Raw genomic sequence first — 57,671 nt, forward strand, 5'->3', positions numbered from 1 at the left:
TTTTTTCTTCTTCCGCAGCCAGCTCAACCCGGGCGACATCCCCCAGCCGGATCAGATAACCGTCTTCCCCGACACCCACCACCAAACGGGAAAAATCATCCGGTGCCAGAAAACTACGCTGCGTGCGTATTGAAAATTGCCGGTTTTCCGATTCTATGGAACCCGCAGGCAACTCGACGTTGTCAGCCTGAAGCGCATGCTCCACATCGGTCACAGTCAGTTGACGTGAGGCCAGTTTCTGCCGGTCGATCCAAATCCGCATGGCGTATTCTTTTCCGCCCCCAATCCGGACAGCCGCCACACCGTCCAGCACCGAAAAGCGATCAACCAGATACCGATTGGCATAATCGGTCAGCTCAAGCGTGTCCATTCGGTCAGACACCAGATTGAGCCACATAATGACCTCTGAATTCCCTTCCGCTTTCTGCACTTCCGGCGGGTCCGCTTCATCGGGCAGGTTATTGAGGATCCCGGAAATCCGGTCGCGAACATCATTGGCCGCCGCATCGATGTCCCGCCCGATCCCAAATTCCAGGGTGACATCAGAACGCCCGTCACTGCTGGTGGAGCTGATATTTCGGATCCCTTCAATCCCAGACACCCGATCTTCCACAATCTGAGTGATCCGGCTTTCAACGATGGCCGCCGATGCGCCCCGGTAATTGGTCGAGATCGTCACAATGGGGGGATCGATATCCGGGTATTCACGCAAGGGCAGCCGGTCGTACGCAACCAGACCAAAAGTGATCAGCAGTAAACTGATCACGGAACCAAAAACAGGACGCCGAACAGCCAGATCAGTCAGAAACATCAGCCCACCCCCTGAAACGTAAAATGCTCAGTCTGCTGTGTGGTGACGGTTTGTCCCGGACGCACTTTATCCATCCCTCGCGTAATCACCTGCTCCCCTTCCTGCACGCCGCTGAGAATTTCTACTTCGCCCCGGCTGCGAAAGCCCAGCTCGACCAGCCGTTGCTCCACCACATTGTTGCCATTGACCACCATCACGAAGTGCTCGGTCTGACGCGGAATCACAGCCTCTTCCGGCACCACCAGCCCGGAGCGGGCTTCCAGTGTCAGTGCCAGTGTCATCAGCATGCCCGGGCGCAGCAGTAATTGTGGATTATCGACCCGTGCCCGTACTTCAACAGCCCGGGTTTGAGGGTCCACCCGGCTGTTAATACCGGTCACCTTGCCGGAAAAGATCTGATCCGGAAACGCAGCGACATGACCATCCACCAGTGCACCGGGCTGAATCTGCCCCAGAAAACGTTCCGGGATAGAAAAGTCGAGTTTCACCGTATCCAGCGCATCCAGTGTGGTGACCACCATACCGGGCGTGACCAGCGCACCCTGACTGATTTGCCGAAACCCCAGTATTCCGGCAAAAGGGGCCGCAATGGTACGGGCATCTAATTCAGCCTGATTCTGCGCCAGAATAGCCCGTGCCACTTCAATCCCGGTTCTGAGTTTATCCAGCTCTGACCGGGCCATTGTATTTTGCCGCACCAGCCCTTCAATCCGGCGATATTCACGTCGCTGCTCATTCAGGTTGGCTTGCGCGGCCCGGACTTTCGCCTGTTGCTCGCCGGAAGTCAGTGTCACCAGTAAAGCGCCCGCGTTCACTTGCTGCCCGTCTTCAAAGTGGATCTGTTCAACCTTTTCGGTCACTTTTGCCGTAATCTGGACCGACTCCCGGGATTTCACCGTCCCCAGCGCCTCCACCTGCCGGGCCACGTTTTGCCGGACAACCGGCTGAATCACGACATTCGGTGCTGGCCGCGATGGTCTAATCTGGGTCTGAGCATAACGCTGGTACTCGGTGTAACCGATACCCAGTACCAGCGCCATCAGTAGCAACGAGCCGACAATCAGGGTGACTTTCATCCTTGTGCTCCTGTACAAAGACAAAAAACAGAGCGACGTATCCCAAGCATCTTAAATCACTCGGATATCGATTTTTTGATTCAATTAAGTATAGCTAGCAGCGGTTTTTTGACGTGTTGTCACGGATAAGACGGGCAGGCCGAGGTCTCAGAACTGAACACCCGGTTTACAGTGTAAACCGGGTCAAATGAGAACTTACTTGACGAGGGTAATGTCGTTGATGGTATTGGCGATCACGCCAAAAACGGTGCGGATATTGCGTTCATTCGCAGCATAGTAGCCATCAGGGCCGGCACATTGACGGACAATCTGAGCATTGTTGCCATAGCCGATACTGAATACCTGAATACCTTGCTTTTTCATTTCCCGGCACAGCGCAACCTGCTTTTTATCACGGACAGCCGGATTCTCTTTATGCTCCCCATCAGAGAGCAGCACCATGACTTTAATCGTATTCGGGGCATCATAATCACGGGGCAGATCGGCCAGTTCATCCCGCCACAATCCCCGCCAGAGAGGCGAGAGTAAACGCCACGCCCAAAGTACCCCTTCCGCCGTATTGGTGTTCATCCCCGAATAAAGCTGCGCAATACCCTGCTGATATTCATGCTGCGTTCGGGCCATCGCCAGAATCGGGCTGACACCACAATCCGGGGAATCGAACAGGCCCAGCGATGCCAGTGCATCTTCCCGATACGCATTTTCCGGGTTATCTGACGGATAAACAGCTTTCAGGGGCGTGCCGTCAGCATAGTGCGACAGTGGCGGCCGCCGGGTGTCATATTGCAGCCAGATGGACTGCCCGCGTCCCGGGGCAGATTCCAGGGCGCGAATCCAGCGCGAAGACACCTGCGACGATTTGACGATGCCATCCAAATCTTCAGGTAATTGCGCGCAAAACGCCTGACGATTTCTGCCCGGCACCGACGGATGCAAAAAACTGCCCCAGTTTTTTTCTGCAAACAGGGTCTGCAAACTGAACGACGGCAACAGGCTGGCCGGTTCAAAAAACGTCGGGTGCGGGCCAAGATTCACATAACCACTGGCCGGCACCAGACTGATCACCCGGTTGTTATTGCGTCTTTCCTTGGCGTACAACACCTCAGCAAAGTCTTCCAGCCCTTGTTTCACCTGATTCAGCGGCTCGCCGCGCATAGATTCTGAAATATCAATCACCACGGCAATTTCGACTGAACTCTGCACCAGACGGGTCGATGCTTTCACCCCGATCGGAATGTCCTGACTCTGACTGGTGAGCCGTAAACTGGCACCATTTTCTCCGGCCTGAACATGCGCATCAGCCGTCATGCGGTTTGCCTTCAGCAATGCATCGACATCCCGCGACGGCTCGTCACTGTCTGAAGCAGACAGGAGTGCGATATCTGCAATCCCGCTGAGCCGGTCATGATCCTGATAGGCACGAATGATACTGCTGGTCGTGATCAAAAAAGTCACCGCCCCAATCAGCATCAAAACAAATCCGGGTGAAAACGCCCCCTGTTGACGGGTCCGAGTTGAACCCTGTAGACAAGTAAAAACAGCCTTCATTGAATTTCCTGTACATAGCCAGCACGCAGGGTTTTGCCGAGCACCCAATCATTCACCCAACTGCCGCTGCTGATTTCGCCCGGCGTCAGACACACTGACACCCGGACAAAAATACCGCGAGCCAGTGCCGGCCAGTCACTGGTCGGCTGGCAGTTCCCTGACTGAATTAAATCAAATGCCTCGTCGGTCGCCAGATTGCGCCATTGCATCGACATCCCATACTGGCTGTCCGGCATGTTGCCAGCCGTCATGGCTTTCAGCTGCTGCTGGGTATAGCGGCCATAGTAAGTAAAGGGATTGGCGGCATCTGAATTTGGCATAAAAGTCGTCATGGTCGCCATCTGAGTCAGGTTATAGGCCAGATTGTCAAGCCGCTGTTGCAGACGCAGCATGCTGAGCAAGTCAGAACAGGCCACAATCAAGAGCACCAGAAAACCAAAAATAAAGACAGCTTCTACACTGGCCGCACCACGCTGCTTCCCCGGCGTATATCGATGTGTTCTCATCCGTGTCTGTAAGCTCATTCCGGCATCCTGTCTGATAACATGATGAGCGTCGTCTGGTATTCCAGCTGACGCGCTTCGGCAAAAAACAGCGGATAGACCGTCATCGACGGTTTGAGCACGGCCGTCACCCTGAGCACAGGATCAGACGGTGCGAGTGGCACGGTGTCTCCCGGTTCCAGTCCGCCATCGGCTTCCAGCATTTCTGCCAGTGAGCCATAACGCGCCACCGACAGACGAAGCACGGGCGATCCCACCAGCTGTTTCGCAATATCCTGTTTCAGTTCAGCAGCACTGGGCAACAGCCCCTGAACGCTGCTGACCATGTGCTTCCGAAGCACCAGCCGCATCGCATGTTCCAGCGTGCTGTATTGCCAGTGCACCCGCACCACATCGACAAACAGCAAGATCAGCCCGATCAGTACCGGGAGCAGAAATGCCATTTCCAGACTGACCACCCCATCCTGTCTGCGGTGAAATGGCTGATTCATGATGACTGACCCGCCGTACGCTGGCGAATCTGTGCCAGCCGCTCAGCCAGCTGACGGATGTCGTGATCCACCTGAGTCGGAGACAGATAGCGTGACAGAATCAGTCGCGCCTGTTGCATCTGTCCTTCCGCCAGCAGCAGCAGGGCGTAATTCATCTCAACCCGGGGCGGTAAATGCTGATAATGCAGCAAGGGGGCAAACACCGTCCGGGCAGTCGCGACATGACCGTCCATCAGCCAGCCCAGCGCCAGATTCGCCCGGTAGGTTGCTTCATCCGGTGCCAGTGTCAGTGCCCGGGCAAACGCCTCCCGTCCCTGTGCATAGCTGTTCTGATTCAGCAAAGAGACGCCCAGTCCGTTCAGTAATCTCGCCTCATCCGGCCCGGTCAGTCCGTCCAGCGCCAGTCCTTGCCGGTAAGCGGCCTGCGCCTGTTCCGCCTTGCCGTCATCCAGACTGAACTTCCCCAGATAATAGGCCGCTTCCGGTGCTGTCGGGCCACGCCGCTCTAACAGTTGCTGCAATGTATTTCGGGCCGCCTGTTTTTTATCCTGCCGGAACTGGCTGCGAGCCAGCATCAGCATGGCTTGCTCGGGCAATGGCTGGTCCGTTGCAACCGCCTGCGCCAGCAACTGGTGAAATAAGGTCTCCGCTTTCGCGTACTGATGAGAATCAAAGGCGGTTTGAGCAACCACCATCGCATTGGTCTGAGTATTTGCCGCGACTTTATCGGCATGGCTGCTGCAGGCACTCAGGGCCAGGGCTGCCAGTGCAATCCAGAGGTATCGGCTGTTTCGGATCAGCAGCCGGGCTGATTGGGTTGTTGTCATGATTCAATTCCTTGGGTTAGCTCAGGCTGTCGATCAGCAGGTTCAGCGTCGGGGCAATAATGAGTGCCAGCAGCGGCAGCATAATGAAGGCCATCTGGATCAAGGTGATACGGCCCGGCAGTTTTCCGGCCTGTTCTTCCAGCGCCATTTTGCGCATCTGACGCGCTTCGTGACTGATGGTCCGCATGGTATCGGCCAGTGGCGAACCATAACGCTGGGCCATCGCCAGTGTTGATGCCAATCGCTCCAGCTCCGGCAACCCGGTTCGCCACGCCAGTTTTTTCATGCATTGCGCCGGATCGCCCATCACCTGAATTTCAGCATGGGTACGAAGGAACTGCTCCGCCAGCCGCGGCTCAGTGCTTCGCAGATAGCGTCCGACCCGCTCCAGCGCACGATCGAGTGATAACCCGGCTTCGACCGTGATCACCAGCATGTCGATGGCATCGGGAACCGCCCGGCGCTGTTGCGCTTTCACGCGGGAAGCGCGATTGCGAAGCCAGTATTCCGGCACATTGGAACCCAGCACATAAGCAAACAGCACGGCCATCAGCAGCATGGCCGTGAACTCCCCCTGCCAGCGCCAGAAAAAAGCAACAGCAACGGCAGTCAGACCGCCAAGCAATTTGGCTCCGCAGACGTTGGCCACACTGCCGTCCTGATCAATCCCGGCCTGCGCCAGCATTTTCAGCAGCCGCTGCTTTTCTGCGTCAGACACCGGATACCGGCGTCCGATCTGAGCCAGCCAGTGCGATTCACCCGCTTGCGGCTGGGAACCGGCTTGCGTCACTGAATCCGCTTGCTGCGCAGAGCCTGCATCCAGCGTGTAGCGTTCACACTGACTTTTCCAGCGGGCCTGCTCACGCTGCTGCAACCAGCACAGGCCACCCAATCCGGTGATCAGCCAGAGCGCCAGGAGTGACCACAGCACATTCAAAGAAGTCAAAGAAATGGACATCAATTTAAGCCTTGATTTGCGTCAGCCGACGAATGAGATACAAGCCGAACAACACACTGCCGACCACATAAGCCACCACCATTTGCCCCTGAGCCGTAGCCATCAGAAAGTCGAAATGTTCGCGCCCGGCACTGAACAGCACCAGCACAATCAAAACCGGCAACGCGGCCAGCACCTTGGCGGAACTTCTGGACTCTGAAGTGATACTGGCCACACTGGCCTGCAGTTCTTTGCGTCCGCGCAGGGTGTCACCGAGCTGGCCGAGTACCTCGGACAGGCGACCGCCGGTTTCCTGTTGCAGACTCAGCACAACGGTCAGAAACCGAAACTCGGCCACCGGCATCCGGGCCGCGGCTCTCGACAGGGTGTCCGTCAGTGGCTGTCCGACAGACAGCTCATCGTGCATCTGTCCGAACAGACGCGAGACCACAGCACGCTGATGATCGGCCTGCGCATATTGTTCAGCGATCACCGCAAAAGTGTCGGCCATCGGTGCACCGACCCGCACCGCACGGATCATGCCGTCGATCACTTCCGGCAACTGATCCCGGAACGCATCCAGTGCCTGCTGCTGTAACTGGTGATATACAAACCAGACGCCCAATACCGTCACCGTCAGCGATAAACTCAGGGCAACCACGCTGCTCATCCCGTTCACCACCAGCAACGCGGTCAGGCCAATCACAGCGGCAGGCACAGCACGCTGCCAGAACTGCATGCGTTTCGCGCCGAGAATCGTCGCCATCGTGAGATACCATTCAGGCATTCTGCGACCGGACGATTGCTCTGTGGTCAGGCGATAATGGCTGTAGCGCCGGGCCTGCTGCTGCCAGTATTTCCGCTGACGCTGTCCATGCCAGCCGTATCCGACCACCATCAGCCAGACCGAAATCACCAACAGGCTGATCAATACCGGGGGACTCACACGCCACCTCCGGATTCACCAACGGGGGGCTGACAGCACGCCAGCATCGCCTGTTCCAGTCCGGCCTGCGCGGCTTTGTCCAGCAAGGCTTCTGAAATACCACATGGCTCAAATTCCCCTTCAATCCCGGTGCGATCGACTTTCTGATAACGAAAGCGGAACACCGGCTTCATCAGGATTTTGCCCTGCTGCACATCAGCCACTTCACTGATCGCGGTGATCCGCCGTTTACCGTCCCGCATCCGCTCCAGCTGAACGACCAGATCCACCGCACTGACGATCTGCGTCTGAATCATGGATTCAGACAGCTTTTCCGCGCCCATCTGAAGCATGTTCGACAGACGGATCATCGCATCCTGCGGGTTATTCGCGTGCAGTGTACACAGGGAGCCGTCGTGGCCGGTGTTCATCGCCTGCAACATATCAAAGGCTTCAGAACCACGAACTTCCCCCAGAATGATCCGATCCGGCCGCATCCGCAGGGCGTTGCGCACCAGTTGCCGGATGGTGACTTCCCCCTTGCCTTCGGCACTCTCATTCCGGGTTTCCAGCGGCACCCAGTGCGGCTGATCCAGCGACAATTCCGCGGCATCTTCGATGGTCAGAATGCGCTCGTCTTCGCTGATATGCTGACTCAGCGCGTTCAGCAGGGTGGTTTTCCCCGAGCCGGTACCACCGGACACCAGCATGTTGAATCGCCCCTCGGCAGCCAGCGCCAGAAAGCGCGACATCTCCGGAGACAGGCTTTGGTTGTTCACCAGCGCATCCAGCGTCAGGCGACCGGCCGGAAATTTCCGGATAGAAATGGTGGTTCCATGCAAGGCCAGCGGCGGGGCGATCACATTCACCCGGCTGCCATCAGCCAGCCGGGCGTCCACCATCGGCGTGGATTCATCGACCCGGCGACCGACGGCATTCACAATCCGCTGCGCAACATTCAGCACGTGCTGTTTGTCATGGAAGCGGATTCGGGTTCGCTCCAGCTTCCCGTTGCGCTCGACATACACACTGTGCGGGCCGTTGACCAGAATGTCAGACACGCTCGGATCATCCAGCAACGGCTGGATTGGCCCCAGACCGATCATTTCGTCGACCATCTGCCGGGTCAGACGCGCCAGCTCAGTGCTGTTATACGGCAGCAGTTTTTGCGCCGCGATGGTCTGTAAGGCATCTCTGACCTGCTGAGTCAGTGCCTGTGGCGATAACTTGGCAGCAACAGACGGTTCCACCTGCTGGTAAAAAGCTTCCCTTGCCAGCTCAGACATCGCCAGCAGTTCCCCTGCCTGAGCTGGAACGGGCTGATTCTGCTTACCGAACATCATGCTGCACTCCGTTTCACCGGCACTGAAGCACTGCCGTGCATCACGGCCAGACTGAGTTTACGCAACTGACGAGCCAGCTTGCCGCCGGCCTGAGTCAGAACAATGCCCTGCTGCTCAGACTGAATCACCGCTGCTGCATCAAAGGGCAGCGTCATCAGCGTTTTCAGGCCAACGGCCTGTGCCATTTCAGCTTCCGGCACCCGGTTGGATTTACTGCGGCACTGATTGGCCACCAGCAATCGCCGTTGATGCGCACTCACATGCTGATGCTGCCACAGGTTCAGAACCCGCAAAGCGTTCAGGCTTTGATCATGCAGCATCAGACACACATCCGCTTCCGCCGCCAGCGTTCGGCAGGCCGGATCGCGCAAATCCGGAATATCCACAATCACGGTACTGTAATGACCGGCCACCATGGCAACACTGCGCACAACATCCTGTCCTTGAGTTGCTTCCGGATCGCCGCTCTGGGCGTAAAACAGATGCAAGCCTTCATCGAGCTGATGCGCTGCATGCTCCAGCAGGGTTTCATCCAGCCGCTCAGCATCCGTAAAAATGGAGTGCCGGGATGGCTCATAATCCGCCCCGAGTAAAATCGGATGCGCACTGTGAAAAGCATTCAGATCCAACAGCGCTACCTGCTGATGGTGTTCTGTAGCCAGCAGCCAGGCCAGGTTCGCGGCGATTGTACTGGTGCCAACACCACCGCCAGTCCCGACCACGGCAATCACCCGGCCACGACGCAAAGGTGCGACAGCCGGGCGTGCCAGTAACGCCAGCAGGCTCAGACGCAGAGCATCGGCATCCAGCGGCGTGGCGTGATAGTCGCTGACCCCAAGCTGGATCAGGCGACGGTACAGATTCAAATCCTGACGCTGCCCCAGTACCACCAGCTTCATGGTCGGCGGGCAGCACTGCGCCAGTTCAGACAGCGCCGTATCCAGATGACGGCAATTACCGGCATCTACCACCAGAATATCCGGCGCTCCATGTTTCAGGCAGTGTGCCCGCGCCGTTTGCAGATCGCCTTTGGTCACCGTCAGTGTCACATCCGGCAACTGGGTTCCGATCTGCGCCAGGGTATCTCTGGTCGCTTCATCCTGTGCAAAAACGACCAGTGTCTGTTGTTCACTCATGACTTATTCCCCCGTGGTGCTCTGGCTGCTGGCATGTTTAATCTTGTCGTCATACAGACGCTGCACGGCACCGATATCCAGTGCACTCGAAGTAACTTCATAGTCAGCCCCTTTATCCCAGTGCGCTGTGGTTGTCATGGCACGATACTGGTTACGCTTCAGCAGACAGGCATTCACCGAGACCGCAATCGGTCCCTGCTGGTAACGACAGGTATTCGGCATCAGCGCCACATTCAGATCGACCTGATAATCTGCCTGATTGTCAGGAATAAAATTCACCACCGTTGGGATCGCCAGCAATTCACTCAGTTGTGAGGACAGCGCCTGTGTATTCAGCGGCTGCGGATTCAGCGACTGAGCCGGGCCGGAAATACTCACTTTGAGCACGCCTTCCTCCAGCCGCTCCGCCAGCGGACGAACGACAGCCGTTAATGATGGCTGCACCTGTGCCGCAGCCACCCGGTACTGCGCCGACGCCTGATAGGTCGTGGTCATCTGATCACCGGCGTTCCAGTGATCCAGCCGATCAACACAGCCGGTCATCGTCATGACCCCTGCCACACACGGCAGGGCGAACAATCTTGCATTCCGTTTCATTATCTTTCCCGACATCAGTAGCTGTAGCCGTACTGGCCAAAAAGGGTGGTATTTTCAGCACCCGGCGCGTTCATGTCGCCGAAGTCACTGAAGAAAAGTCGTTCAAACCGGCTTGGCGGACGGAAATAGTCCAGCGGGGTTGCCAGTTCCAAAGGATTACTGGTCGGTTCGACCAGACGGGCTGTCGCAATAATCACCAGCTCACTTTCGCCTTCTTCAAAAGACGTGCTGCTGAAAAATGGCGCTAAAAATGGAATTTCCCCCAACAGCGGCAGCGCTTCGACATTCTGGTTGCGGTAGCTGCGCACCAGCCCGGCCAGGGCAAAACTCTGCCCGTCAGCCAGCTCGACTGTGGTGGTGGTCCGGCGGGTTTCAATCCCGGGCACAACCACGCCACCAATCGAGACGCTGTTTTCACGGCTGAGCGTCGAAACTTCCGGCGACACCGTCAGGCTGATGCGTTTGTTACTGAGCAGTGTCGGGGTCAGGCCCAGGGAAATCCCGAAGTTCTTAAACTCGATCTCTGGGCCATCGTCGCCATTGCCCACCGGGAACGGAAATTCACCACCGGACATAAAAGTGGCGGCTTCGCCGGATTTCGCCGTCAGATTCGGTTCCGCCAGCACAGTCACCAGATTGTTCTGAACCAGCGCATCAATGATGGCGTCAATCTGAACCGTATTTTTATCGAGAATATTATTGTCTGATGGCGTCGGATACAGGTTGCCCGGTGAAACGCCCAGTTGCAGATATTTGCCAATCGCACTCCAGCGCATCCCCAGCTGTTCGCTGGTGGAACGCTCCATCTCGATAATTCGCACGGAAATATTAATCTGATCCGATCCCGCCAGACGCAGCCGGTTCACCACGTGCGGATACTGGGCACCGCCCCCGCCGGGCACTGCATCTTCCGGGCGCTCATTGGTGGAGCGCTCCCGGTTCTGCTGAGTCTGCGACTCATCATCCGAGAACAGCCCTCTGGCAAAACCTGATGCCATCGACAGAATATCGTGGGCCTGCTGCGCGCTGGCGACATCACCCGAAACAATGATGGCTTTTGCAGCGTATTCAAAAGTCAGCGGGGTATCCGGAAATGCCCGTTTGGCCGACTGTTCCAGTTCGGACAGATCTGCCACGACCCGCACTTCATAGTGGCCGAGTGTCCGGCCCTGATGTCCGGTGATCACCAGATCGGTTTTGCCGACCGTCATGCCGTAAATCAGCAAATGCTGCTCAGACGGACTGTGCAGTTTGGCCACTTCACCATTGGCAATAAATACATCTTTCACCGGCTGCTCAAAGCGCAGCAGACGGGATTGATCCGGCTTGAGCACGATAGATTGCGCTGCCTGAACCTGAGCGGCCAGCACAGCAAAAAGAGTCAGAAAGAAAACACGCATGTGAGGAAAGCCTTAATTGGATGAGCCGGACGCTTTGTCCTGGTTTGCTTTGGCATCGTCCGCCGATTTGCCGTAGGCAATACGAACACCGTGGGTCGGAATTGCTTTCGGATTATGGTTCTGGGAGACCTGTTCCGCCCAGACCACCTTTTGTGCCGCTGATTCCTTGTGTGCCAGTGCCGGACGGCGTCCACGCAGAACCAGTGACAGATCCCCGAGCTTATTGGCCAGCAGCAGTTTTGCCGCTTCTTCTGGCAACAGTTCAAAGGTGACATTGACCAGATCAAAACTTTGCTGACCCTGTGCTGCCATACCGTGCTGACCGAGATCGATCAACTGAGCTTCAATCGCCAGCAGCTTGATGTCCGACAGCACCTGCTCAGCAGACAATCCGGAGACCGTTTCACCGCCCACCAGCTTGCCGGCATTCTGGTTTTGGCTGGTCAGAATGACATCCACCCGGTTGCCCGGACGCAGCAAGCCATGGCTGACCGCTTCCGGGGTCAGAGCCAGTGTCACGGCCCGGGTGCCCGGTGCCATCATGGCCGACAGATAATGGCTCTGCTCCGGACGAATCACATCTTCAGCCGACAGGATCTGGCCTGTCTGTACCGATCGGGTGATCAGGCTGCCGGACAGTTTCTCTGGCTGAATAAAGCCCTGGAGGAACAGACCCGGCAGATTACCTTCATCAGCCGCCGGTAAGTCTGCCCAGCGCAAATCTTCGGTACGCAGCAATGCTCCGGCCTGCAGCGGACGCGATGCCACCAGAATCCGGGCTCGGTTTAACGCCGGTTCAGGTGCAGTACCGGCCTTCTCTGACAAGGGATTAGCCTCATGCTGAACCACTTCAGCAGACCCGTTCCCCTGAAGCCAGACAAAAGCAAGGGCCGTCAACAGCGCACCCGTCGCGATGACAAATAACAGAAATTTTTTCATGGTTGGAACTCTCAGGGATTTATTCAGCCCATCATGGAAAGATGATCAAGGGAGTCGAGATCAAAGAAGTTGAGATCAACGGCATCGAGATCAACGGCGTCGCGCTCAATGCGCCCAGCGTGATCGCCACCCCGTAAGGCACGGTGCACGCAGCAGAATGCGCAGGCTGCCATGTCGGAAACCAGCGATTCCGCGCCAGATAAATCAGACTCAGTCCACCGCCAAAGACGGCGGTCATCAGCAGACAGGCCAGCCAGTGCTCCTGAGCGGCATAAAGGCAGACGGCCAGCAGCTTGCTGTCGCCTGCCCCCAGCCATCCTTTGGCAAATGCTGCCAGTCCGGCAAACAGGCAGGCCAGAGATATCAAGACCTGCATACCGCTGAACGGCACCAGCATGACCGCAATGATCAGCAAGACCACAATCGCCAGATTGGGGATCCGTCGCTCGGTGACATCCGTGACCACCAGCCAGGAAAACATCAGCGCAGCCAGCCCCTGAGCGACAGTGACGCCCGGATCAGCCATTTTCGCCGATATTCAGATCTTGAATGATCGCTTCAAACTTGGCTTTCAAAGCGGTCACAAAAACCCCGTCCGAACCAAAAATCGCCAGAATTCCCGCAGCCAGCCCCGCGGCGAGAATGCCGTATTCAATGGCGGTAGCGCCCGTTTCATCTTTCAGGTAACGCTGAATCATTTTGGCTGAGAACACACTCATCACTTACTCCATCAGTGGATAAAAAAACCGATGCGAATGATATTGATTATCAATACATGTTTCAATAGTATCTGCGCCAAACCGGCAAAAAATCGCTAAGTCAGCATCAATCAAAGACAAATTCCGAGTCAGTCATGACCCAACGGGCTGAAGTGACCCCATCAGATCATGGCTGTCTGGCGAAAAGCGACCAGAACAAGGAAAACCAGTGAAGTGAACATTTTTTCAAAAATTACGTGGCGGGGATGCATTGCCGCCGTGCTCCTGACCGGGCTCAGCGGCTGCAATGTTGAACCGGTTCGCGGCAGTGACGCGGCCAGTTCCGGCACATCATCAACCACAATTCCGGATTCAGGAAAACCGACGCCCCCGACAACAGGTCAAACGCCGGATCCTCGTCCTGATCCGGTCACCCCGCCTACACCGGATCCGGAACCAAACCCGATCACAGCCATCACCTTGTCAGGTGCCGTCCTCGGCGATCGGGGGCAGCAGTATCAGGTCCGGCTGAGTGACGGCAAGTCAGTGCTCGAAACCCGGACAACGGACAATGGCGCATATCAGTTCGAGATCACTCTCCGACAATGGCAGCGTCAGTCGGCGCTGAGCCTGACGGCGACCGACAAAGATGACCGTCAGATGGTGTTCCGTCAGTCGCTGCCCAGTCTCGACGAACTCTTACTGCGAGACGGTGACAACAATCAGCTGATTGACGATCAGGAACTGCTGGCGCTCGCCTTGTCTCCGGCCAGCATCGCGTTCGATGCGGTTGCACAGCATTTACTGAACAAAACCACGCTCAGTCAGGACGAACGAGTGACCGTCAAAAGACAAATGGCCGCCGATGCGACATTCAATCAGACACTGGTCCGCGATTTGTCACAACTGCTGGCCGAGACCCAAGCCAAACCCGCAGACAGTGAATCTGCGGCGTTGCCTTTACTGGGCCTGACACAGTCACAGCTTGCGGCACAGCTGATCAGGGACAAGTCAGCTTCCCCATCACGGACGCTGACGGAGCTTTACCTGAAACGGGCTGAAACCCTGGGTATCACGCTCAACGAACACACGGAAAACCAACTCAATACCGCGCTGGAAAACGGCAAAACGCTCCATACGCTGAGCGCGGAATACCGCTGGCAGGAATCTTTTTATCCTGAATACACCCTCACGCTGAGTGGCCAGTTTCCGGCAGCACTGCAGGATGCACGGATCAGTGTGCTGATCGGCGCCAAACCCAATGATGACACGCGGGGTGAGCACTACTACAAGCCTGCGCGGCCACACCGGGTGATCCCGCTGAGACTGTTGGATGACAGCGGCCGGCAGAGCAAGCGGCTGGATGCCCATGGTCAGCAAAGCTACAGAGCGACGCTGCAACTCAATGACACAGCGGGGGCAATCAGCCAGTGTGCACCGGGTCATACCGGTGAATCCTGGGAGGGACTGATTACAGATGACAACCTGCAGGATCTGCTGACCCTGCAGATCGTGGATCAGACGTCTCACGTAGAATTGCGCTCAGTACTCGGGCCATTGTGCGAACTGCTCGCGCTCGACAACAACCAAGACGGGACGCTGGACAGTACGGAGTACGCCCGGACGAACGTGGGATATATCTCGACGGCGCAGGAAGTGCTGCTGAAAAAAGTCACGCTGGCCAGTTATGGCTCGTTTATTGACTGGAAACCGCTGACCATTGCAGCCATCGACCAATTCCAGGCCGGATTTCCCCGCCAGCAGACCGAACTGCTGGCCGCTTTCGCTGCGATGCAGGCCAAGCAGTCGCTGTTTGGTCAACGGGTTGACCTGATTGAAAGCGCCGGTTTCTATCAGGATTTGCTGAAATTAGTGAATATCAATATGCAGGCCCAATATAGTATTGTGTCAAACAATCATCTGGTGCCAACCCTGAATATTCTGCAGTCACAGATGGGGGAAAACGCCGGCTTTGCTGACCTGCTGATTCAGTATCCAGATCGGAATGTCTCGCACATCATCAAAGAAGCGACCGGCCTGCTGGCTGATTCTGTCCCGGATGCTCCCTACTTCCACAATCAGCCGCCACCGGGCCGCTGGGTGCAGGTCTACCCAAACAGCCATCTGGCCCCGGTTTGTCAGTCCAGCGGCCAGATCAGCTACGATCAGGTCACCGGGATTGCCATCATCGGCCAGGGGATTGATCAGGCAACCGGGCATTTCTGGCTGACACTGGACTGGCCGGCACAGGATTATGTCAGTGAATATACCCTGGCATGGGACACCGGCAATTTCAGCACCGCTGAAGCCGCCGCCCACCGTCAGCAAACGACGCAGACCCGCATGACCATTCGCGGGCTGGAAAAATGGCAGCCGTACCAGCTCCGTATCGGGACGCCCAACGGCAGCCTGAGTGCCGCGATCCACTATACGCCGGGGAAAACCGTGCTCAATGACACCCGGATCACCAAGGGGGTTCTGGGGGATGACAGCACCCGTGGACGGGACACCCAGAATCAGTGCAATCCGGTGAGTGGTCTGGCCTATAACAGTAACCGGGATGGTGAACTGGGCGCGCGATATGTCAAGCTCGATGCTCAGGGAGAACGCCTGCCCCGTCAGGATCTGGCCTGGAAGCAGCTGAAATTCAGTTGTGTTGCCGATGCCAACACCGGTCTGATCTGGGAAACCAAGTCAGCAACGGATCTTGAAAACCCGACCCTTCATGATGACCGCTTCTACTTTGCTATGGACGCCACAGCGCATCCAGTACCCTTCAATGGCACCTGCTATAACCCGGATTCAGGCAAACTGGTCTCTGAACGTTCACAGTGCAATGCTGCCAGTCAGCTGGCCTGGGTCAATGCCAGCAAACTTTGCGGCTTGGATAACTGGCGACTGCCGACACAGGCAGAGCTGTATGGTCTGATGAATCTTCAGGGTGATCAGGCCATTGCGCTGGATACCAACTATTTCCCGAATCATGCCGGCCTGAAAACCACCTACTTTGACTGGAAAGATGATCAAGGGAAAACCCACTACGAACAGATTTACCGAAGCTTCTGGACGGCTGACCGACACCCGCTTGCAGAAAAAGCACTGACCCGAACGGTCAGAACACTCACACAGCGCAGTAATGGCATGACCCCAAATCAGGAACCCCATCTCATCATGCTGGTCAGTGACGGCTTCCAGACCCGAGAATCAAGGACAACACAATGAAAAAAGCAGCGATTTTGATCATTGGCCTGTCGGCCATGTACTCAGCACAGGCCAGTGACAACTTACAACGTATCTGTACGGCTGGATATCAGGATGACACCGAACGGTTTGAGGCCCAGACTCTCAGCACCAGCGCAGGAGATCTGAAAGTGATCAATGACCGGCAAACCGGGCTGCAGTGGCAGTTCTGCCCGCTGGGGCAACAACTCAGTGCCGATCAGATGTCCTGCACCGGCGATGCGACCATCGTACGCGACACCAGCAGCCAGATGGGAGCAATGGCCAGTCAGGCCGTGCTGATCGGAAATGAAAATAGTCGCTTGGGAACACAACAGCACGCCTGGCGGGCACCCAATGTGAATGAGTTGATGAGTCTTCTGAATCCGGCCTGTTCCCCTGCCCTCTTTGCTTCATTGGGTTATCCGAAAAAGACCCTCGCGGAACTGAAAGCACTCAAAGCCATTGCCGATGACTGGCACCATCAGCCGGATGAAATCAGAAATCAGGCGAATTCAGTCTTAGTCAATCACACTTCACTGTATTTCGTGAGTGACAGCTGGGGGGACGATGAACAATACGCCGTGATCAGTTTCAGTAACTACAACTTCAATCTGGTCGAAGAAATCTATCCCAATCACAACGGGCACGCGAACTATCAGGATCACAACATCTGGGGAGGATTCCTGCGGCTGGTTCGGGAAATCCCCTGACAACCACAGATGCCACACCGGACGTGGCATCAGAAAACAGGCAAAAAAAAAGCGAGCCGGGACGGGCTCGCAACAAACTCACATATTGCATTTTCGAGAGACTCACAAGATAACTGACCCGCCATCCATGCCAGGCGTTACCTTTCTCATCGAAAGGGACAAAGGTTATATCGGGGTTTATTTTGGCTTTTTTTCAGCGTCAATTGTCATCACAATGTCAAAACTCGTTGATTTGACATAAAAACTTCGACATTCCTGTCTATCTGCCGTTTGCAATATCGTCCAGTGCCGTCAGAACCTGTTCATTCATATGGCCTTCATGCACCAGCTTGCACACTTTACGACGAACAGCCAGCCCTGAAATCAGACGCTCAATCGACAGATGCCGCTCATCATGTTGTTTGTTAAACAGCTCAACTATCTTACTGAGGGTTTCGTAAGGCACGACCTCGCCCCCAACGCGCAACCAGTCCAGCTTATCCAGGTAGCCCTGGCACTCTTCGGTGATCACGCTGGCCGCATGACCGGACATTGCAGAAAGTGCCGTGATACTGCGTTGCAATGCCTCCTGAGAGGTATACTTTGACAGAACAATCGTCAGTTCATCGGCATTAATTTCTACCAGATGCTTCCTGAGCTTCACACGGCGGCCCAAACGACCCTTCGGACGCCCTTCCTTGCGCTGAATCGGTTCGAACTCACCATCAATGATGGAAGACAGCTGTTCCAGCTCCTGACGCGGCAGAATCTCATTCCGAAGCGGGTTTGGCATGGTTGGTGCCAGTGAACGCTTCCCTTCGTTGTGCATCTTCGCGCGGGAGAAGCGAATCACTTCCTCTGCATCACACTTGATTTCAATCTGGTAATCCTGATAGCGGGATGCTTTCCCCTCTGCCGGGCTGATAGTCAGATGGTAACCCCACAAGTTCACCGCAAATAACGACTCAGTGACCTTGCCTTCCGCCAGCTTTTTCAGTTCCCGGATCAGATCAGTCGAGAAACGACGCCATTCGATATTCCGGGCCAGTTTCTGATTCAGCTCACTGAGCAGCATGCTGTCATGGCCACGTCGGGTCATCCGGCTCCGGAAAAAGGTATACAACTGGAAGATCAGCGTATGCTGGCGCAGGATCTCCGGCGGGAACAGGAAGAAATAATCACGTGTAAGCAATTCTTCGAAGAAAGACGGCTCCCACACCAGAATATACAGGTTCGGCTTGATCCGGATTTCACCATCTTCCCCTTCCTGAGGTGCTTCTTCAGACGCCGTGATCGTCCGGGCCAGAAAACGGAAGCGATCACTCTTAAAGCCTTCCGGCATATTTTCACTCAGCCAGCGCCCCGTCAGCTCATGCAGCTGAAAATCTGTAAATTCGATGCGGTCGATACTTTCGCGGATCGAATCCCGGGCCGGTCCACTGTCTTTTTTTCCGCGTAGCGCAAGAATATCAGTGATATAGATGGGAGTTTTATTGCTCATGTGCCGGGATTGCAGCTCATACTCCGGCAAATGATGATCATGGTACTGCACCGTTAAGGTAAAGAGTGCAAACAGCGTCATCATGTCGTCAACCGTCATGATCGCCTTGGACGATCGTGTTTCAATGATCGCCCGAGTCCCGGAAATCGCAACCATGGACTTCTGATAGCTTTTCTTGGTCCGCGGTGGGGCCAGCGCCTGATCAATGATCCCGGCCCAACTGGTCGGAGAGACAACGATTTGATCTGCCTCATCAGGCATCATCGGGGGAGTCCCCAAACCATGTTCGTTCAGCAAACGCTTATTCACCACATTTTGCGCCAGGGCCTTAGAACGCTTCTGCTTTTCTTTTTCTTTACTTTGGTCAGACTGCAAACCTGCAGTGCCCAACTGAGAAATCAGCAGCGCTGGATTGATGAAATGGTGCAGCATCGTTTTACCAGCCAGCCCTTCCTCAAAGCGCACCGGCTGCTGGATGAAGAGTCCAATACTGACAGCAGCCCGGAGCCTTTGCTGTATCGCAGCACGTGTTAACTGACCTTCTGTCGCTTCAACTAATTCTGTTGTTGAAACCATACCGTCCTGACTTGATAAGCCACGCAGCGAAATCAGATTCAGCAGTTCAATGATGCTTTTTGTGACCCCTTTAAAATGCTGATATTGAGGCAGCCAATCAATTAAAGCAGGTGGGATCGAAAATAAATGCCCGTCTTTGTGGGATCGTGGGGCGGAGATCAGGATCTTTTCGTCGTATTTCTCATCACGCATCGCGGAGGACTTCATCTGCCAGGAGCCGTAAATTTGTCATCGTTCCGGAAAGAATAATAAAAAAAGACTAAAAATGAAAGCTTTTTTTACTGTTGCTTTTTAATCATGATCTTTTTGATTTAAATGATCTATTTGATGTACTGATCTTATGATCCGGGCGGGAATAACGGCCTAAGTGAATGATTTTATAAAGTAAAATTTATCAGTGCACTGGAAGTATGATCAATAGGAAGCCGGATCAGTGATCAACAGTTGTCAGCAAGCATGATCATACCGTCTCCGGAATCATGATCAACAAGGATTTGAAAGCATGATCATTAAGATAACAGAAACATGATCAATGTGTTTTTACAGGTTATCCACAGGTTTGTTCATCGCGTTTGCAGGATCCCTGCTCAGATGAAGTGAAAAGATCATCATCCGTGGCAGAGGGCTGTCTTTTTTACCTCAGAACGATGATCAAGTGAGTGCTGTTTTGACTGTAAACTGGGAATTTTCCTGAGGCCGTTAAGCAAGATGTTGCTTTTTTCATCATTTTCAAAATGACACTGACCGTAATTGCAGCGCGAATTTATATGTGTCCGGTAAAGGAAAAATGATCAAGACAGAAACAATGTCATTTCAACTGATATTGACTGAAGGAACCCGCGTGAAATTCAGCTTTTTCAGTCGCTTTTCTTGGTTTCGAATGCAGATACATCCAGCATTGGCCGTAATTTAGTGACCGTCAAGGATGCTTCCGGTGCGATCCGTTGTTTTCGGCATGAAAGGATCGCACCTTGATCATTGATCCGATCATCGATGTGTTTTTCTTGCTGCTATTTTGTTTAGGTCCTGAACAATTTTCACCTTGATCATCGTTGCGTCATTCTCGGATCTGCTCTGAAGCATGATCAAGGCGAAACTGGGATTTGTGCTGAATGTGGGTGTGTGGCGGTCTCTCGATATTCAAGAGAGCTGCCAGTCACTCAATTCATGGTGAATCTTGGGATGATTTCAAGTTGAAACGACAATGCTCGTACTTTAGCCGTGTTTTATCAGGCTTCCAGAGAGAAGCGTTCTTTAATGGCTTTACATTGTAAATTTGTGACACTGTGACATTTTAAATCTCAGGCTATTTCAGCCCAATGATTGGCGGATGGATTTGTCGAATTTGTATCGTTTTTGTTGAAAAATACGGCTTTTATCAAGTTTGACATAAATTTGACTTGAGGCGTTTGTCACAGTTATATGTTCAGCTTTTTGTTGTTTTTGTGTATTTATGTTGTACAATTTTGCTAAATACACTGTAGGGTGAAAGAACAGCATGAATCGGTTAGAAACCATTGAAAACTTGCTCAACATTGCTGAGCAGACCAAGCAGGTCCAGGCGGACCGAATTGAGATTGTGTTGGAAGAACGTCGGGATGACCATTTTCCATCGATGTCGAAAGCCCTGATGGAAACCCGTTCCGGTTTGACCCGTCGTAAATTGGATGAAGCGATTGCCCGGATGGAAGATGCCGGTCATCAGTTCACGAAAAATAATGCCAATCATTACTCGATCACCCTGAGTGAAGCACACATGCTGATGGATGCGGCGGAGCGTCCGGCTTTTCACGAGCGGCAAAATGGTCAACGTAAGCCTTGGGTTGTGAATGTGCAAAACCAGAAAGGTGGAACAGGTAAGTCGATGACTGCAGTTCATCTGGCTGCTTGTATGGCACTTGATCTGGATAAACGTTACCGTATCTGTCTGATTGACTTAGACCCGCAAGGTTCACTCCGTTTGTTCCTGAATCCACAAATCAGCATTGGTGATCAAGAGAACATTTACTCTGCGGTGGATGTGATGCTGGGGAATATCCCGGAAGAGCTGGCAACCGATAAAGCATTTTTGATGAATAACGTGGTGATGCCGACGCAATATCCGAACCTGAAAACAATTGCGGCTTTCCCTGAAGATGCCATGTTTAATGCCGACGCCTGGCAGGATCTGGCGGTTAATCAGAATCTGGATATTGTCCGTCTGCTGAAAGAACGTGTGATTGACCAGATTGAAGATGAATTCGACATCATCATGATTGATACCGGCCCACATATCGATCCACTGGTCTGGAATGCAATGTATGCATCCAACGCGTTGTTGATCCCTTGTGCTGCCAAACGTCTGGACTGGGCATCGACGGTGAATTTCTTCCAGCATCTTCCAACAGTGTATGAAATGTTCCCGGAAGACTGGCACGGACTGGAGTTTATTCGTCTGATCCCAACCATGTTTGAAGACGACAATAAAAAGCAGGTTTCTGTCCTGACTGAAATGAACTATCTGCTTCAGGAGCAGGTGATGATGGCGACCGTGCCTCGTAGCCGTGCTTTTGAGACTTGCGCGGATACTTACAGTACCGTCTTCGATCTGACCACGTCAGACTTTGAAGGGGGAAAGAAAACCTTATCAACTGCCCAGGATGCGGTTCAGCGGGTTGGTCTTGAGCTGGAGCGTGTTATGCATAGTCACTGGGCGAATTTGAACCAGGAGAAATAACAGGTGGCAATAAAAACAAATGATCTGAATGCCCGTCTGTTCGGAAAAGCCGATAAGCGGCGCGCGACGACCGTTGCCGAGGTACAGAGTGCGGTCAAAGATAAAGCGGCTGTCATTGAGCTTGCGGTTGCGGGTGAAACGACGGTTGCTTTTGAGCTGGTCAAAGTCAGTGCAGCTGAGATTGGTACAAAAACTCAGGTTTTTGCTCAGAATGCCCGGGAGCAGGCATTTTTGAATGAGCATGCACTGGCCGATATTCTGTCGACCCTGAAAGATCGGGGTCAGCAATATCCAGCTGTCGGACGCTGGATGGATGACGACCGGATCGAAGTTCTGGATGGTAGCCGTCGACGGATGGCGTGTTTGCTGGCAAATCAGGACTTTCTGATTTATGTCGCCAAAGGCATTAACAGTCATCATGCGAAGTTCCTGTCTGATGTTGCAAACGCACACAAGCCGTTGTCTCTGTATGAACGCGGGAAGGAAATGCAGGCGCTGTTGGCTGGCGGTAAAGTGGCTGATCAGAAGGCGCTGGCCCGTTACTGTCAATGTAGTGAAGCATTGGTGAGTGGCGCGCTGAAAGCTGCCAGTTTGCCCATGGAGCTGCTGATGGCTTACCCAAGTGTTGGTGAGCTTGGTCGTCCAACCATTGTGAAGCTGCATAAACTGTATTCTTCATTGGATGATGCGCAGCAGAAAGCATTTGTGACAGCGCTTTCTCAGCAGGACAAGCCTGTGTGGCAAAGTGTCGATGCGCAGGGAATTACCCGGATCACTCGTGAAGTGACCAGCCATATTGAGCAGTTAAGTGAGCAGGTTCGTCCAAAGGCACCGGCAGAAAGCAAGCCTCAGACGGTTGAGCTGGTTCGGGGCCAGGCAACTTATGTTCGAGACGGTGATAAACTTCAGCTGAAATTGAGTCAGCTTTCTGATCAGCAGGCAGATGATATTCTTGCGTATCTGGCAGATTATCTGAAATAACAGCGCCGTCGAATCTTTTCAGCCACGTCAGATGACGTGGCTTTTTTTATTCCTCTTGGTAGTATACAGGCCAGTTTCTCCCACCTATTTTCTGCGGCATCAGAGGCCTGTATGTCTGAACTGTCTCATTTTTTTTCTGAACTCACGCATCAAGCGCAAGCGAGCCGACATCGTTATGTCGTTTGTATCGAGAGTGATCACCCCTGGGGAATTCAGGCTGCGCAAACAGCATTGTCCCTGTATTCCTCTTGCTTATGGCTGGGTGAGACTGCCCCTGAAGGCGTTCATGCCCTTGTGCCTGCTCAGGCGAGAGCCTGGTTGGGTCGAGATTGTGACTGTCTGGTTGTTGATTTGCACAGCGGATTCGATGTCGAGGCTATCGCGGCACTCGTAGGGACGGTTCGCGGAGGGGGGCTGATGTTGCTACTGTTGCCTCGCTTGCGTTCTGAGCGTTGGCAAACGCCTTTTATGCAGCGCTTTTTAACCCGACTTCAGGCACCTGAGGTTATGTTCCTGACCCAGAAAAGTGACGGGCAGGTTGATTTTCCCCGACTGCCATCGGATGCGTCTGTTGCTGAAACGCAAGTGCCACGGCTTTATGGCTGCCTGAGTGACGAGCAGGTTGAAGCGGTTGAGGCGATTCGACGTGTTGTGAATGGGCACCGTCGTCGCCCCTTGGTTATTACAGCAGACCGGGGGCGGGGGAAATCTTCAGCTCTCGGTCTTGCAGCCGCAATACTGATGCAAGAGAAACCCAGACAGATTCTGGTGACCGCACCGCGTCAACGGCACTGCCAAACCTTGTTCTATCATGCCGCTCAAATGCTGGGTATCTCCGAATGTAGCGGTTATCAGCTTGCTTATCAGCAAAGCAAGCTGAGCTTTTGGGCTCCGGATCGTTTGTTGGAAGCGTTGCCTGAAGCGGATTTACTTGTCGTTGATGAAGCAGCTGCGATTCCAGCGCCTTTACTCCAGAAAATCTTGTCGGCGTATTCCCGAGTGGTGTTTGCATCTACGGTTCATGGGTATGAAGGTACAGGCCGTGGTTTCGCGATTAAGTTTAAAGCGGCGCTGGATGTGCAGACACCCAACTGGCGCGCATTGTCAATGAAGCAACCCATTCGCTGGGCGGAGGGGGATCCCCTGGAGCAGTGGCTCTTTCAAACCTTATTGCTGGATGCAGAACCGTCTCCAATTGTGTTGCCATTGCAAAGTGACACACTGGAATACCGCGTTGTTTCTTCGGCATGGCTGTTACAGCAGCCAGCCCGGTTATCCAGTTTATTTGGATTGTTGATCCATGCGCATTACCAGACATCTCCAGCCGATCTCCGGCAGCTTTTAGATGATGAGCATCTGTCTGTTTTTGTCGCCTTACGACAGGACATAATTTACGGCTGCGCATTGGTCTCTCGTGAAGGTGGTTTCTCAGCCGAACTCGCTCAGGCCGTCAGTCAGGGGAAACGACGTCCGAAGGGGCATTTATTGGCACAGTCGGTCGCCGCTCACCTTGGTTTGGCAGAGGCTACCAGTCAGCACTGTGGTCGAATTTTAAGAATCGCAATTCATGATGATGCCCGGCAACTGGGAGTCGGTTCAGCGCTACTGAATTGTATCTTTGATTGGGCGCGTCAGTGTCATCTCGATTATCTGGGAACCAGCTTTGCGGCCAGTGGTGATTTGCTGCCATTTTGGCAAAAAGCCGGTTATTTGCCCGTCCGTTTAGGGGTTGCAAAGGATGCCGCGAGTGGCTGTCATTCATTGTTGACGGTTTTGCCGCTTTCCGTGCAGGCGAAGGGGTGGTTTGAAATAGCACAAGCGTCGTTTTCCCTGAATTTTAAGGCACAGGCCTGTGAACAGTTTCAGTCTCTGGAAAGTGATGTTTTCATCCCTTTGTATCAGGCGGCTTTGCAGCCGTCATGGTTGCCTGAATTACCGGATGCTTTGTATCAGCAGTTATGGAATTTTTCGCAGGGCGGACTCGGTTATGATCTGATGATTGGCCAGCTTTCGTTGTGGTTACAGCAACAGATGAAATCTGGTGAATTGGATGCGCAACCCGGTCTTGATGTGATGGTCGCAAAAATCATCCAGCGTCAACCCTGGCAAACAATTCAGCAGCGCTTTGGTCTGCATGGCCGTAAACAGGTGGAGCAGTTTTTACGTAATTTTGTCGCTCAGACCTTAACTTTTCCCCGCGCTTAATTGCTATTTACACTGTAAATTGGGACTGCATTTGATTTACAGTGTAAATTTTCATATTTGATCCTTATCCCCGTGGAATCTGCTGAGCTGTAGTTACCACAGTCGTCTCTCATCAAGCTTCTCAAGGTAAGCAAATGCTCACATGAGATGTCCAGTATGCTAAAAAAGTACAAGGTACTACCACAAGAACAGCAAAACTAGACTAGAGTTATTTTACCTGAGCATCAGTTATGGACTGAAATTGAGCAGAACTGGCAAAACGGTTGTCAGCGCAATATAAGAATCAGGAAGCGTTAAGGGGGAGGATATGAGTTTTGTAAAGGTAGAGAGCAAGGCAATTCGCGCCTTGATTGAACCGGGTGTTCGGACAGTAAAACCCAATATGACGTACAGCCTTGTGTCTGGCGGCTTTGCCGCGCGCTTACTGAAGAAAGCTCACAGCAGTGTCGGCTCATTAACATCGACCGAATGTCATCATTTGGGATTAAAAGTTCGGTTGAACAAATTAAGTAAGAACTGCATCTATTTTTCGGCGATGGTGCCCCTGGATTTATCGGCCTCCTATCAGCTTCAGGTTCAGGGGTTGAGACTGCTAGAGGGGTATTTGACTGCTGAATCCTCGGAGGATAATGACGTTCATTTGCCTTGCATATACCAGTTTCATCCGGATGAATGGTTGACGGATGATGATTTGAACTGGCTGATTGCCGACTAATTGACTCACTGAGACATAAAACAGGCGAGCGAGCATGGATTTTCCTGCTCGCTTTTTTGTGATTCTTTTGAACATGCTCCACGAAGTGTGATTGTCTTCTATGTCTACTCTGTTGAAACTTCTGTAAGATTTTAAGGCCAATTGAGATAAAGAAACGGTTTGTTTTCTTTGGAAACTCATGGAGAACATTCACCAGATATTTATCCCGATTGGGAAGGAAGGGGGAAAACAGATGAGGGAAGAGGAGACATTGATGTTGGAATCACTGTTTACGTTAGAACCGAAAGGTGCTCATCTCAGCTTGATTATGAGCAAACCGGAAGACGGTGATTCTCAGGACATTGATTCCGAGGCAATTGATGCTTTTCTGGCTGCATCGCCATTTCATGACTACCTGCGTCTGGATTCGGCAATTCAAGATGCGGTTCAATACTGGAATAACCAGAATCATACGGGTGATTCGGCTTTTGTGGTTGCTGAGCGGAAAGATGTTCAGATTGATATTTCACTTTCTGACGATCATATGTGTGCTTTTGTCACGTTGACCGGTGCATTTGGTGGTGAAAAGCTGACGGCTCAGGTTCTGATTGATGCTTTGAAATCACAAAATATTGTTCGCGGTGTGAGTAAAAAGCGGCTTCAGTATTTATTGCAGAAAAGCTGGGAATTGACGCCCGGTGAAACATATACATTGAAAGTTGCTGCGGGACGCCCTGCGGATCATGGCAAAGACACCGCTTTTGACGCTTTGGTTCCTGATGCTTCTGAACGGATCCTCGCACCTCAGGATAGCGACCACGGTAAAGTGGATATGCGTAACCTGGGACAACTGATTACGGTTCAAGCCGGCCAGGCTTTGATGCGTCGTACACCGCCGACCCATGGTGCGCCGGGTTACGATATTCATGGTCAGGTGGTTGATCCAACGCCAGGCAAAGAAATTCCCTTCCAAGTGGGTGTTGGGACACGTCTTGCGGATGATGACAGCAATGTACTCGTGGCTGATAAAGATGGGATGCCACGCCACGGACCAACCGGGATGGCTGTTGATGACATCCTGAGTGTTGAGAAAGTTGATGTAACAACCGGTCATATTGATTTTAATGGTGCGGTGCTGGTCTATGGCGATGTCAGTTCCGGAATGAAAATTAAAGCTGCCGGCAATATTACGGTAACGGGTGTTGTCGAATTAGCAGAACTTGAAGCCGGTGGCGATATTACTGTCGCAGGTGGCGTGATCGGGCGAATGCATGAAGGCAAGCTGGTTTACTGCAGTTTAAAAGCACAGGGTCAAGTGGCGGCTAAATTTGCACAATATGCTCAAATTGAATCCGGTGCTGATACGGCATTGTATCTGCATCTTGCGCATAGTCTGGTGAATGCAAAAGGGGCGGTTCGGGTATCGGATGCTGGCCAGCGTCATGGCAGTGTTACGGGCGGCGTGATTGTCGCAGATGGTGGCGTGTATGCTCGGGTGCTGGGTGCAGAAGCTGGTGTTGAGACTCAAATTCAATTGATGGGACGGTTTCGGGAACTGAAAGCCGAAATGGACCATCTGAAAGCGGAGATGAAAGAACAGGAAGAGCGGATTCATCAGTTGGTTGTCTTGCAGATGAAGCTTTCAAAACAACCCCGAGAGAAGCGTTCACCTGAACTGGTTGAAAAAGTGAAAACAGGGAAAGCACATTTTATGGCGTCCCTTGCTGACATGAAAACACGCTATCAGCAGCTTCATGAACAATATGATCAAGAACTGGCGTCTGCAAAAGTTGAAGTCAGTCATATGATGCATGCCGGTGTCCATGTCCGGATCGAAGAAAGAGAGTTTGTCGCAGAGCAAGATATCACAGCTTGCTTAATTTGTTGGCAAGATCAGAAGATAGTTTGTCAGCCTTTAAAGGCACACTAAACGGCCTGTGCAGGCCAATATTTACAGTGTAAATTGGGTGACCGGAACGGCGCTATGATATTTACACTGTAAATTTTGCCAGAGGTCACGTGTTAGAGTGCGTCCTTAAAATCCTGTTTATCCAATCCGTGTTTTTTCATTTTGTCGTAAAGCGTTTTTCTTGCCAGACCCAATTCAGATTGCACATCCTTCAAACGGCCGTGATGGCGGCGAAGTGCATCGCTTAATAAAGTGAACTCAAACTGGTGAACTTTCTCGGCCAGGGTGGGGTGTGGACTGTCAATCTTCAGGGGGTGTTGCTTATCAAATTGATCGCCCAATAGCACTAAACGTTCCGCGAGATTCCTGAGTTCTCTGACATTGCCAGGCCAGTCGTGATCCTGCAGTTTTTCCTTTTGCTCTGTACTGAGCATCGGTGCTTCTATATTGTAGCGAGACGCCGTTGTGCGAATAAAATTTTGAAAGATCAATTCAATATCATCGCGACGCGTCCGAAGAGGTGGCAGCGTCAGAATGCAATCTTGAACGATAGCAAAGAGTTCAGTATCAAATTGCTGTTGCTGGACCAAGGATTCGAGGTTGCGCTCGCTGCTGGCAATAAGTCTGACCTGATCACCGGGATGGGGCTGTATCGACTGTGTTTGCAAAGTCATGGCCAAACGTTGCTGGGCTGCCATTGGAAGCTGGTCAATGTTTTCCAGGTACAGCGTGCTCCCGGTAGCTGCATGCCATTTCCCGTCTTGGTCATTGAGAATTTCCTCAAACTGATGTTCTGTGAGGTCCTGACATTTTAAGGTGATCATCTGCAGATGCTGGTACGGGCTGTGATCATGCAAAAACTGGGCGACCATCCGCTTACCTGTCCCGGTTTCGCCCTGCAGTAACACACTTTGTCCGTGATCCTTGAGTTGGTACAACCGCCGTCTGAGTTGTTTCATCGCGAGGTTATTCCCGAGGATACGGGGGCCAGGACTGCTTTGCGATTCCAGTTCGCGTTTTAATTCCCGGTTTTCCAGTACGAGTTCCCGTTTGTCGCATGCGCGCTTCACCACATCGAGCAGATGTTCGGTCGAGAATGGTTTCTCCAGAAAATCGTAGGCGCCCAATCTCATGGCATCCACTGCCGTTGAGATATCACCGTGGCCGGTCAGCATGATGACCGGCAATTCATCGTCGATGAGGAGTGCCTGTTTCAGAAACGTCATCCCATCCATGCCCGGCATGTTGATATCAGAGATGATGACTCCCGGAAACTGGTTGTCAAAAGTGCTGAGTGCTTGCCGCGCACTGGCAAATAACTGGACCTGATAGTCTTCCAGCTCCAGCGTTTGCCCCAGTGAATCACGGACAGGTTTTTCATCATCAATGAAGATGACTGGTGGTTTCATTGTTGTTCCTCTTTGCCCAATGGAAGACTGATCCGGAATTCTGCGCCACCGCCGTCATGATCATGTACGGTCAGGCTGCCGGAAAATAAATCAAGAATACGTCGACAAATGGTTAAGCCAAGCCCAAGGCCATCGTGTTTCGTGCTGAAAAACGGGGTAAAGATTCTTTGCTTTTGAGTGTTATCCAACCCAGGCCCGTGGTCCCAGATTGAGATAATGACACGCTGACGACCGACCTGAAGATTGATGCCAATTTCTTTTTCAGAGGCGGCATCTTGCGCCTGTATGGCATTTTGGATCAAGTTAATCATGACTTGTTCAAACTGTACGGCATCAATGTTGACCAGAATGTCATCATGAAGATTAAGCGTCAGTTTGACTTGGTGTTTGGTCAGGGGCGCTTGCATTAATTGAATGGCATTGCGGATTGAGCTGGCGACATTCACTGAGCTGTTTTGCTGTGTTCCTTTGCGGGCAAACACTTTGAAACGGGCAATAATGTCTGCAATTCGTCGATTCAGATCATTCAATTGCTCCAGGTTGCTGGCGACTGCATCATAGCGTTCCTTCTGCAGTAACTTCAGGCTGTTTTCGCAATAGGCACGCATCGCAGCCAGAGGCTGATTGATTTCGTGATTAATGCTGGCTGATAGTTCTCCCAGCATCGCCAGTTTCGCTGTCTGAATGAGTTCTGTTCGGGTTTCTTTTAACTCCGCCTGTGTGAGTTCATATTGTTCAATAGCGTGCCAGAGTTGTTTGTTCGCCTGATGGAGGTGTTGGGTTCGATCGGCAACCTGTTCCTCGAGTGTGTCATTCAATTCAGCCAGTGCTTCTTTGGCACTGAACGTTTGCCACCAGTAAATTAAAACAAGCACCAGTAGAATATAAAAAGCAATAAAGAGCAGGATGCTTTCAAAGACATCACTGAGGATCTGATAAGTTGGCATGAAGCCATAGATGACCCACCCAGCGGTATTCATATCATGATGCGCATATAAAAACGATTGGCGCTTTTGTTGTTGCGGCAGCAGAATCATTGCCTGACGATTGGTGTTGAGTTCATTCAGGTCTGCGATTTCCGTAAGTGCAGTCAGCGGCGGTTCGCCATATTGCCGACGTTCCAGCACACTTTGTTTTTGAGTCTCGGATAAAGGCACCAGACTGTGATAAATCCAACTGTGGATGGAGCTGTAAAAAATCACGCCGTAGGGATCGCTGATTACATATTCGAGATCCTGGTATTGCCAGATTTCATCAACCAGATCCAGGTCGATTTTAATGACGATGACACCGTTGACCTGTTTCGCCTGATCGTAAACCGGCGCTGAGAAAAAATAGCCGCGTTTTTGGGAACTGATACCTAAGGCGAAGAACTGGCCAAGTTGACCATTCATCGCATCTTGGAAATAAGGGCGGTAATCATAGTTAGAGCCAACAAAACTATCTTTCTCCTGCCAGTTACTGGCCGCTAATGTGTCTCCCTTTGTATCCAAGAGGTAAATCGTATCGGCAAGCAGCGTTTTGCTCCAGTAAGCAAGCAGTAGGTTGGTTTGCAGTAATTTCGCGTCTCGTTCTGCTTTTGGCGCAGCGGCTGCCATCAGCGAATCCAGTAGCCTTGGATCATGGGCCAGCAGTTGAGGGAGCTGTTGATAACGTTTCAGGCGCTGATCAAGTTTTTCCCCCAGAGATGAGATGTCATATTTAATTTGCTTGGACATCGCATGAATAAAATGCTGATGTGTGATGAGTCCAATCATGATGGACAGGAGTATTCCCAGTCCGGTCAGCAGTCCAAGGGTTGTCTTTTTGGGCAAAGTGGCAGACCTGTTTGAGTGCATGGTGAAATGGTCAAATTATCACTTTTTTTCAGATGCCTCTAAAGCTTATGCACTTCAGGTTGATCCTGATCTTCGTCTGCGTATTTTACCGCAGGAAAAATCAACGACTTTGCAGGAGATGCTTGTTTTTCCATAAGCGACATTGGACAATTCAGAGCAAGACTTGTCCCTGCTCAGTGGCGCCTTCAGACCCCTGGCAGATAGAAAACGGAGAATACAATGGAGCTGTCTGATATTCGTCGCGAGTACACCCGAGGTGGTCTGCGCCGCCGAGATTTACCTGAGCAACCGCTGGAATTATTTAAACACTGGTTGCAACAGGCGATTGATGCCGGGTTGACCGATCCGACTGCCATGACCGTCGCGACTGTTGATGCCTCAGGCCAGCCTTATCAGCGGATTGTCTTGCTGAAGCATTTTGACCCGCAAGGTTTTGTGTTCTACACCAATCTGGGCAGCCGGAAGGCATCCCAACTTGCAGAGAACAGTAAAATCAGCTTGCATTTTCCCTGGCACCCAATTGAGCGGCAGGTGCATATCACGGGTGAGGCAGAAAAGCTGTCAACGATGGAAGTGATGAAATATTTTACTTCTCGACCGAAAGAGAGTCAGATTGCAGCCTGGGCCAGTAAACAAAGTGCCAGACTGACAGCTCGCCAAGCCCTTGAAGGTAAGTTTATGGAGCTGAAAAAGAAATTTTCTGCAGGCGAAGTGCCGTTTCCAACCTTCTGGGGAGGATACCGTGTCAAAGTGAACTCGATGGAATTCTGGCAAGGTGGAGAACATCGTTTACACGACCGTTTCTTGTATGAAAGAGACGGAGAGCAGTGGCACATTGATCGTTTGGCACCATGATGATTAAAAAAGGCCACCGTTCTGGTGGCCTTAGTTTTTTACTCTTTCAGGATAATCGATAGCTGACTCGTCAGCATGCTTTCGGGAATATGTGAACCAAAGCCAAGATCAAGTGCGACATCCAACAACTCATTTTTTGAGTTGGCGTTGAATTTTTCGCGTAATTTGATGACATAGTTCTCAACTGTTTTCACTGAAACATTGAGCACCTTGGCAATGTACTGTGGTTTTTTTCCATATAGCAGCAGGAAAAGCACCTCAGATTCACGCGTATTCAATTGTACTTGTTGGCGATGAAGATCCAGATTGAACGAGGTTTGTTGATGGTTGTTTAGTCCAGCAGCCCGGCAGATCCAATGCCCGACTTCCAGAATGGCCGTATCTTTCAGCTCAATGCCGGAAAAAATAGTGCCAACCACTTCATTTTCTTCATTACGCCATGGCATTTTTGTGAACATATGGGCACGCCAGTTTCCATCCGAATAGGGGTGGATATCCAGTACACGCATTCTCTGTTCACTCAAGATGACCTGGTGGTCTTGGTCCCTGAATGATTCGGCACATTCGATTGTGGGGCTTGGCATGTCAAAGTCAGTCCGGCCGACACAGTCCAAATGATGGTTTACACCAATGATCTTTCCATATTCCTCATTGGCATAAACAAAAACCGAGTCTTTATCTTTACAACCCCAACATCCAGGAAGCTGATTAAACATATGCAATAAATTGGGATCGAGTGTGTCTTTCACGCTTTAGCCAGATTTTATTATTTTGAAGGGCGGGTTAGCTCTGAGTTTAATAGATGTGCGGAATGTTACAATACAAGCTTGCTGAAAATGTAGACATAATTGAAATAAAATAGAAAAAAAAGCCGGCCTAACAGGCCGGCAAAGACAAGAGTTTGACTCCTAAGAGTACAATCCTGTACGACGTGTAGAAGAGGTATCCAATCAAGTTCATGACTTTGATATGAGGGTAAATATCAAAGCAACCTCATTGGCATGTATCCAGATTTGGATACTGCAGTCAGTGAAAGAGAGGGTTTCTATCACTGCCTACAGATGCAACTATAGTGAAGGATGCTCATTTGGTTAAGGGGGGAAATCACCTATTGACAATGCTCTGAAAGTATGAATTTCAGTTGATAGCGATTCTCAATATGCGATTAAATGCTATTAAACCTAGCGAGTGGGCATCTAAGATATTAAAAAATCGACCTCAGGTCGATTTTTTTTAGTCATTTATTTTTGTTGTGGATTTTACACGGTGGCGTGTTTATTCGAAAAGCCAGTAAAAGCCATAGGAAACCAATAAGGCAGGGATACCCGAGTAGACTGTGGCGAGTAAAGCCGCTTTGGGGGCCAGCGCTATTGCAGGAAAGAGTGCGTCACCGTCATTACTGATTGCGTTCCCAAGTTGTGCCGACAGGGGAATTGTGTCTTGAATATACAATGAGGTCACTAAAATTTGCGGCCCACAGCCTGGTATGAGGCCAATCAATACACCAAGCAGAGGCAAGACGGGTGACCAGGAAGCAAAGAGGGTCGCTAAATCCCATCCTGTCACTCGCATGACGATTTCAAAACACAGAAAAGCGCCAATGACCCAGGTGGTGACAAAGTTGGTATCCTGTGCGACACGCTGGAAGAGGCTGGCTGTTGCCGGCTTTGGATCTTCAGAAACAGCGTCTTGGTAATTACTGACTTCCCGGCTCAGTGACCAGAGTACCATGGCCGTCAATGCAAAGAGGGCTCCCAGTATTGCGATTGTTCCGGGTGGGAAATGAAAAACCGTATCGGTATCTATCTGGAAAGAGCCTAAGATCGCAACCAGCGCACTCGGAAGCAACAGCCATTGCCAGAAGAATCCTTGCCAGCGAAGGGCTGAGGTCTGAACCTGGGGAGTGCAGCTGTGGTTCTCTGATGCGAAGGTTTCATTCTGGGCGGGTTGCATGAATGTGCCACCGTGCAGGGTATCAACGAGCCAACCTGCAAGAACTCCGACACCGAATCCGATAGCCACCGTCAACAATCCGGTCAATGGTTTCGCTGCCAGAAGCAGAAAAGCCGCATCACCCATGGTTGCAGTCAGTACCGCGACAACGGATCCAAAACTCAGCCGTCCCCGAACGAACTGAGTCATGACGATAATGGCGCCACCGCAGCCGGGTAAAGCTCCCATGACGGCAGCAAAGATGACCTGAAATCGCTGATTGTCCTGAAGGTATGTGCTGAGTTTTGAACCGTGCTTCATTCGATTTGAGATGGCATGGTAGAGGGTTAATGTTGCAGCAACATAAGCCGCGACCTGCCAGAAAGCATCAGCAAGGACGGTCACCGTCATGTCTCTGGTTGTGGGGGTTGCCAGCATTGCAAACAGAAATACAGGGAACAGAAGCCGTTTGTTGGCCAGTCGCCAGCGAGATTTTGTTTCCTGGATCCGCAAAGATTTTATCTGGACTGCCATGATCACTCTCGATATAGAAATAAGAACTATCCTCATTTAATACCAATTGAGAGTGATTATCAATTGTGTTTGTGCTGTTGGTTGATCAGATAATCTGAAGCGTCTTCAAGAGAGTTAAACCTAAACTGCAGGTGAACATTGATCCGAGTGTGGTGATGGCAATGATATTGGCGGCAAGATTTGCATTCGCGCCCATTGCTCTTGCCATGACATAACTTGCAGCGGCTGTCGGGGCTGCGCTCATCAGAAAAATGATCCCCAATTCGTTGTCACGAAAACCGTAGACATATCCCGCAGCGGTGATCAATCCCGGAGCGATGATCAAGCGTGCGATCGATGACAGATTCGCATTGGATGATTCCTGCTTCAACTGACGAAGATCCAGACTGGCACCGGTACAGAGAAGCGCAAGGGGGAGGGTCATGTCGGCGAAATATCTGCCGGATTGCATCAAAACTTCAGGAAGTCGGACTTCAAGGAAGGTCAAAGGAAGAGCGCTGCAGATACTGATGATCAAGGGATTCTTCAGAATGGCTTTGAGAATGGAACGATGATCAAGGGATGCCGTGGCCGTACTGGAACGACTGAGTGTGATCACGGCCAGAATGTTATACAGCACTGTAATCACGGCAACATAGAGTGCCCCCACAACAATACCGGCATCACCGTAAGCATTGGCAACATAAGCCAGGCCGATGATCCCTGTGTTTGCCCGGAATGCGCCCTGAACCACAACACCGCGTTCAGTCTGTTCCTTGATCATTTTTCCGGCCAGCGCTTCAAACAACAAAAAGATTATGAAATTTGCGAGCGCGGCAAAGACATAAAGGGAGCCGTTTCCCAGCTGGTGAATGTCGGTATTGATCAGATTCAGAAAAAGCAGCGTTGGTAAGGTGACCGTGAAAACCAGTTTTGAGCCACTTTGCGTAAAGGCATCGTTGATAATTCCCCAATGTTTCAGTGCGATACCAAGCGCTAACATAAGAAAAATCGGGCCTGTGACTGAAAAAGAAAAAGAAAACTGTGTCAGAAACTCACCCATTGTATTTCCTTATCTCAATTGGTTGGGGGAAGTAGAAGATCCATTGGTCATGACGGCACCTGTTTTACCACATCACTTGTGCAGTGACAGTCATGAAACGATATATTTGTCATTTTCAGTACATCATCCCTGCTGGGTCGTCATCAGGCTTCTGAGAACCGGAAAATATCTGGCCAAACTACGCGCAAAGCATGATTTTTACTCTGGAAAAATGATCAAGCTGGGATAATTAACGGGCAGTGTCATTTGGACTGGAAAGATGATCAAGCCGGATCATTGTTGCAGATCTGAGAGGATCCAGGCTGGGGAGCGGATGCAAACAGAACAATGATCAAGGGAGATCCATGTTCTTTCTTTTCTGATAGGTCGCCGGGTGAGATGGCCAGTCTCTTTGAACGGAACGATGATCAAGGTATCTCTCTGTAACTTATTGATTTATCATTTAATACGACCAGCGCAGCGGCGACTTGAGCTTTTTCGCCAAATGCGCCGCCGGTTGTCTGAAAATTCATCGGCATAAAATTGAAATGACACTGCCCGTAAAAAGTTGAGTCTTGATCACGCTTCCGGTGCCCGGTGATCGCTTTTTCTGAGGGATACAGGAAAGATGATCAAGGCTGTACGGATACGAGCGAAACCGTGAGAGGTCTCTTTTCAAGACTGACGCTGATCGATTATTATTCAGGCTTTATTTTCGCTTGTATGCGAAGCGACATTTTATTCACGCAGGAAGTACAGATGAAGGATGTGTCCCCTCTGTCAGGGTTCAAACCTGCGGAGATCATGAAACTACCAGAGCATATGGATCACCATAATCATGGTTACAACCAAGTGGTGATTGCTTTGGCGGGTCAGACTGAGTTTGACATTGAAGGGTGTGGCAGTCTGGTTTGCCCCGGCCAGGGCTGTCTGGTCACGGCTGACTCAGAGCATGGTTTTTCCGGGATTGGTCATAATGAGATTTTGGTCCTGAACGTCCCGGTGACGGATGTGGTCCCAGAATATCCGGTCGAGCGTATGCAACGGCTGTTTGACCAGTCTTCATATTTTCATCTCGATAATCAGGCACAAACGCTGATACGCGTGCTCACTACCGAGATGCAGGCCAATCCGGATGACTGGCTGCTCAGTAAAGCCTGCACCGATACGTTAATGTGCGTTTTACAGCGCCACTTTAAACCTCTGGCGTCTGAGCGGTATCTGCCACGTTTAAATATGGATGTCATTGATCATTACATTCAGCAGCATTTGTCCCGCAAGATCACAGTGGCACAACTGGCTGGTTTGGTGTTTCTGGGCGAAAGTCAGTTCCACGTGGTGTTTAAAGAGCAAACCGGGATGACGCCGCATCAGTATGTGCTGCTCAAGCGGCTTGAGTTTGCCCGGCAACTGATGGAAGAGCCGAGGCTGAGTCTGGTTCAGATCGCACAGTCATCCGGTTTTGCCAGCCAGAGCAATTTTACGCAGGCATTTTCCCGTCACTTTGGGGTTTCTCCTGCCAAATTCCGCCGTCAATGGATCTGACGGCTGCCAGCCCTGACCTTCTTTATTCTCCAAAAGCATAAACCGATTTTCTTTTCAATTCTCTGCTTCTATATCTGCTTCTTTTCGCACAGTTCAATATTCACTGAATTATCTTTCCAGACACCCGAGTTGCTGTTTCTTACAGCAATTAAAAGTAAAAACAGCATTTTTTGCTAATTACTTGGGTCTAATTTTGTTATAAAGCGGACTTTTTCGACAAATGATCGGAGTTTTTGGTAAGACTCTGCGACAGGTACAAAATAAAATCCCCCGTTAAAGTAACACTGGTGTAACATTTATCCTGAATCACATGTCAAACTGTGTTGATGGTTATTCAGGTCCACTATATTGAGGGAATGACTATGTTCAATGCGGCAGATGCCCTTCAGCCATCTTTGATTGAGCAACCTTTAGATGCACTATGGCAGCAGATCTCACCGCTTTATTCGGTTGATGAATCTGCCTGGCTGGAACAACTGTTGCCTCTGGCTGAGCCTTCTGAACAAGAGCGTCAGTACACCACTGAAAAGGCGACCAGCCTGATCGAGCAAGTGCGTGCTGATCGCAGTGCTATCCAGATGATTGATGCCCTGTTGCTGGAATACAGCCTGGACACCAGAGAAGGCATTTTATTGATGTGCCTGGCCGAAGCCCTGTTGCGGATTCCAGATGCTGCAACGGCCGATGCGCTGATCCGCGATAAGCTGAGTGTGGCGGACTGGAAAACGCATCTGAAAAACTCCGATTCCCTGTTTGTGAACGCTTCGACCTGGGGTCTGATGCTGACTGGTAAAGTGATCAGTATGGACACCAAGGAAGATGGCAGCCCGGCTCGTGTGATCAACCGCCTGACGAATAAAATGTCTGAGCCGGTGATCCGTAAAGCGATGCATCAGGCCATGAAAATTATGGGCCACCAGTTTGTGCTGGGCCGGACCATTGGCGAAGCCATGAAAAATGGTCAGGCGAAGCGCGATAAAGGCTTTACTTACTCATTCGATATGCTGGGTGAAGCGGCACTGACGCAGGATGATGCCAAGAAATACTTCAACGATTACATTGAAGCGATTGAAGCCGTTGGTCAGAACAATCAACAGCATTCCAAATCACCTTGTCCGACCGTCTCTATCAAACTGTCCGCGCTGCATCCGCGTTACGACGTGTCAAATGAAGGTCGTGTCCTGACAGAAATGTACGATACCGTGCTGGAACTGCTCAAGCGCGCACGTGCCCTGAATGTGGGCATCACGATCGATGCAGAAGAAGCTGATCGTCTGGAACTGTCGCTGAAACTGTTTGAAAAGCTGTACCGTTCAGAAGAAGTGAAAGGCTGGGGCCGTTTTGGTCTGGTGGTTCAGGCTTATTCTAAGCGTGCCCTGCCTGTTCTGGCATGGCTGGCTGCGCTGAGTAAAGAACAGGGTGATGTGATCCCGCTGCGTCTGGTGAAAGGGGCGTACTGGGATACCGAACTGAAACTCTGCCAGCAAAGCGGTTATGAGGGGTATCCGGTTTATACCCGCAAAGAAGCGACTGATACCTCTTATCTGGCTTGTGCCCGTTTCCTGCTGTCTTCGCATGTTCGTGGCCTGATTTTCCCGCAGTTTGCCAGCCACAACGCCCACACTGTGACGGCAATTCTGGCGATGGCCAAACATCGCGATTTCGAATTCCAGCGTCTGCATGGGATGGGCGATGCCCTGTATAACCATGTCATGGATATCTATGGTGTGAATGTCCGCATTTACGCACCGGTTGGCAGTCACAAAGATCTGCTGCCGTACCTGGTTCGCCGTTTGCTGGAAAACGGTGCGAACAGTTCTTTTGTCCACCGTCTGGTGGATGCGCGTTGTCCGATTGCGGATCTGGTTCAGCATCCGGTCGATGTTCTGCGTTCGCGTCCGACCCTGCATAACCACCTGATCCCGCTCCCTAAAGATATTTTCGGTGCGGATCGTAAGAACTCTGCCGGAACCAATATTGAAATCGCTTCTGAGTGGCAGCCATTCCGTGAATCGGTTGAAGCGTTTACAGATCATCACTGGACTGCCGGCGCGATTGTGAACGGTGAAGTGCAGACCGGTGATATTTACAAAGTGACGGCCCCTTATGACCGCCGTGAATCGGTCGGTGAAGTTGCCTTTGCCAGCAGCGCGCTGGTGGCGAAAGCCATTGATGTTGCTGCTGAAGCATTCCCTGCATGGTCAGCGACCCCGGCTGCTGAACGTGGTGCTTGCCTGCAGCGTCTGGCCGATTTGCTGGAAGCCAATACAGGCGAGCTGGTTGCACTGTGCCATCGTGAAGCCGGTAAAACGATTCAGGACAGTATTGACGAAATTCGTGAAGCGGTGGATTTCCTGCGTTTCTATTCGCATCAGGCTGCCACTGAGTTTGCAGCCGGAAAACCTGTGGTGGGTTTTGACGGACAGGAGCGCACACTGACCTATCAGGGACGCGGTGTATTCGCTTGTATCAGCCCATGGAACTTCCCGCTGGCCATTTTCCTTGGTCAGGTCTCTGCAGCATTGGCGGCAGGGAACACTGTGGTGTGTAAACCGGCTGAGCAAACGTCTCTGATTGCATTCCGTGCCATTCAGATGATGCTGGAAGCCGGTGTTCCGGCGGGTGCAATTCAGTTTGTACCGGGGCGCGGTGCTGAAGTTGGTTCGGTGCTGACTTCAGATGTCCGTATTGCCGGTGTTGCCTTTACCGGTTCGACGGAAACGGCACAGCGCATTAACCGCACTCTGGCGGCGCGTGACTGTGATCCGGTACCGTTTATCGCAGAAACCGGCGGCCAGAATGCCATGATTGTCGACAGTACCGCGCTGCCGGAGCAGGTTGTCCGTGATGTAGTTCGCTCTGCCTTTGCTTCTGCCGGTCAGCGTTGTTCAGCGCTGCGCGTGTTGTTTGTGCAGGAAGACGTTGCAGACCGCGTTGTCGGTCTGATCAAAGGGGCAATGGCGGAACTGAATGTTGGTCGTCCTGAGCTGCACAGCACCGATGTCGGTCCAGTGATTGACGCTACTGCGAAACAGAAACTGCTGACACACATTGGCGCCCTGAAGAATCAGGCCAAGATGGTTGCTCAGGCATCGGCCAGCCCGGATTGCGCCCATGGTGACTTCGTGCTGCCGACGGCTTTTGAAATTCGCGGTATCAATGTGCTGCAAAATGAAAACTTCGGTCCGATTCTGCACATCGTGCGCTTTAAAGCCAGTGAACTGGATAAAGTGATTGATCAGATCAACCAAACCGGCTTTGGTCTGACGATGGGGGTTCACAGCCGAAACGAGCGGACCTACAGCCATATTGAGCGTCGTGCCCGAGTCGGGAACTGCTATATCAACCGTGACCAGGTGGGTGCCGTGGTCGGCGTTCAGCCATTTGGTGGACAAGGGTTGTCTGGTACTGGCCCGAAAGCGGGTGGTCCACACTACCTGTACCGTTTCACCAAAGATGTGTTCACTGCGTAATGGCTGCCGGAATTGGGAAGGAATTAAAGATGACAACAAGTATTCAAGCACTCGTCGATCAGAGCAATGCAGCCTGGGAAAACTGGAATAACCTGGGTTATGAAAAACGGATCACCCAGCTGACGCAGTGGAGCAGCAAACTGGCATCTGATGTGGCGGCAATGGTGGCATTTCAGTGTCGTAACGCCAATGCACATGTTGCAGAAGCTGAACTGATGCCAGGGCCGACGGGTGAAACCAATGAGTTGTATTGTGCAGGCCGCGGTATTTTTGTGGTCACGGCAGATGCTGATGCGCCGCTGGTTGCGGTTGCCGGTCAACTGACGGCCGCATTGGTGACCGGGAATACCGTGTTGCTGTGTCTGCCGGAAGACTTTGAGAAATCAGCGCAGCAAATTGTGTCTGAACTGGAACAGGCTGAGCTTCCAAAAGGGGTTGTGTTGTCGGTGAGTGCCGACAAACTGGACGACCTTGTACGCCATACTGCGGTTGCTGGTGTGGTTTATGCTGGAAAACGCGAGACAGCGCTGACGCTGTCCCGTGATTTGGCAGCCCGAGAGGGGCTGCTGGGTCAGCTGATTGCTGAGTCAGACTTCGCGTCTTACCCGGTGATTGGCAGCCCGACTTATTCGCTGCGTTTCGTGACGGAAAGAACACGAACCATCAATATCACGGCGGTTGGCGGTAACGCAACACTGCTGGAATTGGGGAGCGGCGAAGAAGCACATTAAGTCGCTGAATACTGTTACCTGTGACTCGTGACCTAGACCGCTGGTCGGTAGATCAGCGGTTTTTTTAAACAGGATAAGGATTTGCTGGTACACGGTAGATCTGAAGGTACGTTGTACGTGGTGGAGCAGTAGGCAGACGATCAAAAGGCTGAAAAGGATCAGCACCATTCAATAAGCTCCTGCTGTGACGGGAGCAACCAAAATGAGGGAACTCAATCATGATAGAAAATAGCTTTGCTATCACAGGTACGTTTATTGTGTATCTGATACTGATGCTGGCCATCGGGTATTACGCCTATAAACGCACAGCAGATTCATCAGATTACTTTCTGGGCGGCCGTTCACTGGGGCCGTGGCCTGCGGCACTGTCTGCCGGTGCATCTGATATGAGTGGCTGGTTGCTGCTGGGTCTGCCTGGCTATGCATTTGCCGCCGGTATGGAGTCGCTGTGGCTGGCGGGTGGCCTGTTGTTGGGTACATGGCTGAACTGGCTGATTTGTGCCAAACGTCTGCGTACTTACACAATTACTGCCGATAATTCGATCACGATTCCTGAATATCTGTCGAATCGATTCAAGGATAACTCGAAGTTAATTCAGACAATTTCAGCCTTCTTCATTCTGCTGTTCTTCCTTTTCTATACCAGTTCCGGCTTAGTGGCAGGCGGTAAACTGTTTGAAACCGTCTTTGGCCTGGATTACAAAATTGCCGTTGTTGTCGGAACGCTTTGTGTTGTTTCCTACACGCTGTTTGGTGGCTTCCTGGCGGTATCCTGGACTGACCTAGTTCAGGGGCTGCTGATGAGTGCTGCGTTATTGATTGTGCCGATCGCTGCAATGCAGGGTGGTTTCGGAGATTTGGCTGCATCTTTAAGTGCAAAGAACCCGGAGCTGATGACCATTTTTAACGACGTGAAAGGTCAGCCGCTGACGGCAATCAGCATTATTTCTCTGGCGGCCTGGGGCCTGGGCTATTTTGGTCAGCCGCATATTCTGGCGCGTTTCAATGCGACTCGTTCTAACAAAGACATTGGTACGGCACGCCGAATTGCCGTCACCTGGACAGCTCTGTCGATGGCGGGTGCGATTCTGGTCGGTCTGGTCGGCATTATGTATGTTGACAACCAACTGGCCGGCGATCTGGCCGATGGCGAAAAAATCTTCATGCTGCTGGTGAACGCGATTTTCCACCCAGTGATCGCTGGTATTTTGCTGGCGGCGATTCTGGCGGCCATTATGAGTACAGCGGATTCTCAGCTGCTGGTTTCGTCTTCCGCACTGGCAGAAGATTTTTATAAGCAAGTGATTCGCAAAGATGCTTCGACTGAAGAAATTGTGCTGGTCGGCCGTGTGGCAGTGATTGTGTTGTCGATTATTGCCTTGATGCTGGCGATGAACCCGGATAGCACGGTACTGGGGCTGGTTTCTTATGCCTGGGCTGGCTTCGGTGCGGCATTTGGTCCTGCGCTGTTGTTGAGCCTGTTCTGGAAAGACATGAACCGGAACGGAGCGCTGGCAGGTATCGTTATCGGTGCACTGACGGTGGTGATCTGGAAACAGCTGACCGGCGGTATCTTCGATATGTATGAAATCGTTCCCGGGTTCATCTTCGCATTGATTGCGATTGTCGGGGTCAGTAAAGCCACGGGTGGCGCATCTGCAGCACTGCACGAACAGCATGCTACGTTTGAGAACAATCTCAAAGCGTTCGACTAATCGCAGGTTTGTTTTCACCTACATGAAATGCGCAGCTCAGGCTGCGCATTTTTTATGGTTATCTCTCAACCACCAGCTATAGCGGTGCTGATGGTTTGACTACTTCAGTGCTGACAACTGCGCATACAGGGTGTCGCAGGTTGCTTTGAGTGCCTTGAGCGATTCCATCGGTATATCAACCTTGCACAACAGGGATGCAGGCACCTCTGTGGCGTGTTGTTGCATTGCTTTTCCTTCCTCAGTCAGGCTGATTTCACGAACCCGTTCATCTGTTTCGCTTCGGCGGCGGCTGACCAGCCCTTTACTTTCCAGCCGTTTCAATAAAGGCGTTAATGTGCCTGAATCCAGATGGAGTTGCTCTCCCAATGCTTTCACGCTCAGGCATTGTTTTTCCCACATGACCAGCATCACGAGGTATTGCGGGTAAGTGAGATTGAGTGCATCCAGCATGGGGCGGTAGGCTCTGATCATGGCGTTTGAGGCACTGTAAAGGGAGAAACAGATCATGTCATCCAGCGTAATATTGGCTGGAATTTGTGGGGTATCAGACACAGCAGGACTCCTGAATCGATAGGGTTCAATTAAATTGCACACAATATACTTGCATCCACTGCCGGGATCGATCTAATATTGCTCACAACTTAATTGCGCACAATCTAATTAAATTCGGAGAAGCATGATGAAAACTGTATATACCACTTCAGCAAAAGCATTGGCAGGTCGCAATGGTCAGGTAGCAACCGATGATGGTTTACTGAGTCTGTCGCTGAGTTACCCGAAAGCACTGGGAGGAACTGGCGAAGCGACCAACCCCGAGCAGTTATTCGCAGCGGGTTATTCTGCCTGTTTTTCGAATGCAGTCCTGCACATTGCCCGCCTGCAAAAGCTGGTGCTGAAAGAAGCACCGACGACGGCGCAAGTGGGACTGCTGGCGAAAGAGGATGGCGGGTTTGCTTTAGCGGTTGATCTGTCGGTTGAACTGGCGATGGAAAACGAGGCTGCGATTGCGTTAGTCAAAGCCGCCCATCAGGTGTGCCCATATTCGAATGCGGTTCGAGGCAATATTGCCGTTGGCCTGAAAGTGAATGGGATTTTACTGGATTAAGTTCAGTTTCTATCCCGCCTTTCTGCGCTTATCCCGGCTGTTGAGAGTCGGGATATTTCGCCTGTTTTCCCTCGCTGATCTGACCAGCTTCAAATTCAGAGAAAAATTAACTTTAGATTTTTCTCAACATGCCGTTATTAAGAAGAAGAAAAAATTATCTCAAGAGGGGTTATGTCACAACTCGGTTTAGGCGTCTGCCTTGGTATTGTATTGCTGATTGTGGCGGTTTCCCGGTATTTTGCGCTGATGAAAGAAGTCCGTGAGGCTGCCAGAGAGCAGGCTCGCAGAGACGAGAAATACCGCCAGGTATTAGAACAGGCAAAGGCTGTTGAGCACGAAGAAAAAGTCAGGAAGGCACAGTCAGGTCATATTCCCAGCATATTGTCTTTAGCGAAGGAAAATGAAGTTGGCAATCTCCGTGAAGCAGTCAGCTGGTACCAGAAAGCCGCTGAGCTCGGTAACGAAATTGGACAGAATGCGCTGGCACGTTTATGTCGCCAGGATGTCGATGATCCGCATGGTGAGGCCCGGTCTCGCTATTGGACTTGTATTATCAAAGCAAACAACAATGATCCAGAAGCGTTGTTTGAACTTGGCCGCTATGAGATTCGGGGATACGGTACTGCCATTAATATCGCATCGGGTGTCGGACACCTGATCAAGGCAGCAGAGATGGACTATGTGCCAGCTCAGTTGTTCCTCGGTGACTGGTATGTGGTGGAATCGAACCCGTCTCCTTCTCCGCGCAATGCTTTCTTTTGGCGGTTGAAGTCGGCGGTCAACGGAGATTCAAAGGGCTGTATTAAGGTTGCTTATTGTTACCAGACTGGGGTTGGCGTCGCCAAAGATCGGCGTCGTGCGATTTACTGGCTGGAAAAAGCCACAGAGCTGGGCAGCGTTGAAGCACAGTATCTGGCGGGTAAAATGCATCTGAATCAAGATCAGCCTGTGACGAATGTAACGGATGCTGCGGTTGCGTATATCTGGTTTTCTGTTGCGTTTGCATCGGGCTATCTGGATGCCAAGAAAGAACGGGACATGGCGGTTCAGCATGTTGGGATTGAATCGATTCTGAATGTGCAGAAAGTCGCGAAGCAAATTTATAAGCTGGTTCATAATCCGCCGGTGCCAGAACATGCCATTATGGATTTGCTGGATAAAGTGTATGACCGCTCTAAATATCGTCCGACTGACGCCGAGCTGGATGGTGCGCTGGGCAGTATCAACGGAGACGTTAGCGAGGGTGACTATCAGTCTACGCCTTCGCCTGCCAGCGTATCCGGTTCTGCTTCAAATGACTGGAGCGGAGACATGGTGACGACCGAAACCTTCACATCCTGATTTCCTTTTTCCAGCCGCTGCGAGGGTTTGTCTTAGTTGATGGACAGGAAAGCGCGGCTGGTCCAATCTCGCTACGTTATACTTATGCAGTACTTTGGCGCAAGATAGTGAAGAGGTATGCATGGCAACTATCTTTCCCTCCTGGCTCGGTGGTTACGAGCTGAATAAAAAAGTGACGAACCCGAATATTATTGTCGGGGACTTCACCTACTATTCCGGTTATTACCACGATAAGCATTTTGAAGATCATTGCGTCCGTTATCTGATGGGGGATCACTGCACCAAAGCCGTGTGGGACTCTGGCATTTTCGGGGAAGTTGATAAGCTGATCATCGGAAAGTTCTGTTCAATTGCCTCCGGCGCTGTGTTTATGCTGGCGGGGAATCAGGGACACAGGCACGACTGGATTTCTTCTTACCCGTTCGATGTCAGTGAATTTGGCGATAAGGTAAAAACAGGCTTTGCACGGGTAGGAGACACCGTGATTGGCAATGATGTCTGGATCGGTTCAGAGTGTGTGATTATGCCGGGTGTCAGCATTGCCGATGGTGCCGTGATTGGAGCCCGAGCCGTGGTGACCAAAGATGTGCCACCGTACAGCGTGGTTGTCGGTAATCCCGGACGAGTCGTTAAAACCCGCTTTAACGCGGAAGATGTGGCTAAACTGCTGGAGATGAAGTGGTGGGATTGGCCACTATCGACCCTGAAAGCCAATATGGATGTCATGTGCAGCCATGATGTTGATGCGTTGTATCAGCGTTTCCTTTCTTTTTCGGAGTAGCCGGATAGCGGCGCTCCCGTATCTCGTTTGTGCTTTCTGGCACTGTTGCTCCTCTCAACATTTTGTTGATGCATTGCTCAATATTATTTGATGTATTGCAAAAAAGTTTGAATTTTTACACTTTAATTGAATGTTTGGTTGAATGAATCAAAAAAAATTGAGTACTATGGGGGAGCACAAGATGTTCTGAACCTGTTGCTCCACATCACTTTCTGAGCATCTGTGCACGACAACACTTGTTGTCAGGTGGCACGCAGTGCCTAATCAGCCGATAATCTTCTGGTGGGAACCCCATGAGCCATTCTTTAGTACTAGTGATTAATTCCGGAAGCTCCTCGCTTAAATTTGCCCTGATCGATGCCGTGAGCGGCGATGCCCGTCTGACCGGACTGGGAGAGTGTTTTGGTCTCAGCAACGCTTCTGTCAGTTGGAAGTATGACGGTGAGAAAGCAAGCTGTGCGCTGGAAGCCGCAGGAAACCATCACCAGCAGGCCATTGAACGCTTGGTGATTCTCCTGGAGGAGTTGGGTCTGAAACAGGACATCATTGCGATTGGCCATCGGGTGGTACACGGCGGTGAGCGTTTCAGCGAAACCGTGAAAATTGATGAAAGCGTGCTGGATCAGATTGATGCCCTGAGCGAACTGGCACCGCTGCATAACCCGGCACATGTGATTGGGATTCGGGCCGCCATGAGTGCCTTCCCGTTCCTGCCACAGTATGCGGTGTTTGATACCGCCTTCCACCAAAGCATGCCTGCCAAAGCCTATCACTATGCACTGCCACAAAAACTGTATCAGGACTATGGCATTCGTCGTTACGGTTTCCACGGTACCAGCCACTATTTTGTCAGTCAGGAAGCTGCCAAGCAGCTGGGTAAACCTGCGGACAACACCAATGTGATTACCGTTCACCTGGGGAACGGCGCATCGATTTGTGCTGTACGCAATGGCAAGAGTGTTGACACCAGCATGGGTTTCACTCCGACGGCCGGCCTGATGATGGGCACACGCTGTGGCGATTTGGACCCAGGCATCATCGATTTTCTGATGAGCAAAGGCTGGACTCAGGGAGATTTGCAGCAGGCACTGAACAAAGAAGCAGGTTTCCTGGGTGTGTCCGGCCTGACCAGCGACTGCCGTGGCATTGTTGAAGCCATGGAACAGGGTCATGAAGGCGCAACGCTGGCGTTTGAAATCTTCACCTACCGGGTTGCGAAATATATCGCTTCTTACATGGTGGCACTGGATGAGCTGGATGCGATCGTCTTTACCGGTGGTATCGGCGAGAATTCCCTGCCGGTTCGCAGTGCAGTGCTGCAACATCTGAAGATTTTTGGTTACCGTGAAGATGCAACGGCGAATGAACAAGCCCGTTTCGGCGAAAAAGGGATGATCACAAAGCCAAACACCCCGGTGGCGATGGTGATCCCAACCAACGAAGAGTGGGTAATCGCGAAAGAATCTATGGCGCTGCTGCACGCTTAAACACTAAATAAGACAGATTTTCTCAATTGAAAAATAGCCCTGAGTTTGACTCGGGGCTTTTTGATGGCGATTCGCTTGTCTCAATAGCCACAGCACTGATACAGAGTCAGGCGCTTTCCTCCTGTCCCCCTGTTTCAGATAGAAAAATGGCTTCACTGACTCTCGGGTGATCGTCGTCAAAACAGTCACCAGAACCACCCGTGAAGCCGAGGACGAGTATCTTTTTATTGAACCGGCTGGGAACCTGATTCGTTGCCATCCTGTCCGGCCCATGACCACCCCGGATAAAAGATGCCATTCACCGTGGCATTGTTGCCTGAAATAATTGAGTTGGGTTTATTGACGGCTTTCCAGTTCTCTGCTGTTGCGTGTTCTAATTCGAACACCACGTTCCCCCAGAGATCATATGGCCCTGTGATTGAGGAATTTTTGAATGCTGCAAAATACGTCTGTCCTCCCATCATTAAATGTCCGACCGAACTTTGTTGATTGATATCCACGGCTGCCTTACTCCAGATCATCAGGGTTTGGATCTGTGTGCCCTGATCTGCCAGAAAATAACCGTTCCCCGACACCTGTACCGACGTCAATTGGTTTGGCGCGCTGGACTGAGCGGAAGAGGTATCTGTCACATTCAAAGTCAGATCCTGATTCCCTTGCTGAACATCAGCAAATGAACTCTTCGAGACTCGAATATTGTTACCAGACATCTTGGTCAGAGACAGCGTACTGCTTTCGCTGACGGTAAATTGCTCTAAAGGGGTGTCTGTCGAGCTGATGGCATTCGTGGTGACCTGATCCAGCGTGACACTGCTATTGGCTTTTGCCAGCATGGCTGGAACATCAATCGGGACGTGAATGTGGACATTTCGTAATGTGACAACAGCCGACTGAATCACAATGGCACTGGTGTCTTGTGGCTGATCGACCACAATCGACGCTCCGTGAACGGCATCGCCGGAGATGTTGAGATGGGTTTGATTAATCTGCAGCGGCCCACGGCATTGCCCGGAAATGGTCAGATTGAGCTGATCAACCAGCCAGGGGGTGTTTTCGATCATGCGTTTCAATGCATCGGGTCTTTTCGAGCAATGAAGGGTCAGATGCCGGGCCTTCTTTATCTTCGGGATTGCTCCGGTTTGGGTCACGTTCTGCTCAGTGTCTGAGAAAGTGTCAGCGAAAACGGGGTTCGCCTGAGCAATCAGGGCCGCCGATATCAGAGGAATGACGGCGGTACCAAGCACTGAGCGAGTGATGTGTGGAAAATGCGGTTGAATAAAATGTGTCATCAGAATTCCTTTCAAAAATGTGGGAGTGACGTGCATTCAAAACAGTAATATGGCTATGTATTCATATGTGTGAATGAGGTGATTGGAAATGCTTTTTTGCTTTATCAAACTGAGGTTCTGAGTGTCACGAGATAATTTTGTCGACTGAATGCTTCTGTGTACGGGGGAGGTGTTGCGTCGGACACATTTATTCAGCCGGTCGCGATGTATGACTGACGGGATATGAACCAGGCTTAATCTTTTGATCTGAAAGTCGCCCCTGCAATAGGGTAAAAGTAAGTCAGTTGTTGCCGTGTCTGTTAGGGAGAATATGGGTGAAAATCAATCAAAATTTGTTGGTCTTGATTGGGGGGCTTTGTGTTTTATATGGTATCGATGCCCTTTTGGGGGACAAACTGAAGTTATCCCATTTTGTTATCGATAAACCGTCCCCGATAAATGCAACGCCACTTGACCAGAATGATTTTCAGATAGTGAAAGAACTGGAAAGTGATGCGGAGTATGCTGCTCGGTTGAAAAAAATCGATCGTGTATTCAAAAATTATCATTTGAATCGTGATCGCCCCTATTTGTACATTGGGGAAGAAAAATCAGTGAAGCAAAGTTCAAAACAGGTAGGCAATCATGTCATGACGGTATCCTGGCCAACCACACCTTCTGTTTATTCAGTCGTGTATCTGGCCGGAGAAGACAGCGCGTTTTCTGGCGACTATATCTATGTGGATAAAAGTTCAGGTTACAGCAAAGTGTATGAGCTACCTGCAACCGATGTGAAGCTGATTTCGGACTTTCCGGAGATGAAAGCAAGGATCCGGTATCAGAATATCCGGGCAATGGATGATGCTGAAAAGCAGCTGATTGAAACATTCGCAGAACGCCTGGTCTCTCGGAAAATCTGCCCGAGTATCCGCTCTGCTGCCAGATATGAAAGGTGGAACATTACGGCATTTTGTGGGGATGGCATGGAATACAGAATGAGCTTACAAGACATTCAGGCGGATGCCCCTATCCAGACTCGAATCGTACGGGAATATGCGCAGTTCAACCGTCCTTCAGGGGTATCCAGCCATTGAAATGAATGAGTATCTTTCGGTGAAATGACTCTTTTTACACTGTAAATTCCTCTGTCGCAGCCCACTGCTGCATGTCATGTTATTTGCTAAGTGCTGCATTGGGCTGATTCATGAACAGGGCGTCTATTTTCCTAAAGCTGGTTCATAAACCTGGCCGCTGATGAAAGTCACTGGGTCTCCGCCTGCGCCTGTCTCTTAATCACATCTGAAAGGTCATGAGACTTGGCGAAAGGGTAACTGCTCCTTCCTGTTATCCAACTTCCTTCTGTTATCTAACTTCCTTCTGTCATCCTGATTCCTTTTGTCATCCCCGCGCAGGCGGGGAGCCAGTGACTTTTGTGCTCTGAATCCCGATATGAGCTGTGTACTTCTATTTGATTCATACGTTTATAGGTTTTGCTGGCACAAAGCGTCCCCAGAAATGCCTTTTGTTCTCTGGTGTTGTCCGGGTCAGTTGTTGGTGAACTATGCCGGTTTCCACCTTTAAGAATCGATATTATATTTCATAAAATCAAATGGTTACGTCATTCCCGCGCAGGCGGGAATCCAGTGCCTTTTGTACTCGGAATCCCGATATGAGTTGTGTGCTTCTATTTGATTCATACGTTTATAGGCTTTGCTGGCACAAAGCGTCCCCAGAAATGCCTTGGGGTTCTCTGGTGTTGTCCGGGGTGGTTGTTGGCGACCTTGGCGCCGACAACCTAAAAATTCATCTATGAATTTTTCTCTGGAGTGTGGACAGCTTAGACTCTAACTTGGAATTGCCTCATTTCAAGTTTAGTGAAATTTTCCATCGCATTTCAAGGTGGGTAATTTGACCCACTTTTGCTAATCGGTGTTTTGGGGCCTTACCAATCGTTGCTAAATGTCGTTTATCTTATCAGCATTGAGTCTGAGGATTCGTGGCCTTAAACGTTTTGCCCTCGGAACTTTCATCGACTCAGTGTCCAATTAAGCTCATCATAAATACAACCTTTACAGTTTTTTGTCCTTATATTTCGTTTTCATATGAATTAATTGGCCTGCCTGTGCTGCGTTTTCCCCGATATTTGGACGAATTATGCCGACTAACTTCGAGCTTTTTGTAAGAAGATTTGTGTTATTAGCATGTTATAAACTATAACTAGTTGTTGATGGAAAACCGATTGAAAGAGTGTCAAGTGCGACGGGCACATTGAGCTAGTCGGTGCGCCCACTAATAAGCTGTTAATTTACAGAATCACCGTCGTGGTGTTAACAAAGCCGTTGTTCACGGGAATTTTGTTGTCTGTGAGGCATAATCTGACAGGAAGGAGATAACCATGCCTAGAATAAAAGGCGATAAAATTTCACTATTGGTTGATGGCAAAGTGATCGAAGTTAAAAATCCGAGTAAACTCAACTGGGATTTGAGTAAATCTTTGATAAAGAATGATAATTTTAAAGAGTTCGCAAAAGACCCCAAAAAGTATGCAGCTAAGTTTGACTTGGAAATAGATGCTGATATCGCAGCAAAACTGACGCGAAGACTTGAAGGATTTGAAAGCTTGAAAGAAGCTGAAGAACTATTCGGTTTTGACCCTCGAGTGGCCGCTACAGCTTGGGCTGTTGCTGCTGGAGCTTACTCAATCGCATCATCAAAAATTGCAGTAGCATTTTAAACTAAGGCTCTAGCTAGCTTGGCTAGCTAGAGCCTTTGAGGAGAGATCTATATGATTACTGCAAACAATATCGCAATCCACCTTACATACACATGTCCTTTAGAATGTAGTCATTGTTGTTTTCAATCAGGACCTAAAGTCAAAACTAGACTTTCTGAAGAAATTATACTGGATACTGTTAATGCTATTGATCCAGAGAAGATTAAAATGGTTGCGTTTACTGGTGGTGAACCTTTTTTACTATACAGTACGTTATTAAAAGCTGTTGAAATTGCTTCTAAAAAGGGTGTAACAACACGTGTTGTTACTAGCGCATACTTTGCGACATCGGAAAACAACGCAAGAAAGAAATTAAAGGAGTTAAAAGATTTTGGATTAGATGAAATTTCAATAAGCTGGGACGATTATCACGAGGAATATGTAGATTTTGACGTAGTGCGAAACGCCTTCTTAGTTTCAAAATCATTGGGAATTAGAGCTGCGATAAATATAGTTCAAGATGCAAATTCAAAATGGGATGTTAGCAGAGTTGTTCTAGAAATGAACGGACATTGTACAGAGGAAGATGTACTTTGCGAGACTAATTTGAATTTGACTGGGCGCGCAAAGGAGAAGTTGTCAGAGAGGAACTCAAGAAATAATAGGCTTCTTGGCCCATGTCCATATGTTTTAAGTGGCCCCACACTTAATGCAAAAGGGAACCTCCTTGCTTGCTGCGGAGTAATTGAAGAGCAAGGCCCTCTTGTGATATCAAATGAGCTAATTCCAAGTGAGATAATGAGTGATATTGAAAACTCATATAGCAACCTGTTGCATAAGTGGCTTTATCTGAGAGGTCCTTTTGCTTTGCTCGAAGAAATCAGAAAAAAATTCGATGTACCTATACCTTTAGAAGAGCATATCGGAGGCAATTGTGAGTCTTGCCAAATCCTATTTGGCTCTGAATACTTTGGTTATGCAGTTGAAATTCTTAAAGATAAAGCTCAAGAAATAGTCAATGAGGAGTTTTTATTATCCTCAATGAATATGTTGGACGCTAAGTATACAATTGACCTTTGGGGCAAAAATGTAGTTAATGAAAAAATACCCATTATTCAGCTATAGAAGTAAATTAACAAGGCATTACACGGGACACAAACAGTGCCCGTGAATGCGGTGTTACCCCAAATTTATCTAATCCTACGCTACTTAAATCGTTCAACAACTCTAGCTCATTTCTGTCCAAAAACGAATTTAGTAATCAATTCATCCCCCCACTTGTTGTATGAACCCTGTTTTCGTGAAAGTGCCTATAAACGCAGGAATCAAAAAAGAAACACACAGCTCATATCAGGAATCCGAGCACAAAAGGCACTGGATTCCCGCCTGCGCGAGAATGACGCTATATCATTGATTTAAAGCAAAATATATTATTTTTGTCGATGAGGTTGTGTAGGAAAGACAGGTCGGTGATGACCAATCAGCTTGCGGTCGCTTGAAGCAGCCTTGGCAACAAGCGTTGCCCCTGACTGTCGAACAGATGCAGTTTGTCCGGATCGATATAAACCGGCAATGACTGATGTAATGCCAGCGGCTGTTCCGGGGTCACTGCGGTAAACATCTGGCCGAGTAGCTGCCCGTGAACCAGTTGGTTCGGGCCCAGCGGTTCAACTACCTGAACGGCCAGATCCAACCGAAGGGGATGCGCGTCAGTTGTCAGGCTGAGTTGCTCCGGGCGGATCCCGACTTTGATGTGCTGGTCCGGCAGGTGGGCATAGGCCGGTACACTGCAGGTCTGACCGTTGCTCAGGACGAGCTGACCGCCTGACAGGGTTGCCGGTAACAGGTTGATGGCCGGGCTGCCGATAAAGCTGGCGACAAATTCGCTTTGCGGCTGGTGGTAGATCTCAGAAGGTGTGCCAACCTGTTCGATTTCGCCCTGATTTAAGACCACAATGCGATCCGCCAGCGTCATGGCTTCGACCTGATCATGGGTAACATACACACTGGTGACCCCGAGTTCGCGTTGCAGCTTTTTGATTTCCAGCCGCATATGCGCGCGCAGGGCAGCATCCAGATTCGACAGGGGTTCGTCGAACAGAAACAGCTTGGGATCGCGGACAATGGCGCGTCCCATCGCCACTCGCTGACGTTGTCCGCCGGAAAGCTTGGCGGGTTTCCGGTCGAGGTAATCTTCAATTTTCAGCGTTGTTGCCACGCGGCGGATTTTGCGGTCGATCAGACTTTTCTCGACGCCACGGTTTTTCAGGCCGTAAGCCAGATTGTCGTAAACCGTCATGTGCGGGTAGAGCGCATAGTTCTGGAACACCATCGCGATATCTCGTGCGGCCGGTTTGATCGGATCGACCCGGCGGCCGTCGAGTTCAATACTGCCGCTGGTGATGGCTTCCAGTCCGGCAATGGAACGCAGAATGGAGGATTTTCCGCAGCCGGACGGCCCGACCAGCACGATAAACTCACCAGCTTTTACATCCAGGTTGATCCCTTTAACTGCCTGATGGCCGTTCTCGTAAATTTTGATTAATTGATTCAGTTTCAGCATGCTGTTCTCGTGCTCATATCTTGTGATCATGTCTCGTGCTTCTGTTTTTTCGTCGTTTGGCAGTGCAGGAGACGGTTATTTCTCGGATTCCACCAGTCCTTTGACGAACCAGCGCTGGAAAATCACAACCACCAGCACCGGGGGCAGCATGGCAAGAATCGCCATGGCGAAGGCATAGTCGTAACGTGGCTGACGGGATTCGGTAATGTTGCTCAGGATCTGTTTGATCCCCATGACGATGGTGTTGTAGGCCTCATCGGTGGTGATCATGATCGGCCACAGATACTGGTTCCAGCCCACCACAAACATGATGATGAAAATGGCTGCCATCATGGTTTTAGACAGCGGCAGCAGGATATCCACCAGAAAACGCCAGGGACCGGCATTGTCGAGCTGGGCGGCTTCCAGCAGTTCATCCGGGATCGTTTTGAAAAACTGGCGGAAGAAAAAGGTCGCAGTCGCAGATGCAATCAGCGGCAGGATCAGCCCGGTATAGGAGTTCAGCATCCCGAGGTTCGCCACCACTTCATAAGACGGAATAATCCGGACTTCCAGCGGCAGCAGCAGGGTGATAAAGATCAGTCCGAACCAGAGGCTGGCATAAGGCAGCCGGAAAAAAACCAGTGCATAGGCCGCCAGCATGGAAATGACAATCTTTCCGATGGCAAATCCCAGTCCCATGATCAGTGAATTCACAATCATGGTGCTGGCGTTCACGTCCTGACTGAACCCGATACTGCTGTGCCAGGCTTCCTGATAGGTTGCCAGAAAGTGCCCCCCCGGCAGCCATTGCAGTCCGTCACTGATGATGGTGTTCGGATCATGGGTTGAACTGGCGAAGATCAGCCAGACCGGCACCAGCATAAACGCCATGCCTGCCAGCAGGATCAGATGATCCAGCCATTGACTGCGTTTTAGGGAAAGCGATCGGCTGACGCCTTGTTTCTCTGCCGGTATTGCCGGAATCCGGCTTGTCTGTGTCGTGTTCATCAGTAATGTACCTTTCGTTCAATCACACGGAACTGGAAGTAAGTCAGTGCTAACACCAGAAGCAACAGGACAACAGACTGGGCAGAGCTGCCGCCTAAGTCAGCACCGATGAAACCATCCTGAAAGACTTTGTAGACCAGGGTGGTGGTACTGCCGCCGGGGCCGCCGGAGGTCATGGTGTCGATGATGCCGAAGGTGTCGAAAAAGGCATAAGTCAGATTGATCACCAGCAGGAAGAAACCGGTGGGTGCCAGCAGCGGAAACGTGATGGTCCAGAACCGGCGGCGGTCGGATGGGCAGTCCAGTTCTGCGGCTTCGCGGACGGAATGAGAAATCGACTGTAATCCAGCCAGAAAGTAAACGAAATTGACAGACACCTGCTTCCAGACCGAAACAATGATCAAGGCAAAGGTGGCATCAAATGCACGGGTCTGGTAACTGAAGTCCCAGCCAACGATCGCAAACATGCCGGTGAAGGTGCCGAAATGCGGGTTAAACAGAAAGCTGCCCATAATCCCGGCGACTGCCGGAGCGACAGCGTACACCCAGGTCAGTGTGACCTTGTAGCCGCTCTGGCCGCGGCGGATATTGTTGGCTTTGACGGCCAGCAGCAGTGCCAGCGCCAGAGACAGCAGGGCAACGGTGAATGAGAACAGCAGTGTGAAACCAATCGATTTCAGGTATTCCGCTGAGCTGAACAGCATCTGGTAGTTCTCGAACCCGATAAAGGTACTGGAGAGTCCCCAGGGATCTTCCAGCATGAATGACAGGTAAATTGCCTGCGCAGCCGGATAGAAAAAGAAAACGGCAATGATCAGGATCTGGGGAGCCAGCATCAGATACGGCACACCCGAGTGATGGAATTGTTGTCGGCGTTCCACGGTCGTCTCGATGAAGGTGAATCAATCAGAACACAGCGCGGCCAGTCAGCCGCGCTGCGGGGAGTGCCCGTGTTATTTCACGGTGCGGGCAAAACGTTTCAGCAGTACCTGGCTTTCCTTTTCCACTTTGTCGAAACTGTCTTCGACGGTGCTGGTGCCCGCAAAAATGTTGTCGAATTCGCGGTGCATAATTTGCTGAATCTGCGGGTAGAAACCTAAGCGGTAGCCCCGGGTCCAGTCGCCACCGGGCAGGCTGAGTTGTTTCACGCCGATTTCGGCATCCGGCTGCTTCTTGTAATAGCCGGATGCTTTGGCCTGCTCGTAAGCGGCTTCAGTGACCGGGACATAGCCGGTCGCTTCGTGCCAGAACACCTGCGTGTCTGCTTTGGTCAGGTAATGGAAGAAGCCGGCGACGCCTTTTTCTTCTGCTTTGCTGTGTCCGTTCAGGGCGAACAGGGCAGCCCCGCCAATGAATGTCCGACCGGCATTGTGGTTGATGGAATCCCAGTAAGGCAGATAGGTGGTGCCCAGACTGAACTTCACGCGGTTCCGCAGGCCGCCGAACGAGCCGGACGAACCCATCCACATGGCCACTTCCTGGCGTTCAAACGGGGTTTGGTTGGCATCCCAGTCAGAACCGTAATATTTGTAATAGCCTTTGTCTGACCACGCTTTGAGTTTGTGGAAATGCATGCGCATGTCCGGCGTGTTGAACATCAGCTTGGTGGCCGGGCCTTCATAGCCGTTATTCTGGTCGGCCAGCGGCAGGTTATGGCGGGACTTGAAGTTTTCAAACATAATCCAGGGGGTCAGTGACTGAGAGAAACCGGCATAGCCTTTGTCTTTCAGTCTGGCGGCGACCTTTTCCAGATCTTCATACGTCTTGGGCGGCTGAACGCCCACTTTGTTCAGAATGTCTTTGTTGTAGTACAGCACCGGGGTTGAACTGTTAAAAGGCATGCCAATCATCTTGCCTTGATTATCGGCGTAAAAGTTGCGAACTCCGGCAATGTAATCTTTGCTGTGAAAGTCGTAACCTGCACTGACCAGAATATCCTGAACCGGTTTGGCAACCCCGGGCGCGTTCATGATGGTCGCTGCACCAACATCTGCGACTTGCAGGATATTCGGGGCTTCACCGGCACGGAAGGCGGCAATCCCTGCGGTCAGGGTTTCAACATAAGAGCCTTTGTAGACGGGGACGACTTTGTATTCAGTTTGCGAGGCGTTGTATTCCTTTGCCAGTTGGTTCACGGTTTCACCCAGTTCTCCGCCCATGGCATGCCACCAGGTAATTTCTGTGGTTGCCCAGGCTGAGCTGGCAAAACCGGCGCCTGCAAAGGCCACGATCAGTGCGCGCACCGTCTTTAACTTATTCATGCTGTTTCCCTGTCAGTCTGTGTGAATGAATATTTTGGGGTCTGTTTTGCTTTCGCTCGAAAGGCAGCTGTTTTCGCTGGCAGTATGGTGATTGCGCTTTATTGCAGTGATGTTGATGGCGTATGTCAGTTTGATGACAGGTGAAAAGGTTTTGAATTGAAGAGACTTTTTCTGTCTGCCAGTCTGTCATCAGAGAAAAGCGATGCCTGCATAGCATAATTGAAATTCTGCTCATTCAATTTTGGTAATCATCAATCGCTTGAACTAGGTTAGATTTACTACCAGCAGGAAAATCAGCGTACACATACGGTGAAAGTGGCCGGCAAGAGCCTCTCAGACGTGTGATGTGTCCCGGGTTCCTGCGATATTGCATCAGACACAAATG

47 protein-coding genes (1 of these 47 cut by a window edge) are annotated in these 57,671 nt (G+C 51.1%); 20 read left to right on the forward strand and 27 right to left on the reverse strand.

The features are described 5' to 3' along the window. The 15 genes from EA58_RS18295 to EA58_RS18365 form a co-directional block, all read right to left on the reverse strand. Nucleotides 1-811: the start of an efflux RND transporter permease subunit gene (locus tag EA58_RS18295; protein WP_036756213.1), read on the reverse strand. The gene continues 2,318 nt to the left of window position 1, outside the view; only the first 811 of its 3,129 coding nucleotides appear in the window; its start codon is at nt 809-811; its stop codon lies off the left edge, out of view. Next, nucleotides 811-1,887 (reverse strand): efflux RND transporter periplasmic adaptor subunit, encoded by a 1,077-nt coding sequence (locus EA58_RS18300; RefSeq protein WP_036756215.1) that lies wholly within the window; start codon nt 1,885-1,887, stop codon nt 811-813. Before EA58_RS18300 ends, EA58_RS18295 begins: the two co-directional genes overlap by 1 nt. Before the next feature lie 195 nt (nt 1,888-2,082). Next, nucleotides 2,083-3,435, reverse strand: a complete 1,353-nt coding sequence (locus EA58_RS18305; protein ID WP_051642209.1) for a vWA domain-containing protein — start codon at nt 3,433-3,435, stop codon at nt 2,083-2,085. Next, nucleotides 3,432-3,959 carry a tight adherence pilus pseudopilin TadF gene (locus EA58_RS18310; protein WP_036756217.1) on the reverse strand — a complete coding sequence of 176 codons (528 nt, stop codon included), beginning with the start codon at nt 3,957-3,959 and terminating at the stop codon, nt 3,432-3,434. Before EA58_RS18310 ends, EA58_RS18305 begins: the two co-directional genes overlap by 4 nt. Further along, nucleotides 3,956-4,429 carry a TadE/TadG family type IV pilus assembly protein gene (locus EA58_RS18315; RefSeq protein ID WP_036756219.1) on the reverse strand — a complete coding sequence of 158 codons (474 nt, stop codon included), beginning with the start codon at nt 4,427-4,429 and terminating at the stop codon, nt 3,956-3,958. The genes EA58_RS18310 and EA58_RS18315 overlap by 4 nt, the downstream gene beginning before the upstream one ends. Then, nucleotides 4,426-5,256 (reverse strand): tetratricopeptide repeat protein, encoded by an 831-nt coding sequence (locus EA58_RS18320; protein ID WP_036756221.1) that lies wholly within the window; start codon nt 5,254-5,256, stop codon nt 4,426-4,428. The genes EA58_RS18315 and EA58_RS18320 overlap by 4 nt, the downstream gene beginning before the upstream one ends. Before the next feature lie 16 nt (nt 5,257-5,272). Next, complete coding sequence (locus EA58_RS18325) at nt 5,273-6,214, reverse strand: type II secretion system F family protein (protein ID WP_081819744.1); 942 nt, start codon at nt 6,212-6,214, stop codon at nt 5,273-5,275. A gap of 4 nt (nt 6,215-6,218) precedes the next feature. Further along, a complete protein-coding gene (locus EA58_RS18330; protein WP_235199647.1) occupies nt 6,219-7,139 on the reverse strand; it encodes a type II secretion system F family protein in 921 nt (306 codons plus the stop codon). Then, nucleotides 7,136-8,458 carry a CpaF family protein gene (locus EA58_RS18335; protein WP_051642226.1) on the reverse strand — a complete coding sequence of 441 codons (1,323 nt, stop codon included), beginning with the start codon at nt 8,456-8,458 and terminating at the stop codon, nt 7,136-7,138. The genes EA58_RS18330 and EA58_RS18335 overlap by 4 nt, the downstream gene beginning before the upstream one ends. Further along, the gene (locus tag EA58_RS18340; RefSeq protein WP_036756223.1) at nt 8,458-9,597 is read right to left on the reverse strand and encodes an AAA family ATPase; all 1,140 of its coding nucleotides are present in this window, start codon (nt 9,595-9,597) and stop codon (nt 8,458-8,460) included. Before EA58_RS18340 ends, EA58_RS18335 begins: the two co-directional genes overlap by 1 nt. A gap of 3 nt (nt 9,598-9,600) precedes the next feature. Continuing rightward, entirely contained in the window at nt 9,601-10,194 is a 594-nt protein-coding gene (locus EA58_RS18345; RefSeq protein WP_051642210.1) for a hypothetical protein, read from the reverse strand. Between the two features lie 14 nt (nt 10,195-10,208). Then, nucleotides 10,209-11,594 (reverse strand): type II and III secretion system protein family protein, encoded by a 1,386-nt coding sequence (locus tag EA58_RS18350; RefSeq protein WP_036756225.1) that lies wholly within the window; start codon nt 11,592-11,594, stop codon nt 10,209-10,211. A 12-nt stretch (nt 11,595-11,606) separates the two neighbouring features. Beyond that, a complete protein-coding gene (gene cpaB / locus EA58_RS18355) occupies nt 11,607-12,533 on the reverse strand; it encodes a Flp pilus assembly protein CpaB (RefSeq protein ID WP_051642211.1) in 927 nt (308 codons plus the stop codon). Nucleotides 12,534-12,564: 31 nt separating this feature from the next. Further along, on the reverse strand, nt 12,565-13,059 hold the full coding sequence (locus tag EA58_RS18360; protein ID WP_051642212.1) for an A24 family peptidase: 495 nt from the start codon (nt 13,057-13,059) through the stop codon (nt 12,565-12,567). Next, complete coding sequence (locus EA58_RS18365; RefSeq protein WP_036756227.1) at nt 13,052-13,252, reverse strand: Flp family type IVb pilin; 201 nt, start codon at nt 13,250-13,252, stop codon at nt 13,052-13,054. Before EA58_RS18365 ends, EA58_RS18360 begins: the two co-directional genes overlap by 8 nt. A 213-nt stretch (nt 13,253-13,465) precedes the next feature. Here EA58_RS18365 and EA58_RS18370 point away from each other — a divergent pair, with 213 nt between their 5' ends. Continuing rightward, a complete protein-coding gene (locus EA58_RS18370) occupies nt 13,466-16,453 on the forward strand; it encodes an Lcl domain-containing protein (RefSeq protein ID WP_161781079.1) in 2,988 nt (995 codons plus the stop codon). Next, nucleotides 16,450-17,163 (forward strand): Lcl domain-containing protein, encoded by a 714-nt coding sequence (locus EA58_RS18375; protein WP_036756229.1) that lies wholly within the window; start codon nt 16,450-16,452, stop codon nt 17,161-17,163. Before EA58_RS18370 ends, EA58_RS18375 begins: the two co-directional genes overlap by 4 nt. A gap of 259 nt (nt 17,164-17,422) precedes the next feature. Here EA58_RS18375 and EA58_RS18380 read toward each other — a convergent pair whose 3' ends face one another. Further along, nucleotides 17,423-19,411 carry a replication initiator protein RctB domain-containing protein gene (locus tag EA58_RS18380; protein WP_036756231.1) on the reverse strand — a complete coding sequence of 663 codons (1,989 nt, stop codon included), beginning with the start codon at nt 19,409-19,411 and terminating at the stop codon, nt 17,423-17,425. A gap of 1,306 nt (nt 19,412-20,717) precedes the next feature. Here EA58_RS18380 and EA58_RS18390 point away from each other — a divergent pair. From EA58_RS18390 to EA58_RS18410, 5 genes are all read left to right on the forward strand, one after another. Further along, complete coding sequence (locus tag EA58_RS18390) at nt 20,718-21,935, forward strand: AAA family ATPase (protein WP_036756235.1); 1,218 nt, start codon at nt 20,718-20,720, stop codon at nt 21,933-21,935. Nucleotides 21,936-21,938: 3 nt separating this feature from the next. Continuing rightward, nucleotides 21,939-22,916 (forward strand): ParB/RepB/Spo0J family partition protein, encoded by a 978-nt coding sequence (locus tag EA58_RS18395; protein WP_036756237.1) that lies wholly within the window; start codon nt 21,939-21,941, stop codon nt 22,914-22,916. A gap of 111 nt (nt 22,917-23,027) precedes the next feature. Then, nucleotides 23,028-25,121, forward strand: a complete 2,094-nt coding sequence (locus EA58_RS18400) for a tRNA(Met) cytidine acetyltransferase TmcA (RefSeq protein ID WP_036756239.1) — start codon at nt 23,028-23,030, stop codon at nt 25,119-25,121. Between the two features lie 307 nt (nt 25,122-25,428). Then, entirely contained in the window at nt 25,429-25,836 is a 408-nt protein-coding gene (locus tag EA58_RS18405) for a hypothetical protein (RefSeq protein WP_036756241.1), read from the forward strand. A 253-nt stretch (nt 25,837-26,089) separates the two neighbouring features. After that, on the forward strand, nt 26,090-27,745 hold the full coding sequence (locus EA58_RS18410; protein WP_051642214.1) for a DUF342 domain-containing protein: 1,656 nt from the start codon (nt 26,090-26,092) through the stop codon (nt 27,743-27,745). Between the two features lie 92 nt (nt 27,746-27,837). On the opposite strand, the gene EA58_RS18415 is transcribed toward EA58_RS18410, so the two are convergent. Both EA58_RS18415 and EA58_RS18420 read right to left on the reverse strand, forming a co-directional pair. After that, nucleotides 27,838-29,133 (reverse strand): sigma-54-dependent transcriptional regulator, encoded by a 1,296-nt coding sequence (locus tag EA58_RS18415; RefSeq protein WP_036756243.1) that lies wholly within the window; start codon nt 29,131-29,133, stop codon nt 27,838-27,840. Then, nucleotides 29,130-30,947, reverse strand: coding sequence for a sensor histidine kinase (locus EA58_RS18420; protein ID WP_036756414.1), 1,818 nt, complete (start codon nt 30,945-30,947; stop codon nt 29,130-29,132). The genes EA58_RS18415 and EA58_RS18420 overlap by 4 nt, the downstream gene beginning before the upstream one ends. Between EA58_RS18420 and EA58_RS21825 the strand changes: the two genes are divergently transcribed. Then, nucleotides 30,940-31,107 carry a hypothetical protein gene (locus tag EA58_RS21825; protein WP_162472450.1) on the forward strand — a complete coding sequence of 56 codons (168 nt, stop codon included), beginning with the start codon at nt 30,940-30,942 and terminating at the stop codon, nt 31,105-31,107. The two genes, EA58_RS18420 and EA58_RS21825, sit on opposite strands and share 8 nt — an antisense overlap. An 83-nt stretch (nt 31,108-31,190) precedes the next feature. Next, entirely contained in the window at nt 31,191-31,826 is a 636-nt protein-coding gene (gene pdxH / locus EA58_RS18425) for a pyridoxamine 5'-phosphate oxidase (protein ID WP_036756245.1), read from the forward strand. A gap of 38 nt (nt 31,827-31,864) precedes the next feature. Here the strand turns inward: pdxH and EA58_RS18430 are convergent, their stop codons facing one another. The 3 genes from EA58_RS18430 to EA58_RS18440 all read right to left on the reverse strand — a co-directional run bounded on the left by EA58_RS18430 (nt 31,865) and on the right by EA58_RS18440 (nt 35,334). Then, nucleotides 31,865-32,575, reverse strand: a complete 711-nt coding sequence (locus EA58_RS18430) for a helix-turn-helix transcriptional regulator (protein WP_235199649.1) — start codon at nt 32,573-32,575, stop codon at nt 31,865-31,867. A gap of 526 nt (nt 32,576-33,101) precedes the next feature. After that, nucleotides 33,102-34,292, reverse strand: a complete 1,191-nt coding sequence (locus EA58_RS18435) for a putative manganese transporter (RefSeq protein WP_036756249.1) — start codon at nt 34,290-34,292, stop codon at nt 33,102-33,104. A gap of 85 nt (nt 34,293-34,377) precedes the next feature. Continuing rightward, complete coding sequence (locus EA58_RS18440) at nt 34,378-35,334, reverse strand: AEC family transporter (RefSeq protein WP_036756251.1); 957 nt, start codon at nt 35,332-35,334, stop codon at nt 34,378-34,380. A 738-nt stretch (nt 35,335-36,072) separates the two neighbouring features. On the opposite strand from EA58_RS18440, the gene EA58_RS18445 reads away from it, so the two are divergent. From EA58_RS18445 to putP, 4 genes are all read left to right on the forward strand, one after another. After that, entirely contained in the window at nt 36,073-36,858 is a 786-nt protein-coding gene (locus EA58_RS18445; protein WP_036756417.1) for an AraC family transcriptional regulator, read from the forward strand. 362 nt (nt 36,859-37,220) lie between these two features. After that, complete coding sequence (gene putA, locus EA58_RS18450) at nt 37,221-40,331, forward strand: bifunctional proline dehydrogenase/L-glutamate gamma-semialdehyde dehydrogenase PutA (protein ID WP_036756253.1); 3,111 nt, start codon at nt 37,221-37,223, stop codon at nt 40,329-40,331. Between the two features lie 29 nt (nt 40,332-40,360). Next, nucleotides 40,361-41,062, forward strand: a complete 702-nt coding sequence (locus EA58_RS18455; RefSeq protein ID WP_036756255.1) for an aldehyde dehydrogenase family protein — start codon at nt 40,361-40,363, stop codon at nt 41,060-41,062. Between the two features lie 218 nt (nt 41,063-41,280). Continuing rightward, entirely contained in the window at nt 41,281-42,777 is a 1,497-nt protein-coding gene (gene putP, locus EA58_RS18460; RefSeq protein WP_036756257.1) for a sodium/proline symporter PutP, read from the forward strand. Nucleotides 42,778-42,876: 99 nt separating this feature from the next. Here the strand turns inward: putP and ohrR are convergent, their stop codons facing one another. After that, nucleotides 42,877-43,329 carry a transcriptional regulator OhrR gene (ohrR, locus tag EA58_RS18465; RefSeq protein ID WP_036756259.1) on the reverse strand — a complete coding sequence of 151 codons (453 nt, stop codon included), beginning with the start codon at nt 43,327-43,329 and terminating at the stop codon, nt 42,877-42,879. Nucleotides 43,330-43,456: 127 nt separating this feature from the next. Here ohrR and EA58_RS18470 point away from each other — a divergent pair, with 127 nt between their 5' ends. From EA58_RS18470 to EA58_RS18485, 4 genes are all read left to right on the forward strand, one after another. Then, nucleotides 43,457-43,882: an organic hydroperoxide resistance protein gene (locus tag EA58_RS18470; protein ID WP_036756419.1), complete on the forward strand. Its 426-nt coding sequence runs from the start codon at nt 43,457-43,459 to the stop codon at nt 43,880-43,882. 171 nt (nt 43,883-44,053) lie between these two features. Next, nucleotides 44,054-45,223 (forward strand): tetratricopeptide repeat protein, encoded by a 1,170-nt coding sequence (locus EA58_RS18475; protein ID WP_051642216.1) that lies wholly within the window; start codon nt 44,054-44,056, stop codon nt 45,221-45,223. Nucleotides 45,224-45,344: 121 nt separating this feature from the next. Continuing rightward, the gene (locus tag EA58_RS18480) at nt 45,345-46,004 is read left to right on the forward strand and encodes a CatB-related O-acetyltransferase (protein ID WP_036756261.1); all 660 of its coding nucleotides are present in this window, start codon (nt 45,345-45,347) and stop codon (nt 46,002-46,004) included. 293 nt (nt 46,005-46,297) lie between these two features. Further along, nucleotides 46,298-47,491 (forward strand): acetate/propionate family kinase, encoded by a 1,194-nt coding sequence (locus tag EA58_RS18485; RefSeq protein WP_036756263.1) that lies wholly within the window; start codon nt 46,298-46,300, stop codon nt 47,489-47,491. A gap of 224 nt (nt 47,492-47,715) precedes the next feature. On the opposite strand, the gene EA58_RS18490 is transcribed toward EA58_RS18485, so the two are convergent. Next, nucleotides 47,716-48,780 (reverse strand): hypothetical protein, encoded by a 1,065-nt coding sequence (locus EA58_RS18490; RefSeq protein ID WP_051642217.1) that lies wholly within the window; start codon nt 48,778-48,780, stop codon nt 47,716-47,718. Nucleotides 48,781-49,094: 314 nt separating this feature from the next. Here EA58_RS18490 and EA58_RS18495 point away from each other — a divergent pair, with 314 nt between their 5' ends. From EA58_RS18495 to EA58_RS21140, 3 genes are all read left to right on the forward strand, one after another. Further along, nucleotides 49,095-49,853, forward strand: coding sequence for a hypothetical protein (locus EA58_RS18495; RefSeq protein ID WP_036756266.1), 759 nt, complete (start codon nt 49,095-49,097; stop codon nt 49,851-49,853). Nucleotides 49,854-51,154: 1,301 nt separating this feature from the next. Continuing rightward, complete coding sequence (locus tag EA58_RS18500) at nt 51,155-51,493, forward strand: hypothetical protein (RefSeq protein WP_036756269.1); 339 nt, start codon at nt 51,155-51,157, stop codon at nt 51,491-51,493. Between the two features lie 51 nt (nt 51,494-51,544). Continuing rightward, nucleotides 51,545-52,597 (forward strand): radical SAM protein, encoded by a 1,053-nt coding sequence (locus EA58_RS21140; protein WP_051642218.1) that lies wholly within the window; start codon nt 51,545-51,547, stop codon nt 52,595-52,597. A 355-nt stretch (nt 52,598-52,952) separates the two neighbouring features. Here the strand turns inward: EA58_RS21140 and ugpC are convergent, their stop codons facing one another. The 4 genes from ugpC to EA58_RS18525 all read right to left on the reverse strand — a co-directional run bounded on the left by ugpC (nt 52,953) and on the right by EA58_RS18525 (nt 57,286). Continuing rightward, a complete protein-coding gene (ugpC, locus tag EA58_RS18510; protein ID WP_412177950.1) occupies nt 52,953-54,098 on the reverse strand; it encodes a sn-glycerol-3-phosphate ABC transporter ATP-binding protein UgpC in 1,146 nt (381 codons plus the stop codon). A gap of 12 nt (nt 54,099-54,110) precedes the next feature. Next, nucleotides 54,111-55,025 (reverse strand): sn-glycerol-3-phosphate ABC transporter permease UgpE, encoded by a 915-nt coding sequence (gene ugpE, locus EA58_RS18515; protein ID WP_081819748.1) that lies wholly within the window; start codon nt 55,023-55,025, stop codon nt 54,111-54,113. Next, nucleotides 55,025-55,906 (reverse strand): ABC transporter permease subunit, encoded by an 882-nt coding sequence (locus EA58_RS18520; RefSeq protein WP_036756274.1) that lies wholly within the window; start codon nt 55,904-55,906, stop codon nt 55,025-55,027. The genes ugpE and EA58_RS18520 overlap by 1 nt, the downstream gene beginning before the upstream one ends. 72 nt (nt 55,907-55,978) lie before the next feature. Beyond that, nucleotides 55,979-57,286 carry an extracellular solute-binding protein gene (locus tag EA58_RS18525; RefSeq protein WP_036756276.1) on the reverse strand — a complete coding sequence of 436 codons (1,308 nt, stop codon included), beginning with the start codon at nt 57,284-57,286 and terminating at the stop codon, nt 55,979-55,981. Between the last annotated feature and the right edge of the window lie 385 nt (nt 57,287-57,671).

This window comes from Photobacterium galatheae (assembly GCF_000695255.1).
Taxonomy (GTDB): domain Bacteria; phylum Pseudomonadota; class Gammaproteobacteria; order Enterobacterales; family Vibrionaceae; genus Photobacterium; species Photobacterium galatheae.

Bases quoted from the DNA above. Each gene is read 5' to 3' on its own strand.
- EA58_RS18300 (WP_036756215.1), bottom strand. From the start codon at position 1,887: ATGAAAGTCACCCTGATTGTCGGCTCGTTGCTACTGATGGCGCTGGTA.
- EA58_RS18305 (WP_051642209.1), bottom strand. From the start codon at position 3,435: ATGAAGGCTGTTTTTACTTGTCTACAGGGTTCAACTCGGACCCGTCAA.
- EA58_RS18310 (WP_036756217.1), bottom strand. From the start codon at position 3,959: ATGAGCTTACAGACACGGATGAGAACACATCGATATACGCCGGGGAAG.
- EA58_RS18315 (WP_036756219.1), bottom strand. From the start codon at position 4,429: ATGAATCAGCCATTTCACCGCAGACAGGATGGGGTGGTCAGTCTGGAA.
- EA58_RS18320 (WP_036756221.1), bottom strand. From the start codon at position 5,256: ATGACAACAACCCAATCAGCCCGGCTGCTGATCCGAAACAGCCGATAC.
- EA58_RS18325 (WP_081819744.1), bottom strand. From the start codon at position 6,214: ATGTCCATTTCTTTGACTTCTTTGAATGTGCTGTGGTCACTCCTGGCG.
- EA58_RS18335 (WP_051642226.1), bottom strand. From the start codon at position 8,458: ATGTTCGGTAAGCAGAATCAGCCCGTTCCAGCTCAGGCAGGGGAACTG.
- EA58_RS18340 (WP_036756223.1), bottom strand. From the start codon at position 9,597: ATGAGTGAACAACAGACACTGGTCGTTTTTGCACAGGATGAAGCGACC.
- EA58_RS18345 (WP_051642210.1), bottom strand. From the start codon at position 10,194: ATGAAACGGAATGCAAGATTGTTCGCCCTGCCGTGTGTGGCAGGGGTC.
- EA58_RS18350 (WP_036756225.1), bottom strand. From the start codon at position 11,594: ATGCGTGTTTTCTTTCTGACTCTTTTTGCTGTGCTGGCCGCTCAGGTT.
- cpaB (WP_051642211.1), bottom strand. From the start codon at position 12,533: ATGAAAAAATTTCTGTTATTTGTCATCGCGACGGGTGCGCTGTTGACG.
- EA58_RS18360 (WP_051642212.1), bottom strand. From the start codon at position 13,059: ATGGCTGATCCGGGCGTCACTGTCGCTCAGGGGCTGGCTGCGCTGATG.
- EA58_RS18365 (WP_036756227.1), bottom strand. From the start codon at position 13,252: ATGAGTGTGTTCTCAGCCAAAATGATTCAGCGTTACCTGAAAGATGAA.
- EA58_RS18375 (WP_036756229.1), top strand. From the start codon at position 16,450: ATGAAAAAAGCAGCGATTTTGATCATTGGCCTGTCGGCCATGTACTCA.
- EA58_RS18380 (WP_036756231.1), bottom strand. From the start codon at position 19,411: ATGCGTGATGAGAAATACGACGAAAAGATCCTGATCTCCGCCCCACGA.
- EA58_RS18390 (WP_036756235.1), top strand. From the start codon at position 20,718: ATGAATCGGTTAGAAACCATTGAAAACTTGCTCAACATTGCTGAGCAG.
- EA58_RS18400 (WP_036756239.1), top strand. From the start codon at position 23,028: ATGTCTGAACTGTCTCATTTTTTTTCTGAACTCACGCATCAAGCGCAA.
- EA58_RS18405 (WP_036756241.1), top strand. From the start codon at position 25,429: ATGAGTTTTGTAAAGGTAGAGAGCAAGGCAATTCGCGCCTTGATTGAA.
- EA58_RS18410 (WP_051642214.1), top strand. From the start codon at position 26,090: ATGTTGGAATCACTGTTTACGTTAGAACCGAAAGGTGCTCATCTCAGC.
- EA58_RS18415 (WP_036756243.1), bottom strand. From the start codon at position 29,133: ATGAAACCACCAGTCATCTTCATTGATGATGAAAAACCTGTCCGTGAT.
- pdxH (WP_036756245.1), top strand. From the start codon at position 31,191: ATGGAGCTGTCTGATATTCGTCGCGAGTACACCCGAGGTGGTCTGCGC.
- EA58_RS18435 (WP_036756249.1), bottom strand. From the start codon at position 34,292: ATGGCAGTCCAGATAAAATCTTTGCGGATCCAGGAAACAAAATCTCGC.
- EA58_RS18440 (WP_036756251.1), bottom strand. From the start codon at position 35,334: ATGGGTGAGTTTCTGACACAGTTTTCTTTTTCTTTTTCAGTCACAGGC.
- EA58_RS18445 (WP_036756417.1), top strand. From the start codon at position 36,073: ATGAAGGATGTGTCCCCTCTGTCAGGGTTCAAACCTGCGGAGATCATG.
- putA (WP_036756253.1), top strand. From the start codon at position 37,221: ATGTTCAATGCGGCAGATGCCCTTCAGCCATCTTTGATTGAGCAACCT.
- EA58_RS18455 (WP_036756255.1), top strand. From the start codon at position 40,361: ATGACAACAAGTATTCAAGCACTCGTCGATCAGAGCAATGCAGCCTGG.
- putP (WP_036756257.1), top strand. From the start codon at position 41,281: ATGATAGAAAATAGCTTTGCTATCACAGGTACGTTTATTGTGTATCTG.
- EA58_RS18470 (WP_036756419.1), top strand. From the start codon at position 43,457: ATGAAAACTGTATATACCACTTCAGCAAAAGCATTGGCAGGTCGCAAT.
- EA58_RS18475 (WP_051642216.1), top strand. From the start codon at position 44,054: ATGTCACAACTCGGTTTAGGCGTCTGCCTTGGTATTGTATTGCTGATT.
- EA58_RS18480 (WP_036756261.1), top strand. From the start codon at position 45,345: ATGGCAACTATCTTTCCCTCCTGGCTCGGTGGTTACGAGCTGAATAAA.
- EA58_RS18485 (WP_036756263.1), top strand. From the start codon at position 46,298: ATGAGCCATTCTTTAGTACTAGTGATTAATTCCGGAAGCTCCTCGCTT.
- EA58_RS18490 (WP_051642217.1), bottom strand. From the start codon at position 48,780: ATGACACATTTTATTCAACCGCATTTTCCACACATCACTCGCTCAGTG.
- EA58_RS18500 (WP_036756269.1), top strand. From the start codon at position 51,155: ATGCCTAGAATAAAAGGCGATAAAATTTCACTATTGGTTGATGGCAAA.
- EA58_RS21140 (WP_051642218.1), top strand. From the start codon at position 51,545: ATGATTACTGCAAACAATATCGCAATCCACCTTACATACACATGTCCT.
- ugpE (WP_081819748.1), bottom strand. From the start codon at position 55,025: ATGAACACGACACAGACAAGCCGGATTCCGGCAATACCGGCAGAGAAA.
- EA58_RS18525 (WP_036756276.1), bottom strand. From the start codon at position 57,286: ATGAATAAGTTAAAGACGGTGCGCGCACTGATCGTGGCCTTTGCAGGC.